Origin of the sequence: Virgisporangium aurantiacum, from assembly GCF_016863635.1 — a bacterium.
GTDB lineage: Bacteria > Actinomycetota > Actinomycetes > Mycobacteriales > Micromonosporaceae > Virgisporangium > Virgisporangium aurantiacum.
Genome location: NZ_BOPG01000064.1, coordinates 1 through 57671, shown reverse-complemented (window position 1 = coordinate 57671; position 57671 = coordinate 1). Strand labels below are relative to the sequence as shown.

At 72.2% G+C, this 57671-nt stretch carries 35 protein-coding genes (1 of these 35 running past the window's edge); 17 read left to right on the top strand and 18 right to left on the bottom strand.

Going from position 1 to position 57671, the window contains the following annotated elements:
* Together Vau01_RS43535 and Vau01_RS43530 are read left to right on the top strand one after the other, a co-directional pair.
* On the top strand, nt 1–3757 hold the 3' portion of the coding sequence (locus Vau01_RS43535; RefSeq protein WP_204006005.1) for a Pls/PosA family non-ribosomal peptide synthetase. The gene continues 86 nt to the left of window position 1, outside the view; only the last 3757 of its 3843 coding nucleotides appear in the window; its start codon lies beyond the left edge, outside the window; the stop codon is at nt 3755–3757.
* Entirely contained in the window at nt 3754–5094 is a 1341-nt protein-coding gene (locus tag Vau01_RS43530; RefSeq protein ID WP_204006003.1) for a M1 family metallopeptidase, read from the top strand. Before Vau01_RS43535 ends, Vau01_RS43530 begins: the two co-directional genes overlap by 4 nt.
* An 8-nt stretch (nt 5095–5102) precedes the next feature.
* Here the strand turns inward: Vau01_RS43530 and Vau01_RS43525 are convergent, their stop codons facing one another.
* The 4 genes from Vau01_RS43525 to Vau01_RS43510 all read right to left on the bottom strand — a co-directional run bounded on the left by Vau01_RS43525 (nt 5103) and on the right by Vau01_RS43510 (nt 17387).
* Nucleotides 5103–5618, bottom strand: coding sequence for a hypothetical protein (locus tag Vau01_RS43525; RefSeq protein ID WP_204006001.1), 516 nt, complete (start codon nt 5616–5618; stop codon nt 5103–5105).
* The gene (locus Vau01_RS43520; protein WP_204006000.1) at nt 5618–12358 is read right to left on the bottom strand and encodes an RHS repeat-associated core domain-containing protein; all 6741 of its coding nucleotides are present in this window, start codon (nt 12356–12358) and stop codon (nt 5618–5620) included. Before Vau01_RS43520 ends, Vau01_RS43525 begins: the two co-directional genes overlap by 1 nt.
* 5 nt (nt 12359–12363) lie before the next feature.
* The gene (locus Vau01_RS43515) at nt 12364–16515 is read right to left on the bottom strand and encodes a LamG-like jellyroll fold domain-containing protein (RefSeq protein ID WP_204005999.1); all 4152 of its coding nucleotides are present in this window, start codon (nt 16513–16515) and stop codon (nt 12364–12366) included.
* 128 nt (nt 16516–16643) lie between these two features.
* The gene (locus Vau01_RS43510; protein ID WP_204005998.1) at nt 16644–17387 is read right to left on the bottom strand and encodes an SDR family oxidoreductase; all 744 of its coding nucleotides are present in this window, start codon (nt 17385–17387) and stop codon (nt 16644–16646) included.
* 81 nt (nt 17388–17468) lie between these two features.
* On the opposite strand from Vau01_RS43510, the gene Vau01_RS43505 reads away from it, so the two are divergent.
* The gene (locus Vau01_RS43505; RefSeq protein WP_204005997.1) at nt 17469–18056 is read left to right on the top strand and encodes a TetR/AcrR family transcriptional regulator; all 588 of its coding nucleotides are present in this window, start codon (nt 17469–17471) and stop codon (nt 18054–18056) included.
* On the opposite strand, the gene Vau01_RS43500 is transcribed toward Vau01_RS43505, so the two are convergent.
* Nucleotides 18046–19917 carry a sialidase family protein gene (locus tag Vau01_RS43500; RefSeq protein ID WP_204005996.1) on the bottom strand — a complete coding sequence of 624 codons (1872 nt, stop codon included), beginning with the start codon at nt 19915–19917 and terminating at the stop codon, nt 18046–18048. The genes Vau01_RS43505 and Vau01_RS43500 overlap by 11 nt on opposite strands.
* A 107-nt stretch (nt 19918–20024) precedes the next feature.
* A complete protein-coding gene (locus Vau01_RS43495; RefSeq protein WP_204005995.1) occupies nt 20025–20708 on the bottom strand; it encodes a FadR/GntR family transcriptional regulator in 684 nt (227 codons plus the stop codon).
* 103 nt (nt 20709–20811) lie between these two features.
* Between Vau01_RS43495 and Vau01_RS43490 the strand changes: the two genes are divergently transcribed.
* Nucleotides 20812–22821 carry a beta-galactosidase gene (locus Vau01_RS43490; protein ID WP_204005994.1) on the top strand — a complete coding sequence of 670 codons (2010 nt, stop codon included), beginning with the start codon at nt 20812–20814 and terminating at the stop codon, nt 22819–22821.
* 12 nt (nt 22822–22833) lie between these two features.
* On the opposite strand, the gene Vau01_RS43485 is transcribed toward Vau01_RS43490, so the two are convergent.
* The gene (locus tag Vau01_RS43485; RefSeq protein WP_204005992.1) at nt 22834–23568 is read right to left on the bottom strand and encodes a FadR/GntR family transcriptional regulator; all 735 of its coding nucleotides are present in this window, start codon (nt 23566–23568) and stop codon (nt 22834–22836) included.
* A gap of 263 nt (nt 23569–23831) precedes the next feature.
* Between Vau01_RS43485 and Vau01_RS43480 the strand changes: the two genes are divergently transcribed.
* From Vau01_RS43480 to Vau01_RS43460, 5 genes are read left to right on the top strand one after another with little or no spacing between them, the layout of a single operon-like run.
* A complete protein-coding gene (locus Vau01_RS43480; RefSeq protein WP_204005990.1) occupies nt 23832–25454 on the top strand; it encodes an ABC transporter substrate-binding protein in 1623 nt (540 codons plus the stop codon).
* Nucleotides 25455–26417, top strand: a complete 963-nt coding sequence (locus tag Vau01_RS43475; protein WP_204005988.1) for an ABC transporter permease — start codon at nt 25455–25457, stop codon at nt 26415–26417. It begins immediately after the preceding gene.
* Nucleotides 26414–28369 carry a dipeptide/oligopeptide/nickel ABC transporter permease/ATP-binding protein gene (locus tag Vau01_RS43470; RefSeq protein WP_204005986.1) on the top strand — a complete coding sequence of 652 codons (1956 nt, stop codon included), beginning with the start codon at nt 26414–26416 and terminating at the stop codon, nt 28367–28369. The genes Vau01_RS43475 and Vau01_RS43470 overlap by 4 nt, the downstream gene beginning before the upstream one ends.
* The gene (locus Vau01_RS43465; protein WP_204005984.1) at nt 28366–29373 is read left to right on the top strand and encodes an ABC transporter ATP-binding protein; all 1008 of its coding nucleotides are present in this window, start codon (nt 28366–28368) and stop codon (nt 29371–29373) included. The genes Vau01_RS43470 and Vau01_RS43465 overlap by 4 nt, the downstream gene beginning before the upstream one ends.
* Entirely contained in the window at nt 29370–30302 is a 933-nt protein-coding gene (locus Vau01_RS43460) for a dihydrodipicolinate synthase family protein (RefSeq protein ID WP_204005982.1), read from the top strand. The genes Vau01_RS43465 and Vau01_RS43460 overlap by 4 nt, the downstream gene beginning before the upstream one ends.
* A gap of 32 nt (nt 30303–30334) precedes the next feature.
* Here Vau01_RS43460 and Vau01_RS43455 read toward each other — a convergent pair whose 3' ends face one another.
* The 6 genes from Vau01_RS43455 to Vau01_RS43430 form a co-directional block, all read right to left on the bottom strand.
* Nucleotides 30335–32485, bottom strand: coding sequence for an FG-GAP repeat domain-containing protein (locus tag Vau01_RS43455; protein ID WP_204005980.1), 2151 nt, complete (start codon nt 32483–32485; stop codon nt 30335–30337).
* 490 nt (nt 32486–32975) lie between these two features.
* Nucleotides 32976–34454: an MFS transporter gene (locus Vau01_RS43450; protein WP_204005979.1), complete on the bottom strand. Its 1479-nt coding sequence runs from the start codon at nt 34452–34454 to the stop codon at nt 32976–32978.
* Between the two features lies 1 nt (nt 34455).
* A complete protein-coding gene (locus Vau01_RS43445; RefSeq protein WP_204005978.1) occupies nt 34456–35019 on the bottom strand; it encodes a dihydrofolate reductase family protein in 564 nt (187 codons plus the stop codon).
* An 82-nt stretch (nt 35020–35101) separates the two neighbouring features.
* A complete protein-coding gene (locus Vau01_RS43440) occupies nt 35102–36268 on the bottom strand; it encodes a sensor histidine kinase (RefSeq protein ID WP_204005977.1) in 1167 nt (388 codons plus the stop codon).
* Nucleotides 36265–37392: a sensor histidine kinase gene (locus Vau01_RS43435; RefSeq protein WP_204005976.1), complete on the bottom strand. Its 1128-nt coding sequence runs from the start codon at nt 37390–37392 to the stop codon at nt 36265–36267. The genes Vau01_RS43440 and Vau01_RS43435 overlap by 4 nt, the downstream gene beginning before the upstream one ends.
* A complete protein-coding gene (locus Vau01_RS43430) occupies nt 37376–37981 on the bottom strand; it encodes a response regulator transcription factor (RefSeq protein WP_204005975.1) in 606 nt (201 codons plus the stop codon). The genes Vau01_RS43435 and Vau01_RS43430 overlap by 17 nt, the downstream gene beginning before the upstream one ends.
* A gap of 204 nt (nt 37982–38185) precedes the next feature.
* Here Vau01_RS43430 and Vau01_RS43425 point away from each other — a divergent pair, with 204 nt between their 5' ends.
* Together Vau01_RS43425 and Vau01_RS43420 are read left to right on the top strand one after the other, a co-directional pair.
* Entirely contained in the window at nt 38186–41092 is a 2907-nt protein-coding gene (locus tag Vau01_RS43425) for an AfsR/SARP family transcriptional regulator (RefSeq protein ID WP_204005974.1), read from the top strand.
* A gap of 113 nt (nt 41093–41205) precedes the next feature.
* Nucleotides 41206–42441, top strand: a complete 1236-nt coding sequence (locus tag Vau01_RS43420) for an MFS transporter (RefSeq protein ID WP_204005973.1) — start codon at nt 41206–41208, stop codon at nt 42439–42441.
* A gap of 2 nt (nt 42442–42443) precedes the next feature.
* Here Vau01_RS43420 and Vau01_RS43415 read toward each other — a convergent pair whose 3' ends face one another.
* Complete coding sequence (locus tag Vau01_RS43415; protein ID WP_204005971.1) at nt 42444–45236, bottom strand: AfsR/SARP family transcriptional regulator; 2793 nt, start codon at nt 45234–45236, stop codon at nt 42444–42446.
* A 149-nt stretch (nt 45237–45385) separates the two neighbouring features.
* Here Vau01_RS43415 and Vau01_RS43410 point away from each other — a divergent pair, with 149 nt between their 5' ends.
* Both Vau01_RS43410 and Vau01_RS43405 read left to right on the top strand, forming a co-directional pair.
* Nucleotides 45386–47053 (top strand): FAD-dependent oxidoreductase, encoded by a 1668-nt coding sequence (locus tag Vau01_RS43410; protein WP_239152317.1) that lies wholly within the window; start codon nt 45386–45388, stop codon nt 47051–47053.
* The gene (locus tag Vau01_RS43405) at nt 47050–48531 is read left to right on the top strand and encodes an SMI1/KNR4 family protein (protein ID WP_204005970.1); all 1482 of its coding nucleotides are present in this window, start codon (nt 47050–47052) and stop codon (nt 48529–48531) included. Before Vau01_RS43410 ends, Vau01_RS43405 begins: the two co-directional genes overlap by 4 nt.
* 47 nt (nt 48532–48578) lie before the next feature.
* On the opposite strand, the gene Vau01_RS43400 is transcribed toward Vau01_RS43405, so the two are convergent.
* The 3 genes from Vau01_RS43400 to Vau01_RS43390 all read right to left on the bottom strand — a co-directional run bounded on the left by Vau01_RS43400 (nt 48579) and on the right by Vau01_RS43390 (nt 52750).
* A complete protein-coding gene (locus tag Vau01_RS43400) occupies nt 48579–51584 on the bottom strand; it encodes a 3-keto-alpha-glucoside-1,2-lyase-like domain-containing protein (protein WP_239152316.1) in 3006 nt (1001 codons plus the stop codon).
* Between the two features lie 105 nt (nt 51585–51689).
* A complete protein-coding gene (locus Vau01_RS43395; RefSeq protein WP_239152315.1) occupies nt 51690–52325 on the bottom strand; it encodes a TOPRIM nucleotidyl transferase/hydrolase domain-containing protein in 636 nt (211 codons plus the stop codon).
* Nucleotides 52322–52750: a MarR family winged helix-turn-helix transcriptional regulator gene (locus tag Vau01_RS43390; protein ID WP_204005969.1), complete on the bottom strand. Its 429-nt coding sequence runs from the start codon at nt 52748–52750 to the stop codon at nt 52322–52324. Before Vau01_RS43390 ends, Vau01_RS43395 begins: the two co-directional genes overlap by 4 nt.
* A 90-nt stretch (nt 52751–52840) precedes the next feature.
* Here Vau01_RS43390 and Vau01_RS43385 point away from each other — a divergent pair, with 90 nt between their 5' ends.
* Nucleotides 52841–53830, top strand: a complete 990-nt coding sequence (locus Vau01_RS43385; RefSeq protein ID WP_204005968.1) for an NADP-dependent oxidoreductase — start codon at nt 52841–52843, stop codon at nt 53828–53830.
* Nucleotides 53827–54645, top strand: a complete 819-nt coding sequence (locus tag Vau01_RS43380) for a Rossmann-fold NAD(P)-binding domain-containing protein (protein ID WP_204005967.1) — start codon at nt 53827–53829, stop codon at nt 54643–54645. Before Vau01_RS43385 ends, Vau01_RS43380 begins: the two co-directional genes overlap by 4 nt.
* Here the strand turns inward: Vau01_RS43380 and Vau01_RS43375 are convergent.
* Nucleotides 54587–55711 carry an MFS transporter gene (locus Vau01_RS43375; protein ID WP_204005966.1) on the bottom strand — a complete coding sequence of 375 codons (1125 nt, stop codon included), beginning with the start codon at nt 55709–55711 and terminating at the stop codon, nt 54587–54589. The genes Vau01_RS43380 and Vau01_RS43375 overlap by 59 nt on opposite strands.
* 47 nt (nt 55712–55758) lie before the next feature.
* Here Vau01_RS43375 and pdxR point away from each other — a divergent pair, with 47 nt between their 5' ends.
* Together pdxR and Vau01_RS43365 are read left to right on the top strand one after the other, a co-directional pair.
* Nucleotides 55759–57156, top strand: a complete 1398-nt coding sequence (pdxR, locus tag Vau01_RS43370; RefSeq protein ID WP_204005965.1) for a MocR-like pyridoxine biosynthesis transcription factor PdxR — start codon at nt 55759–55761, stop codon at nt 57154–57156.
* Between the two features lie 37 nt (nt 57157–57193).
* A partial coding sequence (locus Vau01_RS43365; protein ID WP_204005964.1) for a proteasome accessory factor PafA2 family protein occupies nt 57194–57671 on the top strand: 478 nt, incomplete at its 3' end.

The following is a 57671-nucleotide window of genomic DNA, read 5'->3' as shown; positions in this document are numbered from 1 at the left end:
CACGCTGGTCGACATCCTCGACGCGACGGTGCGGGCCCACCCGACCAGCCGCGCGATCGACACCGGCGCCACCACGCTGACCTACCGTGAGCTGGCCGACCGGGTCGAGGCGCTGCGGGCGACGCTGAGCGGGCACGGGATCGGCGTCGGTGACCGGGTCGGCGTCCGGGTCTCCTCCGGCACGGCAGATCTCTACCTGGCGATCCTCGGCGTGCTCGCCGCCGGCGCGGCGTACGTACCGGTGGACGCGGACGACCCCGAGGAGCGCGCCGAGCTGGTCTTCGGCGAGGCGGACGTCTGCGCGGTCATCGGTGACGGGCTGAGCGTGACGCTGCGTGGCACCCCCGGCGGCCGGCCCGGGCGACCGGAACCGGCCGACGACGCCTGGATCATCTTCACGTCCGGGTCCACCGGCACCCCGAAGGGCGTGGCGGTCCCGCACGGCGCGGCGGCCGCGTTCGTCGACGCCGAGGCGCAGCTTTTCCTCGCAGACGATGCCCCGCTCGGGCCGTCCGACCGGGTCCTCGCGGGCCTGTCGGTGGCCTTCGACGCGTCCTGTGAGGAGATGTGGCTCGCCTGGCGGCACGGCGCCTGCCTGGTGCCGGCCGAGCGCTCGCTCGTGCGCAGCGGCGTCGACCTGGGTCCGTGGTTGATCGAGCAGCGCATCACCGTCGTGTCGACGGTGCCGACCCTCGCCGCGCTGTGGCCGGTCGAGGCGCTCGACGACGTCCGCCTGCTGATCTTCGGCGGCGAGGCGTGCCCGCCGGAGCTCGCCGAGCGGCTGGCCGTCGAGGGACGCGAGCTCTGGAACACCTACGGCCCCACCGAGGCGACCGTGGTCGCCTGCGCCGCCCGGATGACCGGCGCGGGTCCGGTGCGCATCGGGCTGCCGCTGGCCGGCTGGGAGCTCGCCGTGGTCGACCCGGCCGGCGTCCCGGTCGCGATGGGCGACACCGGTGAACTGGTCATCGGCGGGGTCGGCCTGGCCCGCTACCTCGACGCGGCGAAGGACGCCGAGAAGTTCGCGCCGCTGCCCGCCCTCGGGTGGCAGCGGGCGTACCGCAGCGGCGACGTGGTACGCGCGGAGCCGGCGGGGCTGCTGTTCCTGGGCCGGAGCGACGAGCAGGTGAAGCTCGGCGGGCGGCGGATCGAGCTGGGCGAGGTGGACGCCGCGCTGCAGGCGCTGCCCGGCGTCGCCGGCGCGGCCGCCGCGGTGAAGCGGACCGCCGCGGGCAACCAGCTGCTGGTCGGCTACGTCGTGCCGCGCGACGGGTTCGACGCCGCCGCGGCCGCGAAACGCATCCGCGAGCAGCTGCCGGCCGCGCTGGTCCCGCTGCTGGCCGAGGTCGACGCGCTTCCGACGCGGACGTCGGGGAAGGTCGACCGGGCGGCCCTGCCCTGGCCCCTGGTCTCCGGCGCGTTCGGCGGCGAAAGCGGCGAAAGCGCCGCGTTGACCGCGACGCAGGAGTGGCTCGCCGCCGGGTGGGAGGAGATCCTCGGCGTGCGCCCGTCCGCCGCGGACGCGGACTTCTTCAGCAGCGGCGGCAGCAGCCTGGGCGCGGCGCAGCTGGTGGCGTGGGTCCGGCGGAAGCACCCGCAGATGTCGGTGAGCGACGTCTACCAGCACCCCCGGCTGGCCCAGATGGCGGCGGTGCTCGACGCGCTGGACCCGACCGCGACGGTCCGTCGCGAGGTCCGGCCCACTCCCCTGCGCGCCGGGCTGGTCCAGGGCGTCCTGATGCTGCCGATGCTCGGGCTCGTCGGGCTGCGCTGGATCACCGTCCTGGCGGCGCTGGGGAACGTCCTGCTGCCCTGGGCACCGCGGGTCTCCTGGTGGTGGATCGCGGCGGGCTGGGTGCTGCTGTTCAGCCCGCCCGGGCGGATCGCGGTGGCGGCCGCCGGGGCGCGGCTGCTCCTGCGCGGCGTGCGTCCGGGCGATCACCCGCGGGGCGGCAGTGTCCACCTCCGGCTGTGGGCGGCCGAGCGGCTCGCCGAGCTGACCGGCGCCACCGGCGTCGCCGGAGCGGGCTGGATGATCACGTACGCGCGGGCCCTCGGCGCGCAGATCGGCCCGGACGTGGACCTGCACTCCGCGCCGCCGGTCACCGGCCTGCTGAAGCTCGGCCGCGGCGCGGCGGTCGCGCCCGAGGTCGACCTGTCCGGCTACTGGGTCGACGGCGACGTCGTCCGGATCGGCGCGCTGCGGGTCGGCGCGGGCAGCCGGGTCGGTGCCCGGAGCACGCTCATGCCCGGCGCCCGGATCGGCAAGGGCGCGAAGATCGCCGCCGGGTCCACCGTCACCGGTGCGGTGCCGGCGAACCAGCGCTGGGCCGGCTCACCGGCCGTGCCCGCCGCCAAGGACCCGACCGCCTGGCCGGCGCAGCGTCCGGAGCGGCGGGCCCGCGCCTGGGTGGCCGCCTACAGCCTGACCGCCCAGGTGCTGGGGCTGCTGCCCGTGGTGGCGGTGCTGCCGGCCCTCGCGCTGCTGGCCCGGCCGACCCCGGGTGCCGCGCTGCTCATGGTCCCGGCGGCGGGCGTCGCCTACTTCGTCACCTATGCACTGCTCGTCCTGGTGGCGGTCCGGCTGCTCGGCATCGGTCTGCGGGCCGGCTTCCACCCGGTGCGCGGGCGGGTGGCGTGGCAGGTGTGGACGACCGAGCGCCTGATGGGGATGGCCCGGTCCGCGCTCTTCCCGATGTACGCCAGCCTGTTCACGCCGGTGTGGTTGCGGCTGCTGGGTGCGAAGGTCGGCCGCGACGTGGAGGCGTCCACCGTGCTCGCGCTGCCGGCGATGACGACGGTCGACGACGGGGCGTTCCTCGCCGACGACACGATGGTCGCCACGTACGAGCTGAGCCACGGGTGGCTGCGGGTGGCTCCGGTCCGGATCGGCAAGCGGGCGTTCCTCGGCAACTCGGGCATGGCGGCGCCCGGCCGGTCGGTGCCCAAGCGGACCCTGGTGGGGGTGCTCTCGTCCGCGCCGCGCAAGGCGAAGAAGGGCTCGTCGTGGCTCGGCGCGCCGCCGATGGCGCTCCGCCGCACCGCCGAGACGGCCGACACCAGCCGCACCTACCAACCGCCGCTGCGGCTCAAGCTGGCGCGGGCCGCGATCGAGCTGTGCCGGATCGTCCCGGTGATGCTCGCCGGCGCGCTGGCGGTCCTCGTCCTCGCCACGCTCGCACGGGTCTGGCAGGCCGCCGGCGGCTGGGCGGCCGCGCTCACCGCCGGTCCCCTGTTGCTTTTCGCGGCGATCCTCGCCGCGCTCACCGCGACGGCCGCGAAATGGCTGCTGGTGGGCCGGTTCCGGGCCACCCACCGGGCTTTGTGGACGTCGTTCGTCTGGCGCAACGAGCTCGCCGACACGTTCGTCGAGGTGCTCGCCGCGCCGTGGCTGTTCCGCTTCGCCACCGGTACGCCCATGCTGAGCATGTGGCTGCGGACGCTCGGCGCGAAGATCGGCCGGGGTGCGTGGCTGGAGACCCTCTGGCTACCGGAGTACGACCTGGTTCGGCTCGGGCCGGGCGCCACCGTCAACCGGGGGTGCGTGGTGCAGACCCACCTGTTCCATGATCGGATCATGAGCATGGACCGGGTGACCCTGGGCGCGGGCGCCACGCTGGGTCCGCACGGGATCGTCCTGCCGGGCGCGAGCATCGGCGCGGGCACCACCGTGGGGCCGGGTTCGCTGGTCACCCGCGGTGACGCGGTGCCCGGCGACAGCAGATGGCTCGGCAACCCGATCGCGAACTGGGCATGACCGCGGGGGTCGGGCCGCTCGGCGCCACACCCGGCGCCGACCACTCGACCGACTCGTACCTGCCCGCGCACGGCAACGGCGGGTACCGCGTGCTGCACTACGACCTCGACCTCGACTACCGGGTCCCCACGAACCGGCTCGCCGGGAAGGCCGTCGTCACGGCGCGGGCGATGCACTCGCTGTCCCGGTTCAGCCTCGATCTCGGCTCGTTCCGGGTTCAGGACGTCCGGGTGGACGGCCGGTCGGCGAAGTTCGCCCACCGGTCCGGCAAGCTCCGGGTCAGACCGGAGCGGCCGATCGCCTACGGGACCGCGTTCAAGATCGAAATTCGGTACGCCGGGACCCCGGTGCCCATCCCGGGCCGGTGGGGCGACATCGGCTGGGACGAGCTGACCGACGGAGCGCTGGTGGCCAGCCAGCCGAACGGGGCGCCGTCCTGGTTCCCCTGCAACGACCGGCCCGCCGACAAGGCCACGTTCCTGGTGACGCTGACCGCCGCGGCGCCGTACTCCGTGGTGGTCACCGGCGACCTGGTCTCCCTGCGGCGCGGCTCGGGCACCCGGACCTGGGTGTACGAACGGAACGAGCCGACCGCCCCGTACCTCATGAGCGTCCAGATCGGCCGGTACGAGTTGGTCGACCTCGCCACCGGCGGGGTGACCCAGCGGGCCGCGGTCCCGCGCCGGCTACGGCCCCTCTTCGGCCACGACTTCGCCCGGCAGGGCGAGATCATGGCGGTCTTCGAGGAGGTGCTCGGGCCGTACCCGTTCCGGGAGTACGTCGTCGTGGTCGCCGACGACGACCTGGACGACCCGATCGAGGCGCAGGGCATGGCCGTCTTCGGCCGCAACCACCTCGACGGGCGGCGCACCCACGAGCGGCTGGTCGCCCACGAACTGGCCCACCAGTGGTTCGGCAACAGCCTCACGGTCGCCGACTGGCGGCACATCTGGCTCAACGAGGGCTTCGCCACCTACGCGGAATGGCTGTGGTCGGCGGTGTCCGGCGGCCCGTCGGCGGACGTCCTCGCCGCCCGCTGGCACGCCCGCCTCGCGACGGAACCGGCGACCATCGTCATCGCGGACCCGGGTGTCGACCGCATGTTCGATCCGACGGTCTACAAGCGCGGCGCGTTGACGCTGCACGCCCTCCGCACGAGGGTGGGTGACGCGGCGTTCTTCACGCTGCTGCGCTCGTGGGTCGCCGAACACCAGCACGGCACGGTGACGACCGACGGGTTCCGCGAGCACGTCCGGCGCTTCGCCTCCGTCGACGGTCTCCTCACCGCGTGGCTGGACCGGCCGGAGCTGCCCGCGCTGCCGGTGTTCGGCCTCTGAACTGCCGTCTACAGGTAGAGGTCCAGCCACTCCCATTCCGCGGATCGCGCGCGCAGTTCCCGCAGGCCGCTCTTCAGTGATTCGTCGAGGGTGTTCCCACCCGCCTGGATTCCGCGCCCGTCGACCGCGGCACCGGAGAGGCCCAGGCTCCACCGCGCGTCGCCGACCGCCTCGGATTCCCTCCTGACCTGAACCGTGACCGTCGTGCCGCGATCCGCCAACTGTGTGAAGAGGTCGTCGATGTCGACGGCGAGGAGGTCTGCCCGCTCGGTGGTGCCGGTTGCCGACTCCAGAATGCTGTCCAGTCGAGCGCCCAGCGGCCGGCCCAGCTCCCGGACCGCCACCTCGACGCACTCCTCCAGGCTTCTGCAGTCGGATCGGAATGCCGTGGCACCCGCCAGGAGAACGGTCCATGGCCTGCGTCGTTCGCGCTGGCGTTCATCGTCGATCTTCACCATCATGGTGATGTCACTCGACCCGACACCACTCATGAACGCGCCGAGATCGAACGTATGCAGGTCCATCAATACCCTCGCATCATCGAGGCGATGTCGCCGATTCCCATCGAGCTGCCTCCGGGTTTGCTGACCGCCGAGATTACCCCCCAGAGCTCGTCCGAGCTCGGCCCGTACGAGATGTTGTTCCGCTGCATGAGCTCGGTGACAACCGCGTGAGCGGTCCGCTTGTTGCCGTTGTCGAACATGTGGTCACCGGCGATGTTGCGGACCAGTGACGCCGCCTTGTTGTAGAAGCCGGTGTGCCGGCTCGCGTTGACAAGGGCGTCCCCGGGCCCGCTCGCACCCGGCCGCACGTGTGTCCCGCCGAAGGACCTGTTGATGTCGGTGATCTCGTCGGCGGACATCCCGCTCTTGAAGCCACCCGTACCGCAGTTGTGGACGAGCACCGGCGTGGTGCCGGCGACCACGTAGTAGGTGTGCGTGGTCTCGACGGTGAGGTCGACCATGAGCGAGTCGCCGGTGTAGGAGCGGGCGGCGTCGACGGTCGCGCCGTCGCTGAGGCCGTCGCCGGGCCGCAGTTGGCCGGCGTCGAGCCACCGCCCGGTTCCGGGGCGTCCGTCGCCCGGGCGCCAGAACGGGTGTTTGGCGGTCGTGTGGAGAGTGCCGGCGGCACGGCCGTCGGCGCTCCGCACGTCGAGGTCGACCAGGGCGCGATCGCGGTGGACGTGCAGCGCCACGACGGTGCGGGCCCCAGTGCGCCCGGTCACCGGGTCGGTGGCCAGCACCCGGTCACCGAGCCGGATCCGCCCGATCGGCCGGACCGTGCCGTCGGCCATCCGCACGCCGGTTTCCGGACGGAAGCTGTGCGTCTTGCACGCCGTGGCGACCGCCTCGTCGGCCTTGGTCAGCGCCTTGTCCACCGCGCCGATCACGTCGTCGGCGTGTTTCTGCAACGATCTGAAGCTGGTGACCGCGTTCCACGCCTTGCGCACGGCGCCGATCAGCTCGCCGATCCGGAACAGCTTGCCCCACGGGATGATGCCGACCACCATCGAGACGCAGGAACCCACGTCGCCGTTGCCGAAACACGACATGATGTCGTTGATGCCGAGGAACTCCTTGAGCACGTCGCCGGCGACCTCGAGGACGACGTCGACGACGCTCTTCTTCTTTATCTTCTTGGCTTCCTCGTACTCCGCCCGGCTGTGCCCGGACGCCTTGATCACCGCGTCCTGGCGCTTCTTGGCCGCCTTGTTGATCCGGGTGACCGCCGCCGCCCGCGCCGTGGCCCACTTGATCTGCCGCGGGGTGGCGTGCTTCAGCGAGGGGATGCTGACCATCCCGTCGACGTCGACGAGGTACCGCAAACCGTCCGGGTCGCTCATCGACGCCGGGTTGCTGTTGGCGTACGCGTAGCCGTTGAGCTGTTGGGGATCGTCGACGTCGACGACCGGGTCGGGTGAGATGAACCGGCCCAGCGCCGGGTCGTACTCGCGGGCGCCGAGTTGGACGAGCCCGATCGCGTCGTCGCGGGTGCCGCCGACGAAACCGCGCTGGTCGGGCCAGCTCGCCGGCGCGGTGCCGCGGGTGCCGCCGAACGGCGTGAACTGCCGGCGGGTCACCGCGAGGTCGTCGGCCCGGACCGACGTGGTGGCGCTGCCGTGGTGGTCACCGTTCTGCCAGAACAGCGTGCCACCGCTGCGCACCGCGACCGTCTGTCCACTGTGGACGTAGAACCGGGTGCCGGTCTTCGCGCCGGTCGACCGGTCGAGCCGGACCTGTTCGCCGCCGAGGTAGAGAGTGACCGCGTTCGGCTCGTAGCGCAGCAGCCGGTTGCCGTCGGCGTCGTACACCAGGTTCGTGGCGCCGCCGGTCCCGGTGGCCGACTCCAGCCGTCCGGCCTGGTCCCAGGTGAGCGTCTGCTGGTTGCCGCCGACGGTGCGGGTGCCGGTGTTGCCGGTCGCGTCGTACCCGAAGCTGTCCACTGTGGACCCGGTCGGGCCGGTCGTGGTGACCGACTCCAGTCGGTGGTTGCCGTCGGCGTAGTCGTACGTGGCGACGGTGTCACCGGCGCCGGCCAGCCCGTGCCGGGTCTCCCCGGTGCGGTTGCCGGTCAGGTCGTACCGCCACGAGGTCCAGTACGGGTTGGCGCCGCCGACCCTGGCGGGAACCGGTGCGGCGTCACAGGTCGACCCCGTTGTCCACGCGTCGCTGGTGCGGCGCAGATAGTCGTACGCGAAGCACTGGGTGTCGGCGAACCCGCCGCCCTCGGGCACGTCGGCGACCGAGGTCATGTTGCCGGCGGGGTCGTAGCCGTACCGGAAGTCGTCGACCGTCGACTGGCTCGACTTCTCCCGCTCGAACAGCGACCGCGTCGGGCGGCGGGTCGCCTCGTCGTAGTAGAAAGTGTCGTACACCCGCAGCCCGGCGGCTCCCATCGACACCTGCGAGAGCTCGCTGAACCGGGTGTACCAGGTGTCGTTGACGTAGGCGCCGAGCGGGCTGCTGGTCTTCTTCGGCAGGCCGAGATCGTCGTACTCGTACGAGACGGTCTCCTCGGCGAGGTCGCCGGCCTTCGGCAGGCGCAGCGTCGCCGGGCTGCCGTCGGCGCGGTAGGTCGTCCCCGACTCGTAGGTGCCGGCCAGCGCGCCCGCCCCCAGCGGGATCACCACCCGGGTTCCGGTCGGCCGGTTGGCCGCGTCGTACCCGACGATCTCGGTCCGGTACGTGTTGTCGCCGACCGTCCGGCTGCTGCCCGAGGGCAGGCCCTTGAGCGGCGAGTCGTAGGTCCACGTCGCGAGCACGTCCCCGGTGTCCGACCCCTGCCGCTCGCTCGTGCGCCGGCCCAGGTTGTCGTACGTGTAGGCGAGCGTGATGCGGCGCGCGTCGGTGGTCGTCTTCAGCTGGCCGGCGGCGTCGAACGTCGCCGTCGTGTCGCCCTTGTCCGGGTGGTGCGCCGACGTCTGCCGGCCGAGCTGGTCGTAGCCGTAGCGCCATTGGAGACCGGCCGGATCGGTCACCGACGCGAGCTGGCCGGTGGCCGTGTACGTGTACCGGGTGATATCGGCGGCGCCCTGGGGGTTCGGCCCGTGGTACTGGTAGCGCGCGGTCGTGCGGCCGCCCGCGTCGAGGAACGTGGTCGTGGCCGTGCCGCCCCGCGGCGGGGTCACGTCGATCCGGTCGCCGCCGTACGCGGTCGTCGTGTGCCACTTCTCCACGCCGAGCGACATCAACGTCGACACGGTGGGGCGGCCCATGCCGTCGTACGCCGTGACGGTCTGCGTCGCGATGTTGTTGTCGCCGGCCGCGACCAGCGTCGTGCCGGCGCCACCCTCGGCGTAGTACGGGCCGCTGTTCTTGACGACCAGCCCGCGCGAGTCGTAGACGGTGTCGGTGATGGCCCGGCCGCCGCCCCACGCCGGCGCCTGCGTCTGCCTCGGCCGCAGGAACCCGTCGTAGAGGGCGAACGTCGAGACGTAGTTGCCGTTGGCCCGCAACGTGTCCGTCTGCACGGCGCTGGCCGCGGTCTTGCTCAGCAGGTACCGGTAGCGCATGTTCGGCCCGTCGCCGGCCGGCTCGGAGCGACCGGGAAGCCACACGGCCACGATCCGCCCGAGGCCGTCGTACCGCAGGTCGGTGCGCCGCCCGTTGGGGTCGGTCACCGTCGTCGCCTCGCCCCACACCGGGTCGAAGTCGGTCGTGGTGACGTGCCCGAGGGCGTTGGTGACGGTCATCCTCGTGTTGAGGCCGGCCGTCTCGGTGTACGCCGTGACGGTGTGCCGGCCGAGCGCGTCACCGACGTCGAGCGGCCGCCCGTACCGGTCGTACGTCGACGTCGACACCGTGCCGTAGCGGGCGGTCCCGCCGGCGTAGTCGACGGCCTGCTCGACCCGGGTCAGGTCGCCCTTGGTGGGCGTCGCGTTGAGCTCCGTCGCGCCGTCGTAGTAGTTGAGCAGGTCCGAGATCGCGTCGCGCGGATAGACCGGGGTCGCGGCGCAGGGCACGGACACCGTCGACACCCGCGACGGCAGGCTGAGCAGCATCGCTCCGGCGTCGCGGGCGGCGTACTCGGTGCGGGCGCACTGCTCGTCGCCGGTGACCGCCAGGTCGCCGAGATCCTCCACCCGGGTCACCAGGCCGTAGTCGTCGTACTGCCGCGACACCTGGCTGGTGCGCCACCCGCCGCCCGACACCACGGTGCGGTCGATGACCGATCCGGTGTCCACGAAGTACGCCTGCTCGGTGCCGTCGGTGTACGCGTGGGTCGCGGTCGGGCCGCGCTCCCACGGGTCGGTGATCGTGCTGCCGACGGCGGTCGATCCGTCGTAGGTGAGCCGCTCGCGCACGATGCCGTTGTAGCGGTCCTCGTCGGGGAACCCGATACCGCGACTGTCCACGATGGACACCGCCGGCCCGGTACCGGTCTTGCGGGGGTTGCCGCTCATCCCGCGGAAGTAGACCGAGTCGGTGCGGGTGCGGACCCCGGACGCGTTGCCGTGCAGCACCGACACCGTCTGGTAGCCGCGCCAGTCCGACCAGGTGCGCCGCTCCTTCTTGACCAGTTCGTTGTCGCCGTAGCGCCAGGCGCCCGGACCCTGGTACACGTACGAGGTGACCTCGGTCGGGCTGCCGCCGACCTTGTCGGTCTGCGTGATGCTGCTCACCACGTACTTGTGCATCCAGTCGTTGCCCGGTGGGTTGCCCGGCGGCTGCCAGTAGACCGGGAAGCAGCGCAGGGTGTTGGTGTCCTCGGCCGGCAGCGCGGTGCGCGAACAGTTCGGCGGCTCCCAGTTGACGGTGACCGCGCCGCCGAACTCGTTGTCGATGCTGACGATGCGGTACCGGTTGAGCGGCAGCAGCCCGTCGACCGCGCCGCTGACCCGGCTCTCCTTCGCCTCGCCGTGGAACGTGAGGTCGGGAACGGTGAGCCCGCCGGCGGAGTGCCCGATCGACGCCAGCCACAGGCCCGGGCTGGACAGGTCACCCGGGTTCGGGAAGCTGTGCGTGAGCGTCCAGGTCTCCACCGGCGTGGTGCCGATCCGGGTGGTGACGCTGGCCAGCCGGTCGGTGCTGAAGAACGTCGGTGACGTCTGCTTCGTGCAGGAGGCCGAGCACTCCTGGTCGAGCGGCACGTCGGGATAGTTCTGCGCGGTGCGCTTCGTGCAGTCGGCGCCCGGCACGCACCGGTCACCGACGCCGAACACCACGCTCGCCGGCGCGTCGGCCGACGCCAGTTCGGTGCCGGCCCGGGTGCCGTACTCCGCCCGCAGCAGCACGCCGCCGCGGTCGTAGGGCACCGTCTGCTTGCCCATGTTGAGACCGTAGGCGTTGCCGCGCTTGGCGTACCAGTACGACATCGTGTTGCCGCGCGGATCGACGACGTAGTCGAGGTTCCACCGGTACGCCTGGTTGCACCACGACGACGCGTACCCGGCCGTGCTGTGGCACGGCTCGCCGGCGTTGTTGCCGAACACCGGCACGTTCAACGCCGACTGGGTCTCCCGGTTGCCGGACACCCAGTTGGGCAGCCGGTTCAGCCCGAAGAAGTACTGCATCCCGTCGCGGGTGGTCAGCTTCCAGTACTCGCCGTCGTTGTCGCCGTTGGCCGCGCCGGTGAGCCGCTCGATCCGCGACCCGTCGTCCTTCTTCAGCCGCCAGGTGCCGGCCCGGTCGTCGCGGACCAGCGGCCCGGAGTGCCCGGCCAGCGACACCGTCGCGTTGTCGGTGAACCAGCACTGGTCGCCGGTGGCTTCCTTGCCGTTGTTGCCGTTGAGGTCGTCGCCGCAGCCGCGGTAGGACCGCTCGATGTAGCCCGACGACAGGTCGAACCCCTCGCCCGCCCAGGACGGCTGGTTGTTGGTGGTGACGGTGCGGCCGTCGATCGCGCCCGAGTTGTAGGACAGCGCCAGTTGCGGTGCGAGGTTGCCGGGCGTCTCCGGCACCCGGAACGGGTAGGACCAGGTGAACTCCCCGGTCTGCCCGGACACGCTCCACGTCGACGACAGCGCCAGCGGGGTGGCCCGGTAGTCGCCCGCCTCGCCGGCCGGGCCGGCGGTCAGCGCCAGTGTCGTGTCCACAGTGGACACCGGGAGCTGCCCGCTCACCGTGCCGGCCGTCGCGTCGTTGGCGCCCGGCAGGACGGCGCCGAGCGGCGTCACGGCCGCGGCCTGGTCGGGGCCGCCGATCGCCGGGCCGGTCCCGGCCGGCGGCACGGCGCCGACGCGGGTGCCGGCCGGAACCGTCACCAGGCGCAGTCGCGTGCCCCAGTCGCCGCCGTAGGCGTACCGGAAGGCGGAGTAGTCGACGGTCAGCGTCACCGGGCCGGCCGCGTCGTCGGTGCCGCGCACCCGTAGCAGCAGCCCGTCGATACCGGCGGCGGCCGCGACGGACCGGTCGAGCACCTCCACCCGGACCGAGCCGCCCGCCGAGCCGCCCGCCGGACCGGCCGCCGAACCGGCCGCCGAACCGGCCGCCGAGCCTTCCGCCGAACCGGCCGCGCGGACCGGGAGGCCGCCGGCCGTGGCGGACCGGGCCGTGCCGGCGCCCGACAGCGCCAGTTCCGCGACCCCGGCCGCCGGCCACGCCACGCCGGGCGCGCCGCGCAACGCGTTCGCCGTCGCGGCGTCGGCCCGGGTCGCGGTGGACGGCCGCACCGCCGTGACGGGTACGATCCGCTCCTCCTGCCGCGTGTGCGGCACGCCGGCCACGGTCGACTCCGGCGGAGCCGCCAACGCCGGCGACTTCGCCAGCGTGACCGCCAGCACCACGCACATCGCGCCGCCCAGCCGGCGACTCCAGGTCCGCACGCCGCTCACCTCCCGAACACGACGTAGCCGAGCGGACCGACGACCGACTGTCTCTCGCAGTCGTCGCTGAGCGAGGTGAACCGTTCCCCGGAGGAGGTGACCGCGCAGTTGTAGAGCCGCATCGCGTCGCGGCCGGACAGGGCCGGTGGCGGGTCGACCCAGATGTTGCCGATCCAGTACCGGGCCTGCGCGGTGCCGCCGCCGCAGGTGGCGTCGGTCGACAGGAACTCGTCGCCATCTCCGGCCGCGGAGTCGACGCAGGAGTACAGGCCGACCGTGCCGGGCTCGGCCGTCAGCGCCACCATGCCCTGCCGGCCCTCGATCCGGTATCCGGTGGGCGGGCCGACGACCGTGGTGAGGTGGTCGCCGAACGCCGAACTGTTGTAGCGGATGAGCATCCGGTAGGCGACGGTGTACCCGAGCAAACCCTCCGGGCGGTACCCCTCCTCGCCGGCGCACGTCGACGAGGTCGAGACGAGGTGGTTTCCGTTCTCGTGGTTGCACCGGTAGACCGCCTGGGTCGGCACGTCGGCCGGCGCCGTCGCGTAGACCAGCCCGATCTCGCCGAGCGTGGTTCTGCCCTCGCAGTCGGCCCGCCCCGACACGAACTGGCCGCCGGGGTACGAGCAGGAGTACAGCATCCGGGTGCCCGGCGTGCCCTCCGGCGCGAGGATGCCGAGCGAGCCCACGTAGTGCGCGGTGCGCGGCACCGGCCCGCTGGTGACCCAGGTGCGCCCGGTCATGTCGTTGTACCGGCTCAACTGTCCCATGTAGACGGTCGACCGCTTCGTCACCGGGGTGATGTTGTCGGCGACGATCTGGTCGCGGGTCAGCGCGCCGGTGTAGACGTGCACGTCGTCGACCCGCCCGTCGAGGAACTCGACCGCGGCGCCGGCCTGCCGGCCGCGTCCGATCGCCAGGTTGCCCGCGACGTTGGCCGTCACCCGGCCCGGCGCGACGTGCTCGACGGTGTCGACGTAGAGCCGTACCTCGCCGCGCGCCGCGTCGTACACGCCCGCGAGGTGCACCCACTGCCCCTCGTCCGCGCGGGCGTTGGACACCACCGGCAGCCACGTCGGGCTGGCGGCGTCGGCCCGCGCGACCCGGAACGCCCACTTACCGTCGGCCTGGTACCGCAACTGGAAGCCCGACGAGTTCGGGCCGTCCTGGCTGATGACGGTCTGCGCCCGGCCGTTGGCGGCGGTCAGCCGCACCCGGGCGGTCACCGTGAAGCTGCCGTCGGTGCGCACCGCCGGAGCCCCGGTCGTCACCGCGCCGTCGACGCCGTTGAGGGCGACCGCGCCGGCGCCGACCGTGCCCGGCACCCACGACGCGCCGCCGGCCAGCGTGCCGGCCCGGTAGTAGCCCGAGCCGTCCTGGGCGGTGGTGCCGGTGCCCTCGTCGAACGGGTAGAAGCCCTCCTCCAGCGCCGGCCGGTTGGCCAGGTCGGCGACCTCGCCCTCGACGAGGAGCCGGTTGTAGGCCCGCACCTCGTCGACCGCGCCCGGGAAGAAGTCGCTGGGCCCCCCGTTCCACATCGACCGGCCGATGGTCAGCGGACCGGTCGACCGGTACGCGTCGCGGTGGGCGCCGACCGCGGCGAGCCCGCCGTCGACGTACAGCCGCATCTCGTCGGCACCGGAGTCGTAGCTGCCGACCAGGTGGGTCCAGGCGCCGACCTTCAACGGGTCGGTCGCGACGATCCGGTCGTGCACGGCGCCGCCGCCGGCGACGTCACCGGCGAACATCGCGAACGCCCAGTGCCCGTCGGGGGTCGCCTGCAGTTGGAAGCCCGCGGTCTGGTTGCTGTCCTGCGAGACGACCGCCGGGTGGCCGCCGATGCCGTCGAGCTTCGCCCACGCCGACACGGTGAACGTGCCCGACGTGTCGACCGTCGGCCCGCCCGTCGTGGTCACCTGACCGGCGGTGCCGTCGAACCACAGCGCGTCGCCGTGCCGGCCGGCGACCCAGCCGAACCGGTCGGACACCGTGCCGGTGTGGTGGTGTCCCGACGAATCCGGTGCCGTGTTGGTGCCGATGCCGTCCAACGGCCAGTAGCCGACCGGCCCGGGTACGGCCGAACCGACCAGGAAGTGGTAACCGCCCGGCACGAAACCGCCGTTGCCGTCGGGCTTCTGCCACACCGGGGAGACGTTGAGCGCCCGGTCGACGGCGCGCACGTACAGGTCGTTCGGCCCCTCCCGGGTCGGCGTGGCCCGGATCGTCGCGGTGCCGCCGACGGCCCGCACGAACTTCGGTGAGTTCGTGTCGACGATCGGCAGATCCTGGAAGTTCAGGCTCCACTGGTACCCGATGACATCCGGATCGCCGGCGGTGACCGTGAAGCTCCCGGTCTTGCCGACGTACCCGCCGAAGGCGTCGGCCGGATAGTCGGTCGAGGTGAGGGTGGCCGGCCGCTGCGGCGCCGTCATGTCGACGGTCAGCTGGCAGAACGCTGACCACGGTCCCCAGGCGATGCCGTCCCAGCCGCGCACCCGCCAGGAGATGGCCGACCTGTCGGCGAACGCCCCCGGCGGCACGGTCACCTGGTGCGCCAGGCCGTTGCCCTGCCCGTCGGTGCGCTGCGAACCGACCGGGGCGGTGCCGCCGTAGTTCCACCACTCGAACTCGGCCTGGAGGTTCTGACCGTCCTTGTCGGACAGTGCCGCGTGCAGCGTCGGCCGGGGTGACGGCACGAACGCCACGTCGCGGGTGAGCGGGCAGCCCAGGTTGGGACCCTGGCCGGCGTTGGCCCACAGGCCGCCCGGCGCGTCCGGCGGCCAGTTGTACCGGACCACGAGCTGGACCCCGTCGAACTTCTTCCAGCCGAGGTCGTCGGTCTCGTTGCCGGCGCCCTTGAGCCCGAACGTCGCCAGGGTCGAGCCGTCGTTGAGCCGGTTGATGATGGACTGCTGCGCGTCGACGCCCACCCAGGCCGGCGCGTTGGTCACCGCCGGCGCCAGGTTGGCCGGGCAGACGGCGTGGTTGTAGCCGTGCGCCTCGTTGGGTGTGCCGATCGGACCCCACCACCCGCCGGGCTGCGCGTTCCACGTCGTGCCCGACCCGATCGGGCCGGTCTGCCAGACCTCGAACACCCGGGCGTTGCACGACGGCGCCCAGATGTTGTGGACGTTCAGCTTCGTCGGGGACAGGATCTGCGCGCCGCGCAACGCGCTGATGTCGAACTGGTAGAAGCTGTGCGCCACCCCGACGGTGCCGCACTCGCCCGACGCGACGAAGCACTTGCCGACCTTCTGCAGCGCGTCGTCGCCGCCGCTGCCGTTCCAGTAGGACCGGCCGGGGTTGTTGGAGAACACCTTCGTCCAGCCGACGAACGGCGGTCCGAAGTCCGGGTCGATGGAGACCGGGTAGGTGGTGGCCGGGTCGTCGAGCAGCGCGCGGTCGGGCACCACGGTCAACGCTCCGGGCGTCACCTCGACCGTGCCCACCGCGTCGCGGCCGGCGGCGTCCCACATCGCCGGCGCCGGTGAGGTGAACACCACCGCGCCCGTCGCGTCGCGGGCCGAGACCGCACCGGAGGCGTCCGCGTCGACCGTCAGGCCGTTGGTGGCCAGGCCGAAGCGGACGCGCGCCACCCGCGCCGCCGCGGCGCGGTCCTTCACCACCAGCACCTCGGAGAAGCCCTGCGCCCCCGCGGTGATCCGCAGGTCGACGCCGGGCAGCACCTCCGGGTAGGTCGCGGTGGCGCCGGACAGGGCGGGCGCCGGCAGCGGAGTGGGCCAGCGCAGTTCCAGCCACCGCTTTCCGTCGGCCAGCCGCACCAGCGGACCGGTGCCGCCGCCCGACACGGTCAACGGCAGCGCCGACGCGACCGGTTCGACCGTGCCGTCGGCGCGACGCCGCAGCGTGGTGTCGATCGGCACCCACGCGTCGCCCCGCTTCGCCCGCACCGGGGCGGCGTCGAGGCGCATCGTGAACGAGCCGTCCGGCTCGGCGAACACCTGCCGGGTCGGCGTCGCCCGCTCGGCGACCTCCACCCGTTCACCGGTCGACACCGCACTCAGCGACGCCGACCGTTCGGCGGCGGTGGTTTTGGCGGTATCCACCACCGGCACGGCCGTTTCGCCGTCCCTTACCGAGCCCGTGACTCCGCCGCCGGCCGCCAACGCGACCGCCGCCGCGGAGAACCACGCCATCCACCGTCTCTGTCCTGCCCGCATCCCGCTCCCCCTGCCGAGACCACACACCCACGCAGCGGCAGAACATTCACGGATCGATGCTTCATTCAGGCTTCACGCCGGCTTCACGGCTTGCCTTCGGTGTGTCAGGCGATGCCGCCGTTGACGTAGATGACCTGCCCGTTGACCCAGCGGGCCGGTCCGGCCAGGTACGCCACGGCGTCGGCGATGTCGGCGGGCTCGCCCAGCCGTTGCAGGGGCGGCATGGCGGCCAGCTTGTCGATCGCCTCCTGCGGCTTGCCGTCGAGGAACAGCGGGGTCGCGGTGGGACCCGGCGCGACGGCGTTGACCGTGATGTCGCGCCCGCGCAGCTCCTTGGCCAGGATCATCGTCATCGCGTCGACGGCGCCCTTGGTGGCGGCGTAGGCCGCGTAGGTCGGCAGCGCCAGTTTCACGACGGTGCTGGAGAAGGTGACGATCGCGCCTCCCGCGCGCACCCGCCGCACCGCCTCCCGCGCCACCACGACGGTGCCGCGCACGTTCGTGCGATGCATCCGGTCGAAGTCGTCGAGGTCGAGGTCGCCCAGCGGCGACAGCAGCATGACGCCGGCGCTGTGCACCAGCACGTCGATGCCGCCGAGCTCCCGCTCGACCGCGTCGAACATCGCGGCCACGGCGTGCTCGTCGGCGACGTCCGCGTTCACGACGATCGCGGTGGCGCCGGCGTCGCGGGCCGCGCGGGCGACGTCCTCCGCCCGATCGCGGCTGCCCGCGTAGTGCACGGCCACGGCGAACCCGTCGGCGGCCAGGCGCCGGACCACGGCCGCGCCGATGCCACCGGACCCGCCCGTGACCAGCGCGACGCGCGGGGAAACAACTGGGGTGTCCATGTCAAGCCCTCCCTCGACTTTATGTACGCTGAGTTCATATAACCATAAATGAACGCACCGTTCAAATAGGGAGCCTGTGACATGCCTCGCGGACGACGACCCACGGACGAGGTCCGGCGCGACGTGCTGACGGCCGCCGGCCGGCTGCTGCTGGAGGAGGGCATCCAGCGGTTCACCGTCGAGCGGGTCGCCGCGGAGAGCGGCGCGAGCAAGGTGACGATCTACAAGCTCTGGCCGTCCAAGGGCGCGCTGGCGCTCGCGGGCTACTTCGCGACCGTCGAGCCGGTGCTCGAGTTCCCCGACACCGGCGACCTCGAACGCGACCTACGCACCCAGCTGCACGCGTTCGTCGAGCTCCTCACGACCACGAAGGCGGGCCCGGTGATCCGGGGACTCATCTCCGAGGCGCAACGGGACCCCGTCCTGATGGAGGCGTATCTGGAGTCCTACTCCGGGCCCCGGCGCCGGCTGGCCGTCGAGCGCCTGGAGGCGGCACGGGCCGCCGGCCAGCTGGGCCCGGAGGTCGACGCCGAGGCGGTCGTGGACCAGCTGTGGGGCGCGTGCTACCACCGGCTGCTGCTGCCGAACCGGCCGCTCGACAACGCCTTCGCCGACCGGTTGCTCGACCACCTCTTCCGCGGGATCGGCCCGGGCGCGGCTACGGCCTGACGTCGTCCAGCGGCAGCCACAGGCCGAGCCGCCCGCCGACCGGCGCGTTGTCGACGCGGATCCGCTCCAGCTCCGCCGGTGACAGCGCGCGGCGGTAGATCCGCACGTCGTCGATCGCGCCGAGGAACCGGTCGACGCCGTCGATCCGCTGTCCGATGTGGACACCCTGCACGCCGAACTCCCTGCCGGCCGTCACCGAGCCGTCCGGTGCGGTGGCGGCGGCCACCTCGACACCGTCGATCCGCAGGGCGAGCCGGCCGCCACCGCGTCGCAGCGCCACGTGATGCCACTGCCCGTCGTTGTACGAGCCCGCCGACGCGACCGAGACGGTGAACCGGTCGACCACCATCAACGCCCGGATCCGGTTGCTCGCCGGCTCCGCGCGCAGCCAGACCTGCGGCGTGGTACCGGATCCGGTCCGGAACGCCCACAGGATCGCGTGCTGGCCGGTCGTCGCCGAGTACCGGATCCACGCCATCGCCGTGAAGTCGTCGGCGCCGAGGTCGATCGACCGGTCGAACGGAACCTCGACGTGGTCGTCCACCTTGTCCAGGGAGAGCGCGTTGCCGAAGCGGCCCGCGGTCAGCCCGGCGCCGCCGCGGACGTAGGCGTCGTTGCGGTACGGGCTTTTATCGGACGTGCGTGGGCCCGGCGCCGGTGGCCCCGGGATGCCCGGCGGGGTCCCGTTGGGCGTCGCCAGGTACGCCTCGTTGAACCGCGCGTACCGGATCGTCTCGTACGGGTTGGCGACGCCCGCCTCGTACATCAGGCCGGCCTCGTCGCCGTCGAGGCGCACCATGTCGGAGTACGCGGTGGGTCCCCAGTAGAAGACCTTGCCGCGGTCCCACGTCTCCCAGCTGCGGCCCTCGTCGTACGACGACCGCACGGTCATCACCTCGCGGGCCGCCGGATGCGCCGGTGCCGACAGGAGGATGCGGTTTCGCTTCGCGCCGCGGTCCCGCGCGCCGTACCGCAGCGTCGACGCCTGAACGTCCGGAGTGGACAGTCGCGGGATCGTCCGGAACGGTGCCTCGAACGTGGTCCCGCCGTCGCGACTGGTGGCGTAGGCGCGGCTGCCCGGATCGGTGCCGCGCTCGCGGGCCAGGGCGTAGACGCGACCGTCGGTCAGTTCGGTGACGGTCACCTCCTGCGCGATGACCGAACCGTCGTCGCGCGACGTCTCCGCGCCGATCTGCCACGTCGCGCCGCTGTCGTCGCTGTAGAGCAGGTGGGTGCCGTACACGTGCGGCCCGACGCCGTCGTAGCTCTCGAAGTTGGCGCCGACGACGAGCCGCCCGGCGTGCGGCCCGCGCTCCAGCTGGATGCCGTGCATCGGGCCGGTGGCGTACCAGAAGTTCCACTCCGGCCGCTTCGCGTCCGTCAGTTCGCGCGGCGCGGTCCAGGTGACGCCGTTGTCGTCGCTGTGCTGCACGAACGGGTCGCGGTCGCATCCGTTGGGGCACGGCGCTGTTCCGTTGTGCGTACTGACGAGGACGATCCGCCCGGTACGCCGGTCCACGATCGGCACCGGGTTCCCCCGGGTCTCCCCGTTGCCCTCGGCGACGACCTCCAGCGGGCCCCAGGTGCGTCCGCTGTCGTCGGAGCGGCGCAGCACGAGGTCGATGTCCTCGTCGTCGCCGCAGTCCCTGACCCGCCCCTCGGCGAACGCGAGCAGCGTGCCGGCGGTGGTCCGCACGACGGCCGGAATGCGGAAGCAGGCGTACCCGAAGGCCCGCTGCTCGTAGATGACCTGTTCCTCGACGAACGGCCGGGCTCCACCATGGCCGTCGCGGGGAGCGGCCACCGCCGGCGCGGGCGCGGCGGACACGGCGAGCAGGACGGCGACGACTGCGATGCGCATGGCGGGACGCTCCCTGTCGACGGGCGAACGACATCCCACGTAGGACGTAGGATGTCTGATTCGTGGCACGGTACGCCGTCCCTCCCGGGCCCGCAACCCCGTCGGGGTCAGCGTCCGGCGGTCGCCGCCTGCGCTCTCGCGACGCGCGCCTTGACGTCGGTGAAGTGCCCGGTCATGGCCGCCCGCGCGGCGGTCGGGTCGCCGGCGCGCACCGCCTCGACGATGCGGCGATGACGCGCGACGATGGCGGCGGCCCGGCCCTCCGGCGGATCCAGGGCCCCCTCGACCTCGTGGTAGACGGTCCAGAAGAGGTCGATCAGCTGCAGCACCAGTTCGTTGCCGCACGACTCGTACAGCAACGCGTGGAAGGCGCGGTCGGCGCCCGGGTCACTGTCCATCTTGGACACCAGCGCGTCCAGCGCGGTGAGCCGCGCCGCGCTCAGCGTGCCGGCCACGGTGCCGATCAGCCCGACCTCGATCAGCTCCCGCACCTCGACCAGGTCGTGCAACGCACGCAGGCCGGCACCGGCCGCCGGCCGCACCCGGAACGCCAGCGACGGCGCGAGCACCTCCAGCGACGCCCGCCCCACGAACGTCCCGTGACCGTGTCGGATCTCGACGATGCCGAGCGCCTGGAGCGCCTGGACCGCTTCCCGGACGCTGTTGCGGCTGGCGTCGAGCAGTTCCATCAGCATGGTCTCGGTCGGCATCGGCGCACCCGGGCCGAGCTCCCGGTCGTGGATCAGCGCGACGATCCGTTCCTGCAGAACCGCGCCGTTACGCCTGCTCATCTCGCCTCCGGCTCCCTTGACGACCACGACACACCGAGCCTAGATTCGCGGCCCAGAATAGAGGACGTCCCATGTCCATTGAAGAGAGCACCAGGAGCGACACATGACCATGCCGAAGATCATGTTCGGCGGGGACTACAACCCGGAGCAGTGGCCCGAGCACGTCTGGGCCGAGGACATGAAGCTCATGGTGGACACCGGGGTGTCGCTCGTCAGCGTCGGCATCTTCTCGTGGGCGACCGTCGAGCCGCGGCCGGGCGGGTACGACTTCGGCTGGTTCGACCGGGTCATGGACCACCTGGCCGCCGCGGGCATCGGCGCGAGCCTCGCCACGATGACCGCGTCGCCGCCACCGTGGCTCGCCCGGCTGTACCCGCAGACGCTTCCGGAGCGGGCCGACGGGACCCGGTTGTGGCCCGGCGGGCGGCAGCAGTACTGCCCGTCGAGCCCGGTGTACCGCGACCACGCGGCCGCGCTCGTGGAACGGCTGGCCGCCCGCTACGGCGGGCACCCCGCGCTCCGGCTGTGGCACATCGGCAACGAGTACGGCTGCCACGTGCGGGCGTGCTACTGCGACACGTCGGCGGAGCACTTCCGCACCTGGCTGCGGGAGCGCTACGGCGACCTGTCGACGCTCAACGACGCGTGGTCGACGACGTTCTGGTCACAGCGCTACGGCGACTGGGCCGAGATCCTCCCGCCGCGTACCGCGCCCACGTTCGCCAACCCCGCGCAGCGGCTCGACTTCGCCCGCTTCAGCAACGACGCGATCCTCGGTTGCTACCTCGTCGAGCGCGACATCGTCCGCCGGGTGACGCCGGACATCCCCGTCACCACCAACTTCATCGGGCTGGTGCACAAGCCCATCGACTCCTACGCGTGGGCCGCCGAACAGGACGTCGTGAGCCTCGACAGCTACCCCGACCCGTACGACCCGCGGGCACACGTGGAAGCGGCGTTCGGCTACGACCTGATCCGGTCGGCCCGGCAGGGCCAGCCGTGGCTGCTCATGGAGCAGGCGCCCGGCGCGGTCAATTGGCGGGAGCGCAACGCGCCGAAGCCGCCCGGCGTGATGCGGTTGTGGAGCTGGCAGGCGATCGCGCAGGGCGCCGACGCGGTGCTGTTCTTCCAGTGGCGGCAGGCGGTCGGCGGGGCGGAGAAGTTCCACTCGGCGATGGTGCCGCACGGCGGCACGCAGACGCGGACGCACCAGGAGATCCGCGCGCTCGGCAACGAGATCGCCGGGATGGCCGAACTGGCCGGCACCCGCGTGCGCGCCGACGTGGCGATCGTGCACGACTGGGAGAGCTGGTGGGCGCTCGAACTCGACGCCCACCCGGGCGTCGTCGACCTGTTGGAGACCCACCGCGTCCACTACGCGCCGCTGTTCGACGCGCACGTGACGGTCGACGTCGTGCCGCCCACGGCCGACCTGTCGGCGTACAGGCTCGTCGTCGTGCCGAACCTGTACCTGATGCCGGACAGCGTCGGCGCGCGCCTCACGAGCTACGTCGAGGCGGGCGGGCACCTGGTGGTGTCGTTCTTCTCCGGGATCGTCGACGAGTGCGACCGGGCCCACCTCGGCGGCTACCCGGCGCCGCTGCGGACGGTGCTCGGCCTGCGCGTGGACGAGTTCTGGCCGCTGCCGTCCGGCGGCGAAGTGTCCATAGTGGACAGTGAGAACGGAACGCACGGAACGGGAACGGTCTGGTCGGACTGGATCGAGCCGGAGGGCGCCGGAACGGTGCTCTCCTACGCCACCGGGGAACTGGCCGGCCGCCCCGCCGTCACCAGAAACGAACACGGCGCCGGTGTCGCCTGGTACCTCGGCACCCGCCCGGATCCGGCGACGATGCGCGCGTTGTTCGACCGCGTGCGCGCCGCCGCCGGAGTGGAACCGGCGCTGCCGGACCTGCCCGCCGACGTGCAGGCCGTGCGGCGGGAGGGGCCCGACGGCTCGTACCTGTTCCTGATGAATCACGGCGAGCATGCGGTGCGCGTCATCCTGAATGAACCCGCGACGGACCTGCTCGCCGACCGCGAGAGCCCGACCACCGTGGCGGCCCTGGCACCGCGCGGAGTCGCCGTGCTGCGGACGCGGCGCCCGAACTGACGACCCGGGAAACTAGGCGCGGGTCTGCAGCCGGGCCAGCCGGGCGCGGACGCCGTCGAAGTGGGCGCGCATCGCCGTGGCGGCCGCGTCCCGGTCGCCCGCGACCACCGCCGCGTAGATGTCGCGGTGCCGGCGCGCCACGTCGGCCGGGGTCTCGTCGGGCCGGCCGATGTCGTCGCGCAGGCGGTGGTACACGTCCCAGAACGCGCCGAGCAACTGGCCGACCAGCGGGTTGCCGAGGGGCCGGTACAGGACGTCGTGGAAGAGCCGGTCGGTCTCCGGCGACACCTCGCCGGCCACCGCCTCCGCCTCCATCTGCGCCATCACCTCGGCGACGGCGTCGGTGCCGAGGCTGTCGTCGACGAGCCGCTGCACCAGCCCGCACTCCAGCACCTCGCGGATCTCGATGAGGTGACCGAGGTGGTTGCGGCTGTCCTGCAACGTGATGCGGCTGTGGAAGGCGAGCTCGTCGACCAGGCCGCTGAGCGACATGCGCCCGACGAACATGCCGAAGCCGTGCCGGATGTCGACGATTCCGACCGCCTGCAACGCCTTGAGCGCCTCGCGCACGGAGTTGCGACCGATGCCCAGCTCGTCCATCAGCTCGGACTCGGTGGGCAGCGGATCGCCGGCGGCCAGCCCCCGGGAATGGATGATGTCCTTGACGGCCTGCTGTACCTCGACCGAGCGGCTGAGGCGCCGGCGGGACACCGGGACCGGCTCGGCGGGGCGACGGGCTGTGGTCATGCGGTTCCTCTGGGACGGGTCGGCACGGGCCGGCGGTGCGAGCGCGCCGGGCCGCTCCCCGGACATCCTACGATCCGGGGAGGCTGACGCCGGGCGACCCGACTGCCGTGGCGACGATCCCCTTGTAACGTTCCGGAAATCTGGGCTTGACCGGGGAAACGCTCGCCGCCTAGCCTCCGAGTCTAATACAGGACATGGGATGTGGGACGTCCAACGTCCCGAATAGTTCCGAAGCCCATCAGATGCCTGCAGGAGGCAGCCCCATGAGTCCCACCCAACTCGGACGTGGCGTCGATCGCCGCGCCTTCCTGCGTTACAGCGGCGCCCTGGGCGCCGCGGCCGCCGTCACCGCCACCCTCCAGGCGTGCGGCAGCGGCCCCGCCTCCACCACCTCCTCGGGAGCGGGCGGCAACAAGGACCTGATCACCGCCGTCATCGGGTACGGCAACGACCAGAGCTGGGACCCGACCCAGACCGCGTCGGCGTTCGCGATGGCCGGGATCCAGCACATCTACGAGGCGCTGGTCGAGACCGACCCGATCACCCGCGACCCGCGCCCGGGCCTGGCCACCGCCGTCCCCGCCGACCCGAACGCGACGTCGTGGCCGCTCACCCTGCGCCAGGGCGCGAAGTGGCACGACGGCCAGCCGGTGACCGCCGACGACGTCGTGTTCACGTTCCAGCGGATCCTCGACCCGACCGCGAACGTGCTCGTCGGCAACTTCTTCCGGGCCTGGCTCACGGAGGTCAGGAAAACCGGTGAGAACACCGTCGAGCTCGTCCTGAAGTTCCCGTTCCCGGACGGCGTGCAGCGCCTGTCGATCGCGAAGATCATGCCGAAGCACGTGTTCAGCGTCGCCGGGGCGTGGGACCAGGCGAAGGCCGGCAAGACCGTCGGCTCCGGCCCGTACAAGCAGGCCTCGCACCAGCCGAAGTCGAACACGACGTTCGAGGCGTTCACCGACTACAACGGCCCGCGCAAGGCGACGGTCAAGAAGATGAACTGGCTGTCCATTGTGGACGCCTCGGCCCGCGTCGCGAAGATCTCCGGTGGCAGCGCCGAGGCGCAGATCGCCGACAACGTGCCGTACGCGAACATCGACCAGCTGAAGTCGTCGGGGCTGACGGTCGAGGGCGGCAAGGGCATGAACCACATGTTCCTCATGTTCAACACCGCCAACCGGCAGTTCGCCGACCCGCGGGTGCGGCAGGCACTGCTGTACGCGATCGACTCGAAGAAGATGATTGACGTCGCGCTCAAGGGCCACGGCACGCCGTCGACCAGCTTCCTCAACGAGGACAACCCGTCGTACCGCAAGGCGTCGACGGTCTACGCGTACGACCCGGACAAGGCGAAGTCGTTGCTCGCCGCCGCCGGGGTGAGCGGCCTGACCGTCACGCTGATGGCGGTGAACGTCAGCTGGATCGCCGACTGCCTGCCGACGATCGCCAACTCGTGGGACGCGATCGGCGTCAAGACGACGCTGCAGCCGCAGGACACCAGCGCGCTGTTCACCAAGATGGACCAGTCGCAGGACTACCAGGTGGTCGCGGCGGCCTCGAACCCCAACCAGTTCGGCCTCGATGCCGACCTCATCCTGCGCTACAACTACACCAAGGGCGGCGCCTGGATGAAGTACACCAAGTGGGACGCCAGCCCGGAGGCCACCGCCGTCTTCGCGCTGATGGACCGGGCCACCCAGGAGCCCGACAAGCAGAAGAAACTGGACCTCACCCACCAGTACCTGGACCTGATCGCCCAGCACGCCGTCCTCTATCCGGTGGTGCACACCGAACTGATGACGGCGTGGGACCCGAAGCGCCTGTCCGGGATCCGCGCCCAGGGCTACCCGGGCATCAACCTGTTGCAGGCAAAGAGAAGCTAAATGACCGTGGTCGCCCGGATGCTGGTCCGCCGCATCCTCATCCTGATCCCGTTGCTGCTCGGCGTGATCGCGTTCGTCTTCGTCGTGATGCGGTTCTCCGACAGCAAGCCCGAGTACGCCTACTTCCAGGGCGCCAACCCGACCCAGGAGCAGATCCACCAGTTCCAGGTCGAGAACGGTCTGCTGGACCCGTTGCCGGTGCGGTACGTGCGGTTCGTCGGCGACCTGCTCCAGGGCGACATGGGTACCAGCGTGCTCACGAAGGCGCCGGTGCTCGACTCGGTGCTCACCGCGCTCCCGCTGACGCTGCAGCTCACGTTCCTCGGGCTCGCGACGGCGATCGTGCTGGCCCTGGTGTTCGGCGTGACGGCGGCGATCTTCCGGGACCGCTGGCCGGATCAGCTCATCCGGGTGGTGTCGCTGGTCGGGGTGGCGGCACCGGCGTTCTGGCTGGCCCTGCTGATGATCCAGTGGCTCGCCGTGAAGCTCGGGTGGTTCCCGACCGGCGGCTACATCAACCCGGCCGACTCGTTCTCCGGGTGGCTGCGATCGATGACGCTGCCCGCGCTGTCCCTGTCGCTGCCGGTGGCCGCCCAGCTCACCCGGATCATCCGTACCTCGATGGTCGAGGAGCTGGACAAGGACTACGTCCGCACGGCCATCGGCAGCGGCCTGCACCCGGTCGTCGTGGTGGGGCGCAACGTGTTGCGCAACGCGCTCATCAACCCGCTCACCGTGCTGGGCCTGCGGATCGGTTACCTGCTCGGCGGCGCGGTGGTCATCGAGCAGATCTACTCGCTGCCGGGAATGGGGCAACTCATGATCAACGCGGTGCGCGACGGTGACCCGGCCGTGGTGCAGGGCGTCGTGCTGACGATCGCGGTCGGGTTCGTCGTGGTGAACCTCGTCGTCGACATCCTGTACCTGCTGGTGAATCCCCGGCTGCGGAGCGCCACGTCATGAGGCGCGAACTGATGGCGCGGCTCGCGCGTCCCGGCGTCGCTTTCCGGCGGCTGCCGCCGCTGTCGTGGGCGGCGCTGGGAATGGTGGTGGTCGTCGGCCTCGCGGCGGTGGCCGCCCCGCTGATCGCCCCGCACTCCCCCTACTTCCAGGAGGCGGACGGCGGCGGCCCGAGCGGCTCGCACTGGATGGGACTCGACAGCGCCAACCGCGACATCCTGAGCCGGCTGCTGTACGGGGCGCGCTTCTCGCTCGTCATCGGGCTCGGTGCGACGGCGCTCGCGCTGATCGTCGGCGCGGTCCTGGGCGCGGTCGCGGCCACGTCGCGCAAGTGGGCGGACGAGAGCCTGATGCGCACGCTCGACGTCGTGATGGCGTTCCCCGGCATCGCGTTGGCGGCGGTGCTCGTCGCGGTGTTCGGCGGCGGCGTTCCCGTGCTCGTGTGCGCGATCGCCTTCCTCTACATGCCGTCGGTGGCCCGGGTGGTGCGGGCCAACGTGCTCGCCCAGTACGGCGAGGACTACGTGGCCGCCGGGCGCATCATCGGCGCGCGGACACCGCACCTCCTGATCCGGCACGTCGCCCGCAACTGCGCCGCGCCGATCCTGGTGTTCTGCACGGTGATGGTGGCCGACGCGATCGTGTTCGAGGCGTCGCTGTCGTTCATCGGCGCCGGTGTGCGTCCGCCGAACCCGTCGTGGGGCAGCGTCATCGCCGACGGCAAGAACCTCGTGCTGCTCGGCGGCTGGTGGGCCACCGTCTTCCCCGGCCTGCTGATCCTGCTGACGGTGCTGGCGTTGAACATCCTCGCCGAAGGGGTCTCGGACGCGTGGGCCGCACCCGCGTCCCGGAGCGTTTCACCACCGACCAAGGGTGACGCCCTCGAGGAGCCCGCGCCCGGCTCGGGCCGGATCACCGAACTGCCCGGGCTGGCCGAGGCCGCCCGGCGGCTCGCCGAACGGGCCCGGCCGCTGCCCGCCGGCGAACCCGTGCTGGCGGTACGGGATCTCGCGATCGGGTTCGACGGCCGCCACGACGGCGTCGACATCGTCGACGGCATCAGCTTCGAGGTGCGACCGGGCGAGGTGCTGGGCCTGGTCGGCGAGTCCGGCTGCGGCAAGTCGCTGACGGCGTTGACCATCATGGGTCTCGCGCCGCGCGACGCGCGGATCAGCGGCGAGATCTCCTTCGAGGGCAGGGATCTGCTCACGATGCCCCGCCCCGCCCGGCGGCGGTTGCTGGGCCACGACATGGCGATGATCTACCAGGACGCGCTCTCGTCGCTGAACCCGGCGATGACCGTTCGCGCGCAACTCAAACAGGTTGTCCGCCGGGGCGGCCGGCGCTCACCCACGGAACTCCTCGAACTCGTCGGGCTCGACCCCGACCGGACGCTGTCGGCGTACCCGCACGAGTTGTCGGGCGGGCAGCGGCAACGCGTCCTCATCGCGATGGCGCTGTCGCGCGAGCCGAAACTGATCGTCGCCGACGAACCCACCACCGCGTTGGACGTCACCGTGCAGGCGCAGGTCATCGAACTGCTCCTGCGGCTGCGGGCCGAACTCGGCTTCGCGCTGATCCTGGTGTCGCACGACCTCGCGTTGGTCGCCGACGTCACCGACCGCGTCGTGGTCATGTACGGCGGCCAGATCGTGGAGACCGGTGTCACCGCGAGCCTCGTCGGCGCGCCGGCCCACCACTACGCCCGCGGCCTGCTCGGCGCGGTGCTGTCGCTGGAGGCCGGCGCCGAGCGGCTGACCCAGATCCGCGGCGTGGTGCCGTCGCCGGCCGACTTCCCCGCCGGCTGCCGGTTCGCCGACCGGTGCCCGATGGCCACGGCGGTCTGCCGCACCGAGGCGCCGGCGTTGGCGGGTTCGGACCGGCACACTGTCGCCTGCCATCACCCGGCCGTGGACATCGCACCGGTCGATCTGGCCACAACGGAGGCCCGATGAATCTCCTTTCGCTCTCCGACGTCCACGTGGTCCACAAGGCGCGCTCCGGCGGACTGTTCCGCCGCGACCGCGTGTACGCGCTCACCGGCGCCGATCTGACCATCGCGCCGGGCGAGACCGTCGGCGTGGTCGGCGAGTCCGGCTGCGGCAAGTCGACGCTCGCCAAGGTGCTCGTCGGGTTGCAACGCCCGACTCTTGGGACCGTGTCGTTCCGGGGCGAGAACATCTGGACGATGAAGGACTCCCGCCGCCGCTCGGTGATCGGATCGAACGTCGCGATGGTCTTCCAGGACCCGTCGACGGCGCTGAACCGGCGACTGCCGGTGCGGCAGGTGCTCCGCGATCCCCTCGACGTACACCGGCGCGGAACCGCGCGCGAGCGCGACGCCCGCGTCGACGACCTGCTCGGTCAGGTGGGCCTGCCGGCGAGCGTCGCGGAACTGTTGCCCGGCCAGCTCTCCGGCGGCCAGCGGCAACGGGTGGCAATCGCGCGGGCGCTGGCTCTCTCGCCTCAGTTGATCATCGCCGACGAGCCGACCAGCGCCCTCGACGTCTCGGTCCGCGCGCAGATCCTCAACCTCCTGCTCGATCTGAAGGAACGGTTGGGGCTCGCGCTGGTCTTCGTGTCCCACGACATCCAGACGGTCCGGCGGATGAGCGACCGCGTGGTGACGATGTACCTCGGGCGGATCGTCGAGCAGACGCCCGCGGGCGCGGTGCCCTACGGCGCCCGTCACCCGTACACGCGGGCGTTGTTCTCGGCCACGCCGGGGCTGCTCGCGCCGATCGACCCGATCCCGTTGGTGGGCCCGGTGCCGTCGGCCACCCGGCCGCCCAGCGGATGCCCGTTCCGCACCCGGTGCTGGAACGCGTCCGACGCCTGTTCGGAATCAATGCCCCCGGTGACGGTCGACGGGTCCGACCATCTCTTCCGCTGTCACCACCCGGTGGCCGGCGGCGCCACCGACCTCGAACTGATCAGCCAAGCCCAGGAGCGTTCATGACCACGGCCACCGCGTTGACCGGCGTGATCCCGCCGGTGTGCACCCCCCTCACGCCGGACTACCGGGTGGACACCGGATCGCTGACCCGGCTGGTGGACCACCTGCTCGACGGCGGGGTCGACGCGCTGTTCCTCCTGGGATCCACGTCGGAGGTGGCCTTCCTGCCCGACGCCCACCGCAAAGTGGTGCTGGACACGGTGATCCGCCACGTCGCCGGGCAGGTGCCGGTGCTGGCCGGCGCCATCGACATGACCACGCTGCGGGTCCTCGACCACGTGCGGGTCGCCGTCGAGGCCGGCGTCGACGGGATCGTGGCGACCGCACCGTTCTACGCCCGGACCCACCCGGCCGAGATCGAGGTGCACTTCCGGACGATCGCCGACCGCGCCGGTGTTCCGGTGTACGCGTACGACCTGCCCGTGTCGGTGCACAGCAAGCTCGGCCCGGCCCTGCTGCTCGACCTCGCCGCCGCCGGGGTGCTGGCCGGGGTCAAGGACTCCAGCGGCGACGAGAGCGGGCTGCGCGGAATGATCCTCGGCCGGCGCGACCGCACCGACATCGGTTCGTTCAGCGTCCTGACCGGTTCCGAACTGACCGTCGACTCCGCCCTGTGGATGGGCGCCGACGGCGTCGTCCCCGGGCTGGGCAACGTCGACCCGCACGGCTACGCCCGGCTGTTCGCCGCCGCGGCCACCGGGGAGTGGGAGACGGCGCGGGCCGAGCAGGAGCGCCTGCTGCACCTGTTCGACCTGGTGACCGTCGGCGGCACCCGGATGGGCATCAGCTCGTCGGCGCTCGGCGCGTTCAAGGCCGCGCTGTACCTTCGCGGCGTGATCGACCACCCGACCACGGCGCTCCCCCAGATTCCGCTGGAGGGCGACGAGATCGCGCGCGTCGGCAAGTACCTGGCGGCGGCGGGCCTGGTGTAACGACCAGCGCGGCCGGGTCGGCCGCGTCGCGCTCAGACCCCGGCCCGCTGCATGACGTTGCGCATCAGGCCGGTCAGCACCGGGTCGACGACGAGGCTGCCGCCGAAGGTCAGCGAGCCGGCGGCGAAGACGAACCCGCCGCCGGGGTGGTTGTAGAAGGTGATGTCCCCGCCGACGCCCCCGGCGTCCGGTTCGCCGACGGCGAGCACGGTCAGGCCGTCGGGAAGGGTGGACAGCGGCACGATTCGTGGGCTCATCGCGCAGCCGGGCGGGTCCGTGGACATGGCACCGGAACCGTTGCTGGTGTCCACCTCCCAGGCGTTCGCCTTCCCGTTGCCGAACCCGTCGTTCAGCCCGAAGTCGCCGAAGGTGTCGCCGTTCGACACCCCCGTTCCGGCGAACAGGAAATGGTCCGCGTCCTGCACGACAAAGGGCGTGCCGGGTACGCCGCAGCGTTCGGTCGCGACACCGATCAGGGAGCGTTCCGGCCGGCCCAACTGGCGGAAGAGGGCGTCCTCCCGGGGCCCGCCCTCGATGCCGAGGCGGAAGATCATCTCGGTCTGGCCGTTGGCGTACTCGCCGACCTCGAAGATGCCGTTCCCGGCGATGTAGATCAGGCTTCCGCCCGCGGCGAGGTAGGCCTCCGCGTTGTCGTACATCTGTGTCGTCCAGTACTCCGGATGCGTGCCGATGATCAGGCACTCGTACTGGGCCGCGTCGCACCCGTCGTTGTGGAAGTCGATGTCGCTGTAGACGTCGTGCTGGAACCCCTCCCGTTCCAGCCAGCCGAGGATCCAGAGCTCACCACGGGTCAGGTGCATCGAGCCGTTCGGTTCCGCCACCGGGTTCGGCCGTAGGAAGCTCGTCCTGGCGAGTCCGGAGTACTTCGACAGGCCGCCCCAGGCGTTGTACGCGAGCCACGTGTTCGTGTTCGCGAGAACCGCGACGGACTTCCGACGCGCGGGCGCGGGCTTCACGACGAACGTGATGTCGCACGAGTTCCCGTCGGCGTCGGTGCACGCGGCCGAGTACATGCCCGAACGCCAGGTGTTCGGGACGGTGACGGTGAAGGTGTCGGTCCAGCCACACCCGGACCGGTACGGGTCCGGCGGCACCGGTTGCTGTTCGGCGGTGAACGGCACCTGTCCCACGACCACGGTGTCGACGGCCGAGGACGTCGACGAGTTGCGCCGGATGGAGGCGACCGAGTCGCCGCCGCCCGACATGCGGAACGCGATGGTCTCGCCGGGAGCCGCGGACAGCGGCCAGCAGTAGCCCTCGATCGGTCGCATGGCCGACCGTCCCACCCACGCCGTGCCCGACGTGTGGTACCCGGCGACGTCGTCGAAGCCGTCACCGTCGAAGTTGCCCGCGGCGAACTGCCAGCCGCCCGACGGCGCGACCGTGAACCACGGCTCGGTGAAGACGAAACGGTCTCCCCGGTTCTCCCCGACCCAGAGCGTGCCGTTGCTGGGGTGGTACGCGAACAGGTCCGCCTTCGCCCGTCCGGTGAACCGGCCGGTGGCGATCTGCCAACCCGCCGCCGGGCGCAGCGTCGCCCACTTACTGGCCAGGAACGTGGAGTGCTGGTTCTCGCCGACCCACACCGACCCGTCGCCCGGGTTGTACGCGACGACGTCCGTGCGTCCGTCGCCGATGACGTCCGCCGTGGTCACCTGCCAGTTCGGACCCGCCGCCAACGCTCCCCACGGCGCCAGCGCGAACCCGGTCCCGTTGTTCGTGCCCACCCACAGGGAGCCGCTCGCCGGATGGAGGGCAAGGAGATCGGCCCTGGCCGACCCGGTGAAGTACCCGGCTCCGATCAACCATCCCGACGCGGGGTTGAGCGTGGCCCACCGCGCGAACGCGAACGTCCCGCCCTGGTCCGTGCCGACCCACACGCTTCCGTTGCTGGCGTGGTAGCCGACGACGTCCGCCCGGCCGGTGCCGGTGACGTCTCCGGCCACGAGTTGCCAACCCGCCGCCGGACCCAGCGTCGCCCACCGACCGGTGGACGCGAAGGCCGAGCCGTCGTTGCGCCGCACCGATACCTCGCCGTCGGCCGGCCGGTAGGCGAGGACGTCACTCCGGGACGGATCGAGGAAGTTGCCGGCGACGATCACCCGGGCGCCGGCCGGTGCGAGTTCGGCCCACTGGGCAAACTGGAACGTTCGGTCTGGCACGACAGCCTCCCGCTGGAAGTGCGTCGAGGTGCAAGCGATGGACGCCGGTTAATCCGTCCCCCGGACCCTATGACATCCGTGCGGCTCCACACCCTGACAGCACGCATCCGACAGTTGTCCACGTGCCGGCCGGGGTGTCCCACGTCAACGTGGGTGATTTTCCATGCTGGAGCACGGAAAATCACCCACGTTGTTGTGGTGCCGCTCGGGCTCGGCAAGCTGGTGGCCATGATCCTCGACGTGGAGTGGGACACCGACATCTCGGGCGGCGGCCTTGCGTGGCGAGACGCGCTGGCCGGTGTCGACAATGCGCGACTGCCGGAACTCGCCACGCGGTGGGCCGGCATCGAGGAACTGGCCGTCGCCGACTGGCCGGAGGCGGTGGAAGGACTGCGTGACGGCGCGGCCAGCCTGGCCAACCTGGCGCGGCGGGCCGGGCCGCCGGCGATCAGCTCCAATTTTGGATTTCGCTCTCACCTCGCATGCCTGGTCAGGCCGCCGGCCGGGAGCGCGCCAGGTGCAGCGCCAGAACCACCACCATCACCGCCACGCCGAAGACCCCGACCACGCGGAAGCCCGACGTGAAGGCGTCCTGGACGTGGTGCAGGAGGGCGGCGTCGTGCCGGGTGCCGGCCGCGCGGAAACCGTCGACCCACGAGCCGTCGGCGTGGCCGGTGCTCGCGGTCAGCCGCGAGCGGTAGACGACGGTGCCGATGCTGCCGAGCACGACCAGCCCCATGGCGATACCGATCTCGTTGGCCGTCTGGGCCAGGGAGGCCGCCGAGCCGGCCCGTTCCTGCGGCGCGTGGGAGATGAGGTCGTTCATCAGGAACGGGAACGCCGCTCCCACCCCGGCCGTGGCCAGCACGGCACCGCAGACGACCGCCAGGATCCCGGACCGGCCCGCCGGGATTAGCGCGTACGACAGGAAGCCGGCGGCCATCATCAGCAGGCCGCCGAGGACGACCCGCGACGGCGGGACGTGGCGGCCGAGCCACGGGCCGAGGTTCGACGCCACGATCATCGCGATCGTCGACGGCACCAGCCACAGCGCCGCCCGCAGCGGCGACAGCTCCTGCGCGGACTGCAGGTAGAAGGCCCAGAAGATCGAGGTGCCGCCCATGAGCAGCGCGGTCAGGAAGAGCACCCACATCACCCGGGCGGCGCCGGGCCGGCGCAGCAGCGACAGGTCGACCAGCGGGTCGTCGAGCGTGTGCTGACGGCGGACGAACACCGCGCCCAGCCCGACGCCGACCACCGCGGCGACGACCGGCTGCCACGACCAGCCGCTGCTCACGATCATCTTGAGCGCGGCCACGACCAGCAGGATCGAGGACAGGCACAGGGCGGCGCTCGGCAGGTCCAGCCGCCCCGCGTCCGGGGTCCGGAACTCCGGCAGCAGCCGCGGCGCCGCCACCAGGGTCAGCAGCATCACCGGGACGCCGAGCAGGAACACCGAGCCCCACCACCAGTACTCGATCATCACGCCGCCGACCAGCGGCGCGACGGCCATCCCGACCAGAAAGCAGGTCATGTACGCGCCCATCGCGGAGACGCTGCGCCTCGGGTCCGGGAAGAGCCGGCCGATCAGCGCCATCGAGGCGGGCATGATCGCCGCGCCGGCGATGCCCATGACGGCCCGGGTCACGATGACCATCCACGGTCCGGTCGAGAACGCCGCGGCGGCCGAGGCGACCGCGAAGACCGCCGCGCAGATGACGATCAGCCGGCGCCGGCCGATCCGGTCACCGACCGCGCCCATCGTGATCATCGTGCCGCCGACCATGAACCCGTAGATGTCGTTCATCCAGAGCAGTTCGGTCGGCGACGGGCGCAGGTCGGCCGCCATCCTGGGCAGGGCGACGCCGAGCACGCTGATGTCGATCGCGATCAGCAGCGACGGCAGGGACAGCAGCGCCAGCGCGAGCTGGGGACTCCGGGTCGGGCCGGGTATCGAGGTGGTCGTCATCTCAGCCGAGCCGGTAGTGCGACACCAGGACCTGCCCGTCGAGCGTCCGCGAGTCGACGAGCCGCAGGTTGTGGCGGTGGTCCGGCCGGGCGAAGAGCTGCCGCCCGCCGCCGAGCACCACCGGGTGGACCGCGATGTGGTACTCGTCGATGAGACCCAGCTCGGTCAGCGATGCCGCCAGCGCCGCGCCGCCGGTGAGCAGCATGTCACCGGCGCCCGGCCGGGCCTTGAGCGCGGCGACCTCGTCGGCGAGATCGGCGCCGATGACGCGGCTGGTCCACTCGTCACCCTCGTACGTGCGCGAGAAGACGATCTTCGGCGTGGCCCGCCAGAACGGCGCGAACGCGGCGACGTGCGGATCGTCCGACATGGACTCCGCGTTCGGCCAGAAGCCCACCATCATCTGCCACACCGGGCGGCCGAACAGCAGCGTGTCGACGCCCTTGTCCAGCCCTTCCGAGTACGCGGACAGCTCGGGACCCATCACGGGCCAGTCGAACTCCCCGTTGGGCCCGTCGATGAACCCGTCCACCGACGTGTGCACCCAGTAGATGATCTTGCTCATGATGCTCTCCTTCTTCGTGGTCACAGGCAGGTCGGAGCGGACCCCCATGTCTCGACATCGCGGCCGGAAAACTTTCCGCGGTTTACGTGCGGTCGACGAGGGCGGTTGTTTCGGGCAGTTCGACGCGGAGGTGGAAGCCGCCGTCGCCGGTCAGCTCGCCCCGGGCCCACCCGCCGGCGGCGGCCGCCCGGTCCTCGATGCCGGCGAGTCCGGAGCCGTCGCCGAGCCCGTCGCGCCGTGCGCCGTCGTTGTGGATGTCCAGGGACGTCGTGCCGTTGCTCCGGGTGAGGACGATCGTGCAGGTCGTGGCGTCGCTGTGGCGGAGCAGGTTGGTGGTGCCCTCGCGGACCGCCCAGGCGAGCACCTGCTGGGCGTCCCCGGACAGGTCGAGGCCGGCGCCGGGGGTCTCGACGCGGGTGTCGACCCCCGCGGCGATCAGCAGCCCCTGCGCGGCAGCGATCTCCTCCCCGAGCGTCACCCGGTGCTCGTCGCGGGTGACGGCCCGGACGTCGCGCAGCGTCGAGCGGGCGAGCTCGGTGAGGCTGGTGATCTCGTGTCGCGCCTTGGCGGGGTCCAGCGGCAGGAGCCGCGCGGCCAGGTCACCCTTCAGGGAGATCGCGGACAGGCTCTGGCCGAGCAGGTCGTGCAGATCCCGGGAGACGCGCACCCGCTCCTCGTCGACGGCCAGCTCGGCGAGCTCGGCCCGGGTGCGGTACAGCTCGTTGACCAGCCGGACGAGGCGGACGGTGCCGTAGAGGACGAACGAGAAGACCGCCCAGGTGATCGCGAAGTACACCAGCAGCAGCACCGTGTCCCGGGCGGAGGCCGCGCCGTACAACAGCAGCCAGTACGTGACGCCGCTGGCCAGATAGAACGTGGTGAACCCGACGGGCAGGCCCCACGGGCGCGGGAGCAGCAGCATCATCGACGCCGTGAGCGGCATGGACGGGCTCAGCCAGTCCGGCCCCAGCCAGGCCACCGGGGCGTAGACGAGAACCGTCTGCAGTGCCAGCGTCCACTGCCACCCCACCGGCCGCCGGTCGCCGACCGCGGCGCGGACGTGCCGCAGGTGCACCACGGCGAGCACGGTGCCGGCGACCATCGCGAACCCGACCTGGTTCGCGGTGTGCTGCCGGTTGGCGTTCGTCGCGACCAGGATCGGCGACATGACCAGCAGCGCGAGATGCATCGCCACGAGCAGCCAGGGCGCCGCCCGCATGATGCCCTGCGGCTGGCGAGGGCCGGTCACGCCGGGTCCTCCACGGTCAGGCGGAGACGGCCGTCGGGCGCACCGAGGGTGATCACCGGGGTACCCGTGGACCCGTCGCGCAGCAGGCGGTCGACCGCGGCGCGCAACGCCTCCCGCACCTCGTTGTCCGCGTACTGCGGCAGGTCGCCGGCGGGCAGCACGAGCCGGGCCGGCACGCCCGCCGCCGCCAGCAGGTCCAGCGCCGTGTCGAGCTCGGCGCGCAACGGCACCCGCTGGTACGAGCGGACCAGGCGACGGGCGGCGGCCAGCGTGCGGCGCGAGCCGTCGACCAGCGCCCGCAGCTCGCGCCGGGCGGCCTCGGGATCGGTGCCGGCCAGGGCCGCGGTCGCCTCGCCCCGGCGGGCGATCGTGTCCAGCGAGTCACCGACCGTCCGCGCGAGCTCGCCGTCGATGCGGACCCGCTCCCGGAGCACGGCCCGGCCGGCGAGGTCCTCCCGGGCCGCCCGCAGCGCCCGGAGCGCACCGGCGAACCAGGTCGGCACGAGGACCGCCGCGGTCCGCTGCACCACGACGAGGTCGGTCCAGATCGGGTTCGGCCTCGGGTTGACCAGCAGGTCCACCGGTACGAGCGCGGCCAGGAGCACGCCGCCGGCCACGATCGACCACGGCCGGGGCAGCACGATCATCGTCGACACCAGCAGGTGCGCGAAGGCCAGCTGCCACTCGCTGCCGACGAGCGGAACACCGGCCGCGATGATCACGGTCATGGCGGCCAGGATCCATCCGCCGTGGCGGGGGCGCCGCAGGTGCGCGGCGCTCCACACGAGATACCCGCACATCGGCAGGTAGCAGCTCATGAGGACCAGCGTCGTCAGCGTGTTCGTGAGGTCGCTGTTGTACACCGGCGTCAGCACCAGTTGGACGCCGAGGCCGGCCGCCAGCACCGCGATGGGCGCGGCGGTGGCCAGCCGGATCATCCGGTCGGAGTGACCTGGAGCGGTCAGTGTGCACCTCCGGCCGCGAGTGTCGGGAGCCCAGGCTAGCCGGGCCGGGTGGCGATCCCCGGCCGGATCCCGGCCGGTCACGGTACCCGGCGGCGCGGTGGCCACCGCCACGTCCGGCAGCGGACGGGCGCGCAGCGCGGTGTCAGAGCCAGCCGGCATTGCGGGAGATCCTGATCGCGTCGATGCGGTTGTTGGCGCCGACCTTGCTGATCGCGTTCGACAGGTAGTTGCGCACCGTGGCCGGCGACAGCGCCAGGCTGCTGGCGATCTTCTCGGTGGGCAGGCCGCTCTCGGCGGCGCGCAGCACGTCGGCCTCGCGGGCGGTCAGTGGGCTGCTGCCGGTCTCCAGGGCGGCGGCGACCAGGTCGGGGTCGATGACCCGCTCGCCGCCGTGCACCCGCCGGATGCCGTCGGCCAGCGTCTGCGCCGGCGCGTCCTTGACGATGAACCCCCGCACGTGCGCCTTGAGCGCCCGCAGCAGGTTGCCCGGCTGGCTCAGCCCGGTCAGCACCACCGTGCGACACTCCGGTAACTCGACGTGCAGCCGCTCGGCGGCGGTCAGCCCGTCCAGGCCCGGCAGGTCGATGTCGACCACGGCGACGTCGGGACGCGTCCGCAGCGCGGCGGCGACGATCTCGTCGCCCCGCTCCAGTTCGGCCACCACGCTCATGTCGTCCTCCAGCGCGAGGAGCGCGACCAGGGCACCGCGGATCATGTGCATGTCCTCGGCGATCAACACCCTGATCACGTGTCCTCCTCGGGTCCCGGTTCGACTCCAGGCGACAGTAGCGGCGGCCGGGGTCCGCCGCGTAGATACCGGACTCACCGACCGGGCGATGACAAACGTCATCACCGACCGACCACATCCGCATCTGCCGGACGGGTGAAAGGGTCCTGAAAGGTGATGCTGGCAGGATTTCTCTGTTCCACCGCGCAGACTCCGGGAGACACCATGTCGGCTCGTCCGGACGCCGACCTCCGCCGTGCCGCCGAGCGCGAGCCCGGCGAGGAGTTCCGGTTCCGGGTGCTCGGCCCGTGGGAGGTCACGCACCGGCACCGGGAGGCCGTCGTCGTGCCGTCCGGTCAGCAGCGCACGTTGCTGGTCTCGCTCCTGCTGTCCGCCGGGCGGCCGGTGACGATCGACGCGCTGGCCGACCGCCTGTGGCCGTTCCACGCGCCCGAGCGGGTGCGGGGCACGGTACAGACGTACGCGGCGCGGCTGCGCCGGCTGCTCGGCCGCGAGCTGATCGAAAGCACCTCGGGCGGCGGGTACCGCATCGCCGTCCCGGCCCGGAACGTGGACATGCACCGGTTCCGGGAGCTGGTCGACCAGTCCCGCACCGCAACGGCAGCGGCGGACGAGCTGAGCCTCCTGCAGGCGGCGCTCGGCCTGTGGCGCGGCCGTCCGTTCACCGGCGTCGAGTCGGCGTGGTTGGAGCGCGAGGTCGTGCCCGGCCTCACCGAGGAGTGGCTCGCCGCCACCGAACGCCGCATCGACTTGGAGCTGGAGCTCGGGCGGCCGGGCAAGGTGATCGCCGAGCTGCGCGGCCTGATCAACCAGGACCCCACCCGGGAATCGCTGTGGTGCCGGCTGATCGTGGCGCTGCACCGGGCCGGCCGGCGCGCCGAGGCGCTGGGTGCCTACCAGCAGGCGCGCGCGACGTTGAGCGAGGAACTCGGCATCGACCCGAGCGTCGAGCTGCAGCGGCTGCAACGCGTCGTGCTGCAGGACGCGCCGGCGGTACCGGTGCCGGAGAGCCGGAACCCCCGGCAGCTGCCGCACGACATCGCCCATTTCCGCGGCCGGGCCGCCGAACTCGCCGCGCTCGACGCGCTGCTGCCGGCGGACGACCCGACGGACGACCCGGCGGATGGCGCTGCGGGTGGCACTGCGGGTGGCACTGCGGCCGAGGGGCGACCGACGACGATCGTGGCCATCGACGGCGCACCCGGCATGGGAAAGACGACCCTCGCGGTGCACTGGGCGCACCGGGTCTCCGGCCGGTACCCGGACGCGCATCTCTACCTGAACCTGAACGGCTACGGCAGCGGCGAACCGCTCACCCCGGCGGCCGCGGCGGCCACGTTGTTGCGGGGGTTGTCGGTGGCCGGCGACCTCATTCCGGAGAGTGTCGACGAGCGGGCGGCGCTGTTGCGCACCACGCTGGCCGGCCGGCGGGTGTTGCTGCTGCTGGACAACGCGCGCGACGCCGACCAGGTACGGGCGTTGCTGCCGGGCGCGGACGGCCTGGCGATCGTCACGAGTCGGAGCCAGCTGCGCGGGCTGTCGATCCGCGACGGGGCGCATCGCGTGACGCTGCACCGGTTGCCGGTCGACGAGTCGGTCAGCCTCCTGTCGGTGGCGGTCTCCGCCGAGCGGCTGGCCGCCGAACCGGACGCCGCGGCGCGGCTGGTGGAGCTCTGCGACGGGCTGCCGCTGGCGCTGGCGATCGTCGCCGAACGCGCGCACCGGGCCGGCACGCTCGCCGAGGTGGTCCACGCGTTGCGGGACGGGAAGGCGCGGTTGGACAACCTCGGAGCCGGCGACGGCGATCCGCACACGGACCTGCGTGCCGCGCTGTCCTGGTCCCACCGCGCCCTGGACCCCGACGCCGCCGCGATGTTCGACCGGCTCGGTCTGCATCCGGCCAACGACATCGGGTTGGAGTCCGCGGCCGCGCTGGCGAACGTCCCGGTGTGGCAGGCGAAGCGGTCGCTGGACCGACTGGCGGCGGCGCACATGGTGGCGCAGCGCCACCCGGACCGCTACGAACTGCACGACCTGATCCGGCTGTACGCCGTGGATCGCGCGCAGCGCGCCGGTGCCGGTCCCGCGAACGAGGCGGCGGTGCGCCGGCTGCTGGACTGGTACCTGCACGCCGCGGTCAGCGCCGACGTCGCGCTGATGCCCAGTCGCCGGCGGAAGTTCGTCGCGCCGTACACGCCGTCGGCGGCGCCGCCGGTGTTCGCCGACCAGAACCGGGCGATGGCGTGGTTCGAGCAGGAGTACGACGGCCTGCGGTCGGTGGTGGACTGGGCGGCGACGCACGGGTCGCCGGGCCACGCGTGGCGCACGGCGATCGCGATGACGACCTTTCTCGACCGCCGGATCTCCTGGCGCGAGGGCGTCGAGTTCCTGCGGTCGGCCGGCCGGGCGGCCCGGTTGGCGGGCGACCGGGCCGGCGAGGGGTACACGCTGAACTCGTTGGGATGCACGTACTGGGACCAGCGCGACTGGGACCGGGCCAGGGACTGCTTCTCGCAGGCGTTGGCGTGCTTCCGCGACCTCGGCGACCAGTTGAGCGAGGCGATGGTGCTGGGCAACCTCGGCCTGGTCGAGGCCAGTGCCGGCGATCCCGTCCGGGCGCAGCGGCTGTGCCACGACGCGCTGTACCTGTGCGAACAGGCCGGGTACCGCCGGGGCGTGGCCCAGAACCTCGACAATCTGGGAATGGCGCACCTCGCCGCCGACGAGCCGGTGAACGCCATCGACTGCCATCGACGGGCCGCCGAACTGTTCCAGGACCTGGGCGACGCCGAACTGGGCGCCTGGAACGAACAGAACCTCGGCCGGGCCTACGCCGCGGCGGGCCGCCACGCCAGTTCGGTGCGGTCGCTGCGGTTGGCGGTCGGCACCATGCGGAGGCTGGGACACCGGCGCCAGGAAGCCAACATGTTCGTCGACCTGGGCAACACACTGCTCGCCGCCGGACACCCGGGCCTGGCCCGCGACTGCTGGCAGACCGCGCTCGTGACGATGCGGCAACTGGCCGATCCACGCATCGCGGACGTCGAAGCCGCGATCACCGAAGCCACGATCACCGAAGCCGCGAGCACCGCCACCGGAGCCCCACCGTAGCAACGGGTCCTGTCAGTCCGGTCTCCGGCGTGTCAGCGCCGAGCAAGCGCGTCGTGCTCCACTCAGCGTCCACCCGACGCGGTCCGCGCCGCCCTATCGGAGGCAACACGTCGATGACGCAGACCCGACCGAGAGCGACGTTCCGCGACGTCTTCGGTGTGGCCGAATTCCGCTGGATGTGGTTCGCCGAGTTGTGCTCGATCGCCGGTGACCAGCTCGCCCGGGTGGCGTTGTCGTACATGGTGTTCCGGGCCACCGGCTCGTCCGCGCTCACCGGCCTGACCTACGGGTTGACGTTCGCGCCGTCGTTGCTGGGCGGCGTGCTGCTGGCCGGGGTCGCCGACCGGTTCCGGCGCCGCGAGGTGATGGTGGCCGTCGACGTGCTGCGCGCCGGCCTGGTGCTCGCGGTCGCCATCCCCGGCCTGCCGTTCTGGGTGCTGTGCACGCTCGTCGGCGCCGTGTCGTTGCTCAACCCGGTCTTCAAGGCCGCACAGGTGGCGTCGTTGCCGGCGGTGCTCGCCGGTGAGCGGTTCCTCGTGGGCATGGCCGTCCGCAACATGACCGTGCAGTCGGCCCAGGTGCTCGGCTTCGGTGCCGGCGGCCTGCTCGTCACCGCGACGAGCCCGCGCACGGCCCTGGTCGTCGACGCGGTGACGTTCGCGCTGTCGGCGGCGCTGCTTCGGGTCGGAATGGCCGATCGTCGGGCGCCGGGCGGTGACGGGCAGCGGCCCGGCTGGGCGCGCTCGATGCGGCAGGGCGCCCGGATGACGTTCACCGATCCGGCGTTGCTGTCGCTGGTCCTGCTGACCTGGATGATGGCCGCGTTGACGGTGTACGAGGGCCTCGCGGCGCCCTACGCGGCGGCGGCCGGTGGCGGCGCGGCCACGGTGGGCCTGTTGCTGGCCGGTGATCCGGTGGGGAGCGTCGTCGGCGCGTACGTGCTGGCGCGATGGGTGCCGGCCCATCGCCGGTCACCGCTGATCGGACCGTTGGCGATGGCGTCCGCCGCCGTGCTCGTCGTGTGCCTGGCGCGTCCGGGGATCGTGGTGTCGTTCGTGGTGTTCGCGGTGTCCGGCGGGTTGGGCACCGCCGTCGTCATGCAGGCGACCTCGGTGGTGACGCTGGCGGTGCCGGACGAGCACCGTGGCCGGGTGGTGGGTCTCAGCAACACCGGGCTCGGTGCGGCGTCCGGGCTCAGCCCGATCGCCGGTGGATTCGTGGCCGACCAGATCGGTCCGCCCGCGACGGTGGCCCTGTTCGGCGTCGCCGGCCTGGTGCTGGTGATTCCGCTCGCCGTGCTGTGGCGCCGGGCGTTCCGCCGCGATCCGCGTCGCTGGGATCCGACGTAGCCTCAGGTGGGCTGCGCGCCGTCCACGATCGCGCTGATCTCGTGTGACCGGGGGTCGCCGATCCACGTCAGCGTCGTCAGCGCCGCCGCGAGCACCTGCCGGGCCAGGCCCGGGTGGCCGGCCTGGTGCACGGCCTTGCCGAGGTCGACGAGCACGAGCGCCTCCCAGCGCCGGATGCCGATCTCGTGGAACGCGGCGATGGACTCGCGGAACGCGTGGATCGCGTTGGCCATCTCGCCGATCGCCGCGTAGGACAGGCCGAGCTGATGCTGGATCATCGCCAGGGTGTGCGTGTCGCCGATCTCCCGCGTGATCTCGCTCGCCTGGAGGAAACAGACGATCGCGCGCCGCTGTGCGCCGGAGCGGGCGAACGTGGTGCCGAGGTTGTCGAGGTTCTGGGCGACGCCGCGCCGCGACCGTAGCTGCCGGTACAGGTTGATCGCGCGGATGATGTCGCGCCGCGCCCGCTCGTGGTCGCCGATGTGCCCCTGCGCGCGGCCGTGGTTGCCCAGCACCATCGCCATCCCGCGCGCGTGCTCCACCTGCTGGAAGCGGGCCAGCGACCGTCGGAAGTACGCGGCCGCCCGGTGCCAGTCCTCCCGGTCGAGAAAGATGCAGCCGAGCGAGTTGAGCAGGTAGGCCTGGCCGGCGTGCTCGGCGGCCCGCTCGGCCGCGCGCAGCACCGAGTCGTAGAACTCGGTCCCGTCCTGCCAGGGGATCACCGCGTCGAAGAACGTCGTCATCGCCATGGCGATCCGCCACGCGTGCCCGACCCATCCGTTGCCGGCGGCCCAGTCCACCACCGTGCGCAGGCACTGGTACTCCCGCTCGAACCAGGCGAGCGCCTCCGTGGTCGTCGCGAACCGGGCGACCGGCACGGTGGCCTCGTACGGCGCGACGAAGTCGCGGACCCGGTGCGGCATCAGGGTGTTGTCGGCACTCACCGCGGTGTGCAGGTACCAGTCCAGCATCCGCCGGACCGCGGCGGTCCGGTCGGCGGCCGGTTCGTCGTGCTCGGCCCGCTCCGTCGCGTACCGCCGGATCAGGTCGTGGACCTCGAACCGCTGCGCCCGGCGGTGCTCCACCAGGTGCGCCGCGGCCAACCGGTCCAGCGACCGGCCCACCTGCCGGGTGGACAGGTCGGCCAGCGCCGCCGCGGCCTCCAGCCCGATGTCGTTGCACGGGTGCAGGCCGAGCTTGCGGAACATCGCGGCCGCGTCCCCGTCGAGGGCGCGGTACGACCAGGACAGGGCGGCGCGCAGGTCCGTGTGCGGGTCGTCCTCGCCGGCGCCGAACACGTCGAGACGGGCCTTCTCGTCCAGCAGCGCGTGGACCACCTCGCGCAGGCTGTCGGCGCGCGACGCGCGCTCGGCCACGATGGCCAACGCCAACGGCAGCCGGTCGCACAGGTCGACCAGCCGGCCGGCGGCCACCGGCTCCGCCGCCACCCGGTCGGCCCCCACCGTGCTCGCCAGCATCGCGAGCGCCTCGTCGACCGGCAGCCGGTCCAGCGTCACCCGGCGCGCACCGTCCCGGATGGACAGTCCCCGCAACTGGCTGCGGCTGGTGATGACGACGAGGCTGTCGCCGCCGGGCAGGAGCGGACGCACCTGTTCGGCGTCGCGGGCGTCGTCGAGCAGCAGCAGCGTGCGCCGGCTGGCCACGACGCTCCGCAGCAACGCCGACCGCTCGTCGGTCGCCGCCGGAATGGCCTCGGTCGGCACCCCCAACGCCCGCAGCAACGTCTCCGCCGCCGCCGAGGGAGAGACCGGTTCGCCGGGACCGTAGCCGCGCAAATTCAGGTACAGCTGGACGTCCGGATAGGCGTGCGCGATCCGGTGGGCCCAGTGCACCGCGATGGTGGTCTTCCCGACGCCGGGCGCACCGTCGATCGCGACGACGGTCGTCGGCTGCGCCGCGTCACCGTCGGCCTCCGGCCGCAACCGATTGAGCTGTTCCAGCTCCGACCGGCCGCAGAAACCGACGATGTCGTGCGGCAGCTGACGAACCGGACCGGCCGGCGCCGGCACCGGCGGCGCGGCGTCGCTCTGCCCCACCCCCTCCACCAGGATCGCCCGGTGCAGCCGCTGCAACGCGTCACCCGGATCGATGCCGAACTCGTCGGCCAACGCCGCCCGGATCTGCTGGTACGCGTCGAGGGCCTCGACCCGGCGACCCGACTGCCGCAACGCCTCGATCAGCCGCAGCCACAGCGACTCCCGGGTGGGTCCGCTCGCCACCAGGTCCCGCAACTCGGCGACCACGGCGCCCGGATCCGCGTGCGCCGACTCCAGGTCGATCCGCCGCTCGACCGCGGCGAACCACTCGTCGACCAGACCCGGCACCACCTCCCGCGTCAGCCACGCCGACTCCATACCGTGGAACGGCTGGCCGCGCCACAGCCGCAACGCGTCCCGCAGCAATGCCAGTTCCGCCTCCGCCGACCCGGCCCGACGGGCCGCGGCGAGCAGGTCCCGGAACCGCCACAGGTCGACCTGCTCCGGCTCGGCGGCGATCAGGTACGCGCCGCCGGCCGTCGTGCGGATCAGGTCGTGGCCCAGCAAGCCGCGCAGGCGGGCGACGTAGGTGTACACCGTGGCGCGCACGCGGACCGGCATCCGGTCCGGCCAGAGCCGTTCCGCCAGGTCGTCCATCAGCACCGGCCGGCCGAACGCCACCAGCAGGGACGCCAGCAGGGTGCGTACCTGACCCGCGGGCAGGTCGACGGCACGCCCGTCGGAGGTCACCTCCAACGGGCCGAGCACCCCGAGCCAGACCTTTCCAGGCCGATCCATTGCCCTCCTCGATGGCGCCCGGTCACGACGATAACGCCGGCACGCCATTGCATAGCCACGACGGCTTTCAGATCCCTCTCAACGGCGTCACGGCACTGAAAGTCCGACCTGACACGATCTGCGCCGTGCCACGGCCGTAAATTCCAGATGTGGAGCACAGCCTGAGTCCCGAGAGCACCAGCACCATCCCGGCGCCCGATGGGCGCACACGGTACTCCTCCCAACGGTCCGACCAGACCGATGTCGAGGCCTGGCCGGACTTCGGCGACGAGGGCCGGATGCTGCTGGAGTCGGTCGGACAGGTGATCCGTCCCCGGCCCGGAGAGGTCCTGTGGGAGGGCGGCGAGTCCTACGACCTGTACCTCGTGCGGGCCGGTGGGGTGTGTCTCGTGGACCGGCGGGACGACCGGGTCGTGGTCGTGGTGGAGCCCGGTGACTTCGTCGGCGAGCTCGGCATGTTGATGGGGCAGCCGGCGTTCCTCGCCGGTGTCGCGATGGCGGACACCACGCTGCTGCGGGTGCCGGTCGCGCAGCTGCGCCGGCTCGTCGCGACCTCGGTGGAGCTCGGGGACCTGTTGGTCTCCGCGTTCGACGCCCGGCGGCGCATGCTCACCCGGTGGGGCGAGGGTGGCCTCGTCCTCGCCGGTGACGACGACCGCCACCTCCACCGGCTGCGGGAGTTCGCCGAGCGCAACCACCTCCCCTACCGGATCGTGCTGCGCTCGGACCGGCCGGCGTGGTCCGAGGTCACGGCCGTGTGCGCGCTCCCGGCGCGGGGGCCGGCCGTGGTCACCGGGCGTGGACAGGTCCTCACCGCACCGACGAACCGCGACCTGGCCGCCGCCGTCGGTCTCGACCTCGACGGGCTGTCCGACCGGGCCCGGTGCGACCTGCTGATCGTCGGCGCCGGTCCGGCCGGCCTGGCCGCCGCGGTCTACGGGGCCTCCGAAGGGCTCGACGTCGTGCTCGTCGAGGACGTCGCACCCGGCGGACAGGCCGGAACCTCGTCGCGGATCGAGAACTACCTGGGCTTCCCGCGCGGCGTCGCCGGCACCGAGCTGGCCCGGTCGGCGATGCTGCAGGCGGTCAAGTTCGGGGTCCGGCTCGTCTCCCCCCGCTCCGTCACCGGACTGACCCGGGATCCGGACGGCTTCCGCGTCCGGCTCGACGACCGGAACGACGTCACCGCCCGGGCGGTGGTCATCGCCAGCGGCGTCCGGTACCGGCGGCTGGCGACGATTCCGGGGGTCGCCGAACTCGACGGTCGCGGCGTCTACTACGCCGCCACCGAGATCGAGGCGCGCGCGTGCGTCGGCCGGGACGTGGTCGTGGTCGGGGGTGCCAACTCGGCGGGACAGGCCGCCCTGTTCCTGGCCCGGCGGGCCGACCGCGTCCACGTCCTCATCCGCCGCGACAGCCTGTCCGAGACCATGTCGACCTACCTCGAACAACGGATCCGCCACCACGACCGGATCACCGTCCATCCCCGGTCGGAGCTGACCTCCGCGCGGGGCGGGCACCGGCTCACCCACCTCACGTGGCGGGACGGGCTCACCCGGCGGGACGTCCACCTGGAGGCCGGCGGGCTGTTCCTGATGATCGGCGCCCTGCCGTCGACCGGCTGGCTCCGCGACGTCGGCGTCGACCTCGACGACAAGGGCTTCGTCACGACGCACGGGGCGTTCGAGACCTCGGTGCCCGGCCTGTTCGCCGTCGGTGACGTCCGGGCCGGCTCGGTCAAGCGGGTGGCCTCGGCGGTCGGGGAAGGATCGGTCGTGATCTCAGCGGTGCACGCCTACCTCGGAGCGGAACGATGACAGACCCCGAAGCCCTGCGGGACGCCGCCCGCCTCCTGTTCGACCACGGTCCGGCCGGCTGGCACACGGCCGAGCTGTCGGTGGATCTGGTCGCCCGCGGTCACGGCGGCGCGGGCGTCCGGTACCGGACCGCCGACGGCGACGGCGTCCACGTCCCGGCGATGAGCCACGACGCGATCGGTGCCCCGATGACGGAGCTGTTCGGCCGGCTCGTCGCGGGAACCGGCTTCCGGCAGGTGGCGGTCCACCTGACGGTCGACGCCGGCGGCGAGTACGACGCGGTCGCCCGGTTCGGCCTGCGCGCGGCGAACGTCGGTAACACCTACACGGCGGTGTTCCGCCGCGACCTGCCGCCGGAGACGCTCGATCCCGAGCCCGTCGTGCTGGATCGGACGTACGCCGGTGATCCCGACCGGGCCGTGGCGCTGCTCCTCGACCAGGCGGGCGACCGGGCCGGCGACGACCTGCCGCCCGGCGCCACCGGGGACGAGATCGCCGCGGCCGAGGCGGCGTTGGGTCATCCGTTGCCACCCGACCTGCGGGCGCTGTACGCGCTCGCGGACGGCGGCGGCGACATCGACGGATGGACGCGGTACACCCTCGCCGAGGTCGTCGACGCGTACGAGATCACCTCGGTCCCGGCCGAGGCCGGCTGGTCGATCGGGTGGAAACGGGTCGTCCTCGACACCGACCCGGCCGACACGGTCCGCCGGGCGAGCGGCCACCCCGGGTGGATCCCGATCGCCGACGACTCGGGCGGCAACTACCTCGCCGTCGACCTCGCACCGGCCCGCAACGGCCGGCCGGGCCAGGTCATCGAGGTGGGCGTCGACTCGGCCACACAGCCCGGATACGTCGCCGAGTCGGTCACCGCGGTGCTGGCCGGCGGTGCGTGCCCGGCCGCCCCGCGGCACCACCTCCGGCTGCAGGTCAGCGACGAGGCCGGCCTCGAACCGCTGCGGAACCAGCCGGACCTGCAGGAACTGCTCGTGACCGGCGGCCCCGTCGACACCGCGCCCCTCGCCGGACTGCGCCGGCTGCGTTCGCTGTCGGTGTACGCCCGGGCGGACCTCGGACCGGTACGGGAACTGCCGGTCGAGCACCTGGGCGCGAACTGCGCGTCGGACCTCGCGCCGCTGGCCGGCCACCCGACCCTGCGCTCGCTCCGCCTCACCAAGGGCGTCACCCCGGCCGACCTGGCTCCGCTGCGGACCGTCCCGAACCTGCACGGCCTGTCCCTCGCCGACGCCGACGTCGCCGACCTGACCGTCCTCGCCGACCTGCCGGCCCTCGTGTACCTGGAACTGTCGTTCGACCAGTGGCGCCGCCTCCGCCCGCTGCTGGACCGCACCGGGCTGCACGCGGCCACCCTGGCCGGTAACCCGACCCACCGGCAGGCCATCGAATGGCGCTCGTTCTTCGACGCCGATCCGGCCGAAACGGCCCGCCGCGGCACGTCCGCCCGCGGGCGGCTGTAGGCCACGGTGGCGGCCGATCCGTCGGACCGGCCGCCACCGGGCGCGGATCAGCCGAGCGGTTCGATCCAGACGTTCCGGTACTGGACCGCGTTTCCGTGGTCCTGCAACCGGATCGACCCGGTTGCCGGTCCCTCGGGGATGTTGCCGCCGGTCGGTCCCGTGATGGCGACCCGGTCGTGCACGCGCTTCCCGTTCCAGACCACGGTCACCACGGCGTTCTCGACCTTGGCGCCGGCGTCGTCGTAACGGGCGGCGCGGTACCAGATGTCGTACGCCTGCCAGGTTTCCGGCGGTCTCGACGCGTTGACGTCGGGCGCCTTCTGCGTGTAGATGGCGGCGCACTCGTTGTTGTCGTTGGTCGGGTCGCCGTACGAGTCCAGGATCTGGATCTCGTAGCGCTCCTGGAGGTACACGCCGCTGTTGCCGCGGTTCTGGCCGGTGACGTCGGGCGGCAGCAGCGGCACCTTGAACTCCACGTGCAGCCGGAAGTCGCCGAACGCCTGCTTCGTGCGCAGGTCTCCGCCGGACACCTCCATGGCGCGGCCGGCCTTGCGCTGCCAGCTCGCCGGGCGGCCGTCGGTGTGCTGCCACTCCGCCAGGTCGCCGCCGTCGAACAGGGTGATCCGCTGGCCCGGCCGGCGCACGGTGATCAGGTCGAGGTTGACGTTGCCGGTGTCGCCCTCGTCAAAACGATAGGTGACCGTGTTGAGGCCGGCGTTCAGCCGGAGCCGTTCGGTCTTCGTCGCCCACTCGTCCCAGGTGATCGTCGACGGCAACGCCGTCTGTCCCACCTTCGTGCCGTTGACGTAGACGCTGACGGTCTTCGTGCCCTGGAACGGGTTGGGGCCGTTGCTGTACCGCAGGCCGACGTCGTACTCGCCGCCGTGCCGCACCTCGACCTTGATCGTGGTGGCGGCGTTCGGGTTCCAGTACCCGGCGGCGAAGCCGACACCCGAGTAGCCGCGGTGGTCGGTGGCGATGCTGGCACCGTTCTCCCGCCGGCCCGCCTCGGCCTCGTAGAAGACCTCGTCGTCATGCTCTCCGGGGATGGCGTTGAGCGTGTACCAGGCCTCGGTGCTCCACAGTTCCTCGCCGGATTTAGAAGCGAAGGGACGCGGTGAGCGCAGATACACCACGAACCCCGGCCGGCGCCCGTCCACTGTCAGCTCGACGCTCTTCCGGTCGCGCGAGACGGTCGCCTTCGTGACGGTCAGCTTCTCCTCGTCGACCTTCGGCCCGCCGTACTGCGGCGTCGCCACGTACCGCCACTGGGTGAGGCGGTACTTCTGCACGAGGTTCTCGATCGTCGCGTCGCTGAGCGGCTTGGTGTACTCGATCCGGAAGCCGTCCCGCGTCGCGCTCATCGACTTCATGTCGAACGTGGTGGTGCCGTTGGGCGTCAGCTTCTGCAGGCCGTACCGGAGCTTGCCGGGCTGGCCCCAGTTGCCGTCCGCGCCGAGCCCGCCGACGTAGATGGCGCCGTCGGGGCCGATGGTGGTCCGGTTGACGCCCGCTTCGAGACCCTGCGTGTGCCGGAACACCGCGCCCTGGTACTCGCCGTTCACCTTTTCCAGGTAGGCCCGCTGCAGCCCGCCGTACGTGACGTCGCCGATCAGCATCTGGTCCTTGAACGGGCCCTTGGTGAGGAGGACCGGCGTGCTCGGCGAGTTGGCGATCTCGTTCTGCGGCAGCCACAGCACGGGCTCGGTGACCGCGTTGGCGTCGAACGGTCCGGCCGGGTTGGTGTAGTGGTTGAAGAATCGGTCCTTCTTTATCCGTACCAGCTTCGAGGCGGGCAACCAGCCGCCCTGGTTGTCGGTCACGAAAAGGTCCCTGTCCGGACCCCAGCCGAGACCGTTGGGCGTGCGCAGCCCGCCGGCGACGTAGCTCACCGCGCCGGTGCGCCTGTTCACGACGATGCTCGTGCCGCGATTGGCCGCGGGTTGCGGGTCGGTGGTCTCGCCGCCGTAGTTGATGGAGACGGACAGGTTCAGGTAGAAGTTGCCGTCCCGGTAGAGCAGGCCGAACGCGAACTCGTGGAAGTTGCCGCCGAACGGCCACGTGGCCACGGTGCGGTACTCGTCGGCCACCTCGTCGCGGTTGGTGTCGCGCAACTCGGTGAGCTCGTGCTTCTGCGACACGTAGATGGTGCCGTCGACGACCGCGAGTCCCATGGGCTCCTTCAGCCCCTCGGCGACCTTCTTGTACGTCACCCTGCCGGGCCCCGTTCTCCCGGTGACGTTGCCGACGATGTAGACCTCGCCCCGCGTCTGGTCGCTGCCGCCCCAGGTGGCGATCACCAGCCGGCCGTCGCGCGTCCAGTCCATCGCGGTCACCTGCGGCTCGAAGCCCGGCGGCCGCAGGTCGGTGAGCGTGTAGTTCGGGTTGACCGCGTCCAGCGGCAGTCCGTCGCCGGGCGCGTCCGCGACGCCCTGGCACTGCTTGTACCCGGGCGCCGTCACGCGCACCACACCGGCGTCGGTGCTCAGCACGCTGTTGGGCACGACGGCGAAGTCCGTGGCGCCGGGCGGCAACCAGGCGACCGTGAGCTGCTGGCCGCCACCGGCCTCGAACATCTCGGCCCGCAGCGAGTGGTAGCCCGCGGTCAGCGTGATGGTGCCGTCCTTGGAGGTCGCGCCGTGCAACCCGTCATGGTCGACGACGAGCGTGTCGTCGATGTACAACCGGGACCCGTCGTCGCTGGTGAGCCGGAACGTGTAGTCGCCGGCGGTGGCGATGTTCAGGTTGGCCAGCGCGTGGGTGAGAAAGTTGTCCTCGAACCCGAAGTCGGCCGCGCTGGTCCAGTCGATGGTGGGCATCAGCTTGTCGACGTTCGGCGTCTGCCCGGGCTTGAGCGTGCAGATCGCGCTGAGCGGCACCCGGACGTCGTAGGTCCGCAGGGTGACGCCGGGCTCCTGCGGCGGCAGGTCGGCGGCCGCCGCCGCAGGGGTCACGATCGGCGCCACGACGGCCATCGGCCCGAGCAGAGCCGCGGCGAGCACGGCGGTCAGGCGCCGCGCCCGGTCCCGTCGGCACGGTGGGTGAGGGGACATGCGGTCCTCCTTGGACGGTGGAGGACATCATCGATCACATTCGCTGAGTGCGCCAGATCTTCCGATCGATTCATGCAAACTTTTATCCGTACGAATAAAAGCTGCCTACTCCCGACGGGCGACGGTGGTCAGGACCGCGTCCAGCGGACGGGGTAGGGCGTTCCCCGCGACGGCGGCCTCGACCAGGGAGCGGGCGTAGCGCAGCTTGCGCCGCGAGCCGCTGCCCAGCCACCGGCGCATCTGCGCGGCGGGATCGCGGCCGCGCCAGGCCGGTTGGCCGCGCATCGAGTCGAGCGCGCCGAGGTCGCCCTCCGCCGCGATGAGCGCCTCGACCCGGTCGGTGCCGACGGCGCGGATCAGCTCGTCCTCCAGGTCGTCGACGCACACGAAGAAGCCGAGGGCCTCCAGGTCGGCGCGGCACATGGGCGCACCGACACCGGCGTCCACCAGGCCGCGGCGGACGATCTCCTCCTCGCGCCGGTCGTACAGGCCGGCGAGCGGCGTCACGGGTGCGATCCGGACGAGGAAGCGACGGATCGCGTGGGCGCCGCCGATCGGCACGATCACGACACCCTCGGCGTCCAGGTCACGGCCGCGGCCGGCGGCGGCCGCCTCCAGGGCGATCTGGTCGCTGATGCCCTCCACCAGGACCAGGGCCCGCGCCGCGTCGACCTTGGCCAGTGCGCGGGCGGTCGCCCGGAGCGGGGCGTCCGGGCCGCTCAACTCACGGTCGAGGGTCATGAGGACCCCAATGCCTTGCGGAGCAGGGTCGCCAACTGGTCCTGCTCGGCGGCGCTCAGGTGGGAGATGGCGGCGCGCGCGAACGCGAACGACTCCTCGAAGTCGGCGTAGAGGGTGTCGCCGTCGGGGGTGCGGACGATCTGCCGGGAGCGGCGGTCGTTCGGGTGGGTGTGGCGGCGCACCAGGTCGCGGGACTCCAGCCGGGCGATGATCTGGGTGACGTTCGACGCGTCGCAACCCAGTTCGTCGGCCAGTTCGCGCATGCCGCGCGGGGTCGTGATCCGGCCGAGGACGCAGGCCTGCGCCACGCTCAGCCCGTGCTTCGTCGCGGCGGTCTCGTACGCGCGGTCGTACGCGTCGACGAAGTCGAACATCGCGCGTTCGGCGTCGGTCGACGCGGTGACGGGACCCGGCGGCACGGCCATGGAGGCCACTCTACCAAGAAACTTGATTGGCTAAAGCATCTGTGCTTAGCATGGAGATGCTTGATTCAATAAAGTATCGAAGGAGACCGCATGAGAGCCCGCGAGTGGCACCTGGTGCGCAGGCCGCGCGCACACGCGTCCCCCGAAGATTTCGCCCTGATCGAGACCGACGTACCCGAGCCCGGCCCCGGCCAGGTGGTGGTGCGCAACACCCACCTCTCGGTGGACCCGTACATGCGCGGCCGGATGGACGACCGGCCCTCCTACCCCCCGCCGTTCCCGCTCGACGCGCCGCTCGACGGCGCGGCGGTCGGCGTCGTCGTCGGGTCCAGGGCGCCGGGGATCGCGGAAGGGCAGGTGGTCGAGCACTTCGCCGGGCTGCGCGAGGTCACCGTGGCCGACGCGGTGACGGTCTCCGTCATCGACGTCGACGAGAAGATCCCCGCCGAGGCCTACCTCGGCCCGCTCGGCGCCACCGGGTTGAGCGCGTGGATCGGCACCGAGCGGGTGCGGCCCGGCGACACGGTGTTCGTCACCGGTGCGGCCGGCGCGGTCGGCGGCATCGCCGGCCAGCTCGCCCGGCTGCGCGGCGCGGGCCGGGTGATCGGCAGCGCCGGGTCGGCCGCGAAGGTCGAGCACCTGCGCGAGACGTTCGATGAGGCCTTCGACTACCACGACGGCGACGTCCGGGAGCATCTGGAGAAAGCCGCGCCCGACGGCATCGACGTGGTGTTCGACAACGTCGGCGGCGCCCAGTTGGAGGCCGCCATCGGTCACCTCAGGGTCGGTGCCCGGCTGGCGTTGTGCGGCATGGTCAGCCAGTACGACGGCGGCGAACCGTACGGGATCCGCACCCTCTACGAGCTGATCACCAAACGCGCGACGGCGTACGGGTTCCTGGTCACGGACCACCTGCACCGGATGCCCGAGTTCCGCGCCGAGATGGCCGGCTGGCTGCGCGACGGCAGGATCGCCTACCCGCAAACGGTTCTCGACGGCATCGAGCGGGTGCCCGAGGCCCTGCTCACCCTGCTGCGTGCCGGGACGTCCACCACGGGGAAGGCGGTGGTTCGGCCGTGACGATCCTGGTGACCGGCGCCCGGGGCAAGACCGGCCGGGAAGTGGTGGCCCGGCTTGCCGGTGCCGACGTCCGACAAGGCTCCTCGCAGCCCGGCGCGGAGACCCCGTTCGACTGGGCCGATCCCGATACCTGGCCGGGCGCGGTCGACAACGCCGATGCCATCTACCTGATGCGGCCCGACGTGCCCGACGCCCCGGAACTCGTCGCCGGCCTGGTGAGCGAGGCACCGGACGCCCACGTGGTCCTGCTGTCGGAGCAGGGCGCCGGCACGCTCCCGGAACGGCACTGGGCGCGCCGGGTCGAGGACGCCGTCACGACCCGGGCCGGTTCCTGGACGCTGCTGCGGCCGTCCTGGTTCCACCAGGTGCTCACCGATCCCCGGTTCTACGGCGACGCCATCCGGACCGACCGGGTCCTGAGCCTGTCGTCCGGCGGCGGGTCCATCGCCTGGGTCGACGCCCGCGACATCGCCGCCGTCGCGGTGGCCGCGCTCCGCGCGCCGGCGGAGCACCACGGCCGCGCGTACACCCTCACCGGCCCGGCCGCGCTTTCGGTCGACGCCGTCGCCGCCGAACTCTCCGCCCGCCTCGGGCACGAGATGCGCGCCGACGACCCGCCGCCGCAGGACGGGCCGGACCCGTGGACCACGGACATCTTCGCGGACCTCGCCGAGCGGGTCCGGACCGGCGGCTTCGCCGAGGTCACCCGGGCCGTGGCGGAGGTGACCGGAACGCCGCCCACGTCGATGGCCGAGTTCATCGCGACGCACTTCGCACCGACAGGACCAGCGCGGGAACCATCGCCACGGCGGTGAGAACGAAGGTCGCCGGGTAGCCGGCCGCGCCGACGACCAGGCCGGCTCCCAGCGCCCCGCCGGCCATGCCGAGGTCGTACGCGATGTTCCAGACCGCGCTGACCGTCATCTCGCCGCCGGTCGGCACCCGCTTGTACATCAGCGACAGCGTCGCGTTCTGCAGGATGCCGAACCCGGCGCCGAACACGAGCGCCCCGACGATCGGCGTGAAAGACAGGCAGGCCATCCCGAGCGCGGCGACCACGAGTCCGGGCGCCAGCAGGCGCACCGGTCCGACGCGGTCACCGATCCGGCCGGCCACCCAACTGGTGCACGTGGCCGCGGCCGGCTGGGCGAACAGCGCGGCCGCGGTCACCCAGGCGGGCTGCCCGGCCGCGGCGAGCGGCAGGTAGGTCACGAGCACGCCCAGGGCCGCGGTCACCGACGCGAAGATCAGCGCGGGGCGGCCCAGGCCGGGAAGCACGGCGCGGTGGTCGGCGGCGGTCGCGGTCACGTCGTGGTCCGGCAACGAGGGGACCGAGACCAGCGCGCCGAGCGTCACCACCGCGGTGACCACGAAGACCGCGCCGTAGCCCCAGCGGTCGGCGGCCCACACGCCGGCCGGCAGCGCGATCAGGCTGGTGGTGCCGTTGACGAGCCCGACGACGGCGAGCCCCTCGCCGCGCCGCTCGGCCGGGATGATCTGCGCGGTCAGCGCGCCGCCGGCCACCACGCAGATCGCGAACCCGACGCCGCGCACCGCGCTCACGCCGAGGATCACCCCGGGGTCGGCGCTGACCGCGAGCAGGAGCGTGGGCGCGCCGAGCAGCGTCAGCCCGGCGAGGAGCGACCACCGGTAGCCGATCCGGGCGGCCAGGCGCGGCGTCACGATCTCACCGCCGACCGTGGCCAGCAGCAGCGCGACCGTGGCCAGCCCGGCCGACCGGTCCGAGCCGGTCTCCGCGGCGAGCATCGGAACCACCGACAGCGGCAGGTAGAAGCCCACCGCCGCGCCGAAGATGGAGATGCACCGCAGCAGCAGCGCGCGGGTCACGATGGGCGCCTTCGCGGCGTAGGTCGTCGTCATGATGTTGAACCTATGGGCCAACCGGCTCACTGATAAGGTCCAGTTCCATGCGCGTCGAGTGGGCCGGTTCGGGACCCGAACTATTGGTGACGATCGACCGGACCGGCGGCGGGCTCCGCACGCAGCTCGAGGAGCAGCTCCGCACCGCGATCCGCACCGGGCGGCTGGCCGCCGACGAGCCGCTGCCGTCGTCGCGCGAACTGGCCCGCACGCTGGGCCTGTCGCGCGGGCTGGTGCAGGACTGCTACGCCCAACTGCAGGCCGAGGGCTACCTCACCAGCCGCGCGGGTTCGGCCACCCGGGTGGCGGCCACGGTGGTCCGGCCGGCCGCTCCCACGCCGTCCGATAAAGGCTCTTCGCAGCAGTTCCCGGTCGCGGACTTCCGGCACGGCGTCCCCGATCTGGGCCTCGCGCCGCGCGAGGCCTGGGCCTGGGCGGTCCGGGAGGTCTGCCGCAGCGTCCCGAACGCGGCGTTCGACTACGGCGAGGCCATCGGCCAGCACCGGCTCCGCGCGGTGCTGGCCTCCTATCTGACGCGCGTGCGCGCCGTCTGCGCGACCCCGGCCGACCTGATCGTGTGCGCCGGCATGCAGCAGGCGCTGAGCCTGGTGGTCGACGCGCTGGCCGCCGACGGGGTCGACACGATCGCCTTCGAGGACCCCGGCAGCGGCACCGCCGTCACGCGGCTGGCCGACCGGGCCGGGATGGCCGCGGTGCCCGTACCGGTCGACGGATCCGGACTGGACGTCGACGCGCTGCGGCGCACCGGGGCGCGGGCCGTCCTGGTGACCCCGGCCCACCAGTGGCCGACCGGGGTCGTGCTCACCGGCCCGCGCCGGCAGGAGCTGATCGCGTGGGCGCGCGCCCGCCGCGGCGTCATCATCGAGGACGACTACGACGCCGAGTTCCGCTACGACCGCGACCCGGTCGGTTCTTTGCAGGGCCTGGCGCCCGACTGCGTGGTCTCGCTGGGAACGGTGAGCAAGTCGCTGGCGCCCGCGCTGCGCCTGGGCTGGATCATCGCCCCTGTGTCGCTCGCCCCGTCGCTGGCGCTGGCCAAGGACCTCGCCGACCGCGGCAGCCCCGGCCTCGACCAGTTGGCGCTGGCCACCCTGATCGAGTCCGGCCGGTACGACCGGCACCTGCGCCGGGCCCGCGCCGAGTACGCCGCCCGCCGCGAGACCCTGATCGCGGCCCTGACCCGGCACGCGCCCGACCTCCCCGTCACCGGCCTGGCGGCCGGCTTCCACGCGGTCCTGCACCTGCCGCCGGCCACCGACGAGGCCGCCCTGATCGCGACCGCCGCGAGCCGCGGCGTCGGCCTGTACGGCATGGCCGACCTGTACCACGCCGCCCCGCCCTCGCCGCAACTGATCCTGGGCTTCGGCAACACGCCACGCCGGGCGATCGACGCCGGGGTGGCCGCGATCGCCGACCTGTTGTAGACGGCCATCGACGCGCCGCGACGGCTAGGATTCCTTCATGGACCGGCGGATCTTCGGTCTGGAGACCGAGTACGGAGTTACATGTACCTATCGGGGGCAGCGACGCCTGTCCCCGGACGAGGTGGCCCGTTACCTGTTCCGCCGCGTCGTCTCGTGGGGGCGGTCGAGCAACGTCTTCCTGCGCAATGGAGCCCGGTTGTATCTCGACGTGGGTTCGCATCCCGAGTACGCCACGCCCGAGTGCGACTCGGTCAGTGACCTGGTGGTGCACGAGCGCGCCGGTGAGCGGATCCTCGAGGGTCTGCTGATCGACGCGGAGAAGCGGCTGCACGACGAGGGCATCGCCGGCGACATCTACCTGTTCAAGAACAACACCGACTCGGCCGGCAACTCCTACGGTTGCCACGAGAACTACTGCGTCTCCCGGCAGGGTGAGTTCGGGCAGCTGGCCGACATTCTCATCCCGTTCCTGGTCACCCGGCAGTTGATCTGCGGTGCCGGCAAGGTGCTGCAGA

What these genes read in the sequence shown, in the direction of transcription:
- Vau01_RS43525 (WP_204006001.1), bottom strand. Translation starts at nt 5,618, where the DNA reads ATGGACCTGCATACGTTCGATCTCGGCGCGTTCATGAGTGGTGTCGGG.
- Vau01_RS43530 (WP_204006003.1), top strand. Translation starts at nt 3,754, where the DNA reads ATGACCGCGGGGGTCGGGCCGCTCGGCGCCACACCCGGCGCCGACCAC.
- Vau01_RS43495 (WP_204005995.1), bottom strand. Translation starts at nt 20,708, where the DNA reads ATGAGCAGGCGTAACGGCGCGGTTCTGCAGGAACGGATCGTCGCGCTG.
- pdxR (WP_204005965.1), top strand. Translation starts at nt 55,759, where the DNA reads ATGCGCGTCGAGTGGGCCGGTTCGGGACCCGAACTATTGGTGACGATC.
- Vau01_RS43395 (WP_239152315.1), bottom strand. Translation starts at nt 52,325, where the DNA reads ATGACCCTCGACCGTGAGTTGAGCGGCCCGGACGCCCCGCTCCGGGCG.
- Vau01_RS43465 (WP_204005984.1), top strand. Translation starts at nt 28,366, where the DNA reads ATGAATCTCCTTTCGCTCTCCGACGTCCACGTGGTCCACAAGGCGCGC.
- Vau01_RS43445 (WP_204005978.1), bottom strand. Translation starts at nt 35,019, where the DNA reads ATGAGCAAGATCATCTACTGGGTGCACACGTCGGTGGACGGGTTCATC.
- Vau01_RS43400 (WP_239152316.1), bottom strand. Translation starts at nt 51,584, where the DNA reads ATGTCCCCTCACCCACCGTGCCGACGGGACCGGGCGCGGCGCCTGACC.
- Vau01_RS43480 (WP_204005990.1), top strand. Translation starts at nt 23,832, where the DNA reads ATGAGTCCCACCCAACTCGGACGTGGCGTCGATCGCCGCGCCTTCCTG.
- Vau01_RS43420 (WP_204005973.1), top strand. Translation starts at nt 41,206, where the DNA reads ATGACGCAGACCCGACCGAGAGCGACGTTCCGCGACGTCTTCGGTGTG.
- Vau01_RS43505 (WP_204005997.1), top strand. Translation starts at nt 17,469, where the DNA reads ATGCCTCGCGGACGACGACCCACGGACGAGGTCCGGCGCGACGTGCTG.
- Vau01_RS43405 (WP_204005970.1), top strand. Translation starts at nt 47,050, where the DNA reads ATGACAGACCCCGAAGCCCTGCGGGACGCCGCCCGCCTCCTGTTCGAC.
- Vau01_RS43500 (WP_204005996.1), bottom strand. Translation starts at nt 19,917, where the DNA reads ATGCGCATCGCAGTCGTCGCCGTCCTGCTCGCCGTGTCCGCCGCGCCC.
- Vau01_RS43460 (WP_204005982.1), top strand. Translation starts at nt 29,370, where the DNA reads ATGACCACGGCCACCGCGTTGACCGGCGTGATCCCGCCGGTGTGCACC.
- Vau01_RS43470 (WP_204005986.1), top strand. Translation starts at nt 26,414, where the DNA reads ATGAGGCGCGAACTGATGGCGCGGCTCGCGCGTCCCGGCGTCGCTTTC.
- Vau01_RS43390 (WP_204005969.1), bottom strand. Translation starts at nt 52,750, where the DNA reads ATGGCCGTGCCGCCGGGTCCCGTCACCGCGTCGACCGACGCCGAACGC.
- Vau01_RS43415 (WP_204005971.1), bottom strand. Translation starts at nt 45,236, where the DNA reads ATGGATCGGCCTGGAAAGGTCTGGCTCGGGGTGCTCGGCCCGTTGGAG.
- Vau01_RS43475 (WP_204005988.1), top strand. Translation starts at nt 25,455, where the DNA reads ATGACCGTGGTCGCCCGGATGCTGGTCCGCCGCATCCTCATCCTGATC.
- Vau01_RS43490 (WP_204005994.1), top strand. Translation starts at nt 20,812, where the DNA reads ATGACCATGCCGAAGATCATGTTCGGCGGGGACTACAACCCGGAGCAG.
- Vau01_RS43385 (WP_204005968.1), top strand. Translation starts at nt 52,841, where the DNA reads ATGAGAGCCCGCGAGTGGCACCTGGTGCGCAGGCCGCGCGCACACGCG.
- Vau01_RS43450 (WP_204005979.1), bottom strand. Translation starts at nt 34,454, where the DNA reads ATGACGACCACCTCGATACCCGGCCCGACCCGGAGTCCCCAGCTCGCG.
- Vau01_RS43425 (WP_204005974.1), top strand. Translation starts at nt 38,186, where the DNA reads ATGTCGGCTCGTCCGGACGCCGACCTCCGCCGTGCCGCCGAGCGCGAG.
- Vau01_RS43485 (WP_204005992.1), bottom strand. Translation starts at nt 23,568, where the DNA reads ATGACCACAGCCCGTCGCCCCGCCGAGCCGGTCCCGGTGTCCCGCCGG.
- Vau01_RS43510 (WP_204005998.1), bottom strand. Translation starts at nt 17,387, where the DNA reads ATGGACACCCCAGTTGTTTCCCCGCGCGTCGCGCTGGTCACGGGCGGG.
- Vau01_RS43375 (WP_204005966.1), bottom strand. Translation starts at nt 55,711, where the DNA reads ATGACGACGACCTACGCCGCGAAGGCGCCCATCGTGACCCGCGCGCTG.
- Vau01_RS43435 (WP_204005976.1), bottom strand. Translation starts at nt 37,392, where the DNA reads ATGCCGGCTGGCTCTGACACCGCGCTGCGCGCCCGTCCGCTGCCGGAC.
- Vau01_RS43515 (WP_204005999.1), bottom strand. Translation starts at nt 16,515, where the DNA reads ATGGCGTGGTTCTCCGCGGCGGCGGTCGCGTTGGCGGCCGGCGGCGGA.